The following is a 55598-nucleotide window of genomic DNA, read 5'->3' as shown; positions in this document are numbered from 1 at the left end:
AAATGTTGTTGAAGCGATAAATGAAAATATCAGAGTTATTAAAGACAAACACATATTATCCTCCTGATGCGCAGCTTGTGCTTTGCTCACACATTACTCGCATCAAAAGTCATGTTGTAGAACGCGTAGGTCTTGCTGCTAAAAAGCTATAAAGATATTGCGCCGAAGAAAAGTTAAAGACGAAAGAACGGAGTGTCTTAACAAGAAGCCTCATATTCAGAAGTAAACAGCGCGAACCAAGGGGAGGCTCCCGAGGTTCGCGTGGGTAAAATCAATCAAATTAGAGACGAGACAAGAATGAAGTTAGCAATGAGCCAACGACTGATCCCACAAGATTCGAAGTCGAAGTCGACGTGTTTGTCGAAGCTGAATTAGTAATACCAGTCATCAAGCTGCTTAAAAGAGTCGACAAGATCGAAGAACCGCCACCCAATTTTGCAACCACAGAACTTAAACCTGAATTTGAACCTGTTGTGAAAGCAGCGATCAAGCTTTGCAGAGTTGTCGTTGTATTGTTATTTGCACCAAGGTTCGCAATCAAAGAAGTTAAACCCGTCAAGGAACCAGAACCTAAGTTTTTAACAATCGTATTCAAGATCGAAGAAGAATTGCCCAGTGACCCCAATCCCAAAACTGAACCAGATGCAAGACTTTGAATCACAGTCGTCAAGCTGCTCACGTCAAAGTCTTTATTAGCAAGGTTACCAAGAAGAGTATTGATAATGGAGCTTGCCGCCGTTGATTGATTCGCAGAACCAACACCGGCTAAATTCAAATTCGCAAACAAAGATTTAGCTACGGACTCAATCAGATTTGTCGAAACGGAATCATTAGACAAATTTACGAGTGAATTCAAAGTGCTGTCGCCAATCAATGATAGAAGGCCCGACTTTGCAGTCAGATCGGAAAGATTCAATGTGCCGACACCCAAGCTTGCGCCTTGAATGATCGCAGGGATGATGGCTGAAAGATCGTTACTATTAGATAGACCTGCTGAAGACAAAGCCATTCCCGCACTTGCAAGAATAGTTTGGATTTGATCAGAACTTAAACCAAGACCGCTTAAGGTCACTTTTTGTGCAGCACCACTTGCGACAGAGTTTGCGGCTTTCGCCTTAAGGCTGCTTTGCAAGTCGTTCATCATAGATTGCGCGGCTGTTTGTTGTACTGGAGCGGGTGCTGATGTGGTTGATTGTGACGAGTCTGTCTCTTGCGAAGCGCCGTCTGCTGTTTGAAGCTGATTACCGCATCCTGCGAGTAGACCTACTAGTGAAAGTGATAGTAGTAGTTTTGTGCTTTTCATTATTCCTCCAAAATAAAAAACCTAATCTGTTGTCGTTAACCAGATTAGTTGGGAAATCCGAAAATAAAAATGGGGCAAAATTGCGTGCGCTCAGTCCTGTTCACACACCGTACAGAAATTTGAAAGTTATTGATCACTTCTTTCACAAAAGTTTTTATTTCATCACACAACTCAAGATGTCTTGAAGAAAACGTACGATGTGTTGTCAGTATTTTGTAAATGAGCCCAAAAATAATTTCTTGAATTGAGTCAACGAGGACAACTGAGCAGGGGAATGGACGTTTTGTGTTTCATAATAGTGTCTATGAAACAAACTAAAAAGGGCACATTGCTGTGCCCTTTACGAAAATCTAAAATGTTTGACGGTCTAATTAGCCAGCGATCAGCTTGTTTAACACGATGACTTGGTTATCGACCTGCTCTGTGCTGCGGGCGATTTCAACCACGTTAGCAGAAATCTCTTCTGCGGAAGCCGCATTCGATTGCGAACCTTGATCCAACTGATTCATCGCCGTATTGATTTGCTGAATACCTGCAAGTTGTTCGGTGCTTGAAGTTGCGATTTCACCATTTAAAGCCGCGACCTTATTGACAGAGCGTAAGATATTTTTAAGGACATCGCTTGATTTATCGGCAAGCTCGGCACCACGATCAATCTTGTGAACACTGTCCTTAATAAGACCGCTGATATCTTTTGCCGCAGAAGCAGATCTTTGCGCCAGCGTACGAACAGCATCTGCCACAACCGCAAAACCTTTACCTTGCTCGCCCGCGCGTGCCGCTTCAACCGCAGCATTCAAGGCCAACAAATTCGTTTGGAAAGCGATATCGTCAATAACTTCAGTGATCTGATCGATTTTCTTAGAAGCTTCAGAGATTTCGCTCATTGATGAAATAAGCAGAGCAATTTCTTTTTCACCGTTTTCAGCCGCGTGTTTTGATTCCTGCGACAACGTCGCTGCTTGCGAAGCATTGTCTGAGTTTACTTTAATAATAGAGCTGACTTCTTCAAGCGAAGCCACTGTTTCTTCTAAAGACGCTGCCACACTTGTTGAAGAGTCTGACAATGATTTACCTGCGTGAGAAAGTTGGCCCACAGAATTAGTCACTTGCGTTGAAAGACCTTGCACTGTTTCAACAATGCCGCGAATGTTTTTAGCGAAGCGGTTGCTGTACCATAGATTTGCAAGAGCCACTAAAAGGACGACACATGCAAAGCCGATAAGTGTATTGCGCTCAAAACTGCGAATCGTATTTTCAACGACGTCAACGTAAACACCAGTGCCAATGAACCAGCCCCAAGGTTTATAAGCTTTCGCATAAGAGACTTTATCAAATGACGGTCCGCCTTTTTCTTTGACGGCGTCATAGTAGGCAAAGCCTTCTCCTTCAGCAGAGTTCGCAATGTCCATCATCATTTTGATGTTCAAGCGACCACTGGCATCTTTAGCACCAGAACGGTCTTTACCTTCAAAATCTGGATTGATCGGATGGACGACACTAATCCCTTTCATGTCATAAACGAAGAAGTAGTCCGTTTTGTTATAACGGATCGCACGAATGATGTCTTTGGTGTGCTTTTGTGCCTCTTCCACAGTCATTTCGCCTTTTTCCGCTTTTTCACCATAGCGATGAATCACGTCATAAGCGATTTCAATGGACGCTTTAACTCCCGCTTTTTGACTTTCCATGAACTGACGCTCGTAAAGTGGGAACACGTAAAACAATAATGTTCCAAGCAAGATAACAAGGCCGAAAGTGGATAGGAAAATCATTTTGAATTGAAGGCTTTTCAAGAATTTCGTGTTCTGTGCAGGTGTGTCCATGTGTTCCCTCGAGAATTAAGATGAACAAGGTATCGGAACTTTCATGGAACAAGTGAAGAACTCAAATATAGTGGTGACTCGAGTTACAAAGGTCCTGTATCGAGATGAGAATCGAGAGCTGTAAGTCCTAAATTGATAAGGTCTAGACTTACCACAAAACTTCGTTAATTCATTTCACATGGAACGGAATTTTTCGGTGAAGATTGCGAGAGTGCACATCTGCTTCTAATATTTTTTTATGACAACTTTTCATAAAAAGATCCTGGCAGCAGTTTGTGCACTTTTCGTTTTATCTTTCGGTGGTTACAAGTTCTACGGATACTTCCAAGAAAAGCGTTTTCAGCATGCGGTGACCAGCATCGCGATGATTCAACTTGAAGAGTTCATGTTGGATAAAATGCCCAGCGGCTATAAAAATATCACTGACATTAAAACGGACACCTTGGCGGCGACTCGTGAAATGACTGAAGTCACGCTTGCAGATAGAATGTTGCTTCCGGATGGCAATACTTTGGTTGAAACGGTGACGACGACTTTAGATCCAGTTTTTCTGGTAGATTTAGCTCAACATATCCTGGATAAAAAGACGAAAGGGCAAGCTCCTGACACGACGGAAGAGTATTGGGCGTTTATCAAAGGCCTTCATCAGGACAAAGAAGTACGCCAATATCTTCGTGCGCGTTTTACAATGCAAAAAATAAATGGTGAATGGCGCCGTATTCGCTAGTTGCCGACGTTCACCCAGCTTGCACCATCACAGTACATAAACTTATTTGTTGAGGTGATTAGAATAATGCCTGACACGAAGGATGAATTCTCGCGAACACGTTTTGAACTTCCGCAGTATCGAACAAGTTGCGAACGTGTTGTTCAGCATCTTGTCGGCTGGCGTGACCTTTCGCTAAAGACTCTGCAAGTTCATGCGCCCAAATATACGGGTTGTCGTATTTTGAATCGGCTTTCCCAGTTTGTGAGTAGCCCCAGATCTTAAATGGAATTTGCAAATCGTGAGTCGGTTGAATGAACTTTGTTTCGCCCGGTTTCATGATCACATCAGCTGAAGAAGGACGAGCACTGCCGTTTTTGTCATAGAAAAAGGAAACCGTGTTCGTGAATTTTTCTTGAGTCAGGAACGAACCGAAATCAATCACCGCACCATTTTGTGCGCCTTGCAGATTGACCAAATCCAAACCGTTAAATTTCACCGAACTTGTTACACCGAATTGGCGAAGGAATGTTTCAACTTCAACTTGATGTTCACGCGGCAGCATCGTTGATTGACCGCGAGTTCTAATTCCCATAGGACCATCATGATAACGAGTGTGAGCTTGGCGTAAAACTGTTCCCGCACGTGATCTGCCACCATCTGGATGTTTGATATCAAAGCCATAGTCGATCACTGCGTAACTGCCGACAGTATCAAAGCGGCCGTCTTTAACGAACAAAGCATGAATCAGTTTTTCGTAAGTGTATTCACGAATCATATCACCTAAGGTTGCAAGACCGTTATCATGACTGCCACCTGAAGGATCTACGGCGCCAGTACCTTTAGCGTCAATGAGGCCACCGGTATCAGCAACGAAGACATGGGCGCGGCGATACTCACGCGGGCGATAGGCCATGCGAGAAGTTTCGTCGGTATGAATTTTATCATTCACGACTTCTTGTGCGGCTTGCTCTTTCGAAACAAAAGCAGTGTTTCGCAGAAGCCATTGATCGATTTCTTGATTTGAAAGATTACGAATTTCAGGGAAGTCTTTACGAATCAATTCATAGTCCGCCAAAATTACTCGCGCGGTAGTGACTCGTTTAACGTCTTCAGTTTTCGCTTCCCATAACTTTGCGGGATCGCGGAGTGCTTCAAATGCCAAAGCTGCTGGGGATTGCAAAAGGGGAGTGATTGCAAGTAGCGCTGACAGGGCGAATTTATTGATTCTCATAGAAAGCCTCCACGTGCATTTTTTTGCAAGGGTGGTTCCCTTAAGGAGGCTCATCAGTAGGCAGTAGGTTATTTCTGAAGGCAAGTCGCTGTCTAAGCATTAGACAACGACCTGAATTAGGTCTCTTAGTTCGATTTGATTTCGCCCATTTCGATGATGTGGCAGCTTGGTGCAGTACCAACTGTCACTTCAACTTTTGATTCCCACTGATCACCTTCATCGTTGTTGCCAGCGATCGCCACAGTCACAACAACTGATTTGTCTTTTTGAATTTCATAAGCAGTGACTTGGCTGTCCCATTCGTGGCCTTGAATGCCAGTTGCATCAGCAAGGTAAACAGCTTCAGCAGCACCGCGTGCGAAATCAGCACAAGGTTGTTTTGCAGGTTTGTTGTTAGCGGCGAATGCCGAAGAAGAAATGAGTACGATAGCAGACAAGATCATTGTTTTCACGGGGAGCTCCTTGGTTTTTGAATTCATCACGCATGTAGCACGCGCGGTTTTCAGAACGCAAGTCAGGATCTTGTACGAATAATGTTTTGCGTGTTTTGGATATTAACAATCTTGAAACAGCTTATAGACTTACATGGAACACACTTCGTTAGCGTCTCAATTTGAGATGACATCATCATAAATATTAATTTGTTTTCATGATCTGTAGATGACCAGTCTTCTGACCGATAAAAACAAAGAAATATTTATAGGGCTTCGGGAGGTATTCGTGGACTATTTCGTAGATGTGATTATGGATTTCGCAAATTATAAATCGCGTGCTCGTCGCAAAGAGTTTTGGATGTTTCACCTCTGGTATTTGATTGTCGGAGTGGTCGTTGGTGTTGCAACAACATTGACGCTGGGACAAAAGAACGCCGATTTTGTTTCTGCTGTTTTTAATCTAGGAATGTTTTTTCCAAGTCTTGCAGTCACGGTTCGTCGTATGCATGACGTGAACAAAAGCGGCTGGTGGATGTTTGTTCCTATCTATGGTCAGTACCTAGCGTTCGTTGCCGGTGATGAAGGTGACAATCGTTTTGGTCCAGATCCAAAAGCTCCGCTTGATGTAGCCCATCTTTCGAAGGCGAGTTAAACAACAAAAACACAGCTTGTCGCTAAAAGCTAGCAGACAACCGAGAGTATTTTGTTATCATTTATTTTATGAAGACAAAATACTCTTTCGTTTTTTCTGGAGCGTCCGTTTTCGTTTTGCTTGTAGGTTGTACGACTTTATTAGGTCGTAAACCCGCACAGGATCCATCTGTTTGCAAAAATCTTAAAAATCTATCAATTTCATCTCAGGAAATTTCTTTACCGACCCAAGGTGCTGTGATTTCACAAACGGACCTCGTTAACGACCGCGACGAGCGCGGTTTTGATCGTCGTTATTGCCGCGTGCTTGGCGAAATTAAATCTGTGGACCCGAAAGCGCCGCCCATTCATTTTCAAATAAATCTTCCTGAGAATTGGAATAACAAAGCACTGCAAATGGGTGGTGGAGGATACAACGGTACGGTCGTATCTGGGACTTCGCTGATTAGTTTTTCTGGCACTGAAGGACCTACCCCCTTAGCTTTGGGGTATGCAACTTTTGGCGGTGATTCGGGTCACAGTGGTGATTCCACGGATGCAAGCTTTGCGGTAAACGATGAAGCTTTACTGAATTTCGGTCATCAACACCTTAAGAAAACTCACGATGTCGCGATAGTTATTATTCATAATTATTTTAATATGAAACCCGCGAAGGTGTATTTTGCTGGAGCCTCTACCGGCGGGCGCGAAGCTTTGACGGTACTACAGCGCTGGCCACAAGATTATGACGGTGTGATTTCTTCGGCACCAGCTTTGAACTTTACTGGCACACGTATGAACGGTTTGCGTATTGGAAAAGCACTGTACAGCAAAGGTGGTTTTTTAAATTCAGCCAAGCAAGATCTGGTCTTTAAGAAAGTCATCGCGGCGTGTGATCGTCTTGATAATCTCGAAGATGGTTTAGTCAGTAATGTGGAAGAGTGTCGTCGAATCTCTGCTGCGACTTTGGAATCCTTGCGCTGTACGGGAGGAGGCGATCTGGGGGATGGTTGTTTATCAGATGCGCAGCTGACAAGTGTGCGCACAATTCATACATCGTTGCAGTTGCCTTATTCACTGGCGAACGGAATTCGTGAACACGAAGGCTACAATATTCTTGAGGGGGCCGACTTCAGGGGTAACAGTGGTTTTGGTACGTCGGCGAAGTTGCAAGGGCAGCCTACGATTGAAAATGGATATTTATTTTTGCAAGGTTCACAGTGGGCTCGCTTTCTGTTGACTCGCGATGCGAATTTTAATGCGTTAAATTTTGATCCTGCTCATCCTGGTAAATATCAGGATCGAGTCGTTGAACTTTCAGGAATCGTGGGAGCTACAGATCCACATATTGAAAAGTTTTTTGCGCGTGGTGGAAAATTAATTCTGATGCACGGGCAAGCCGACGCGATGATAAGTACGAATCCCACAATTGCTTATTACAAAAAGCTTGTCGAATTGTTCGGTAAAGAAAAAGTGCAAGCGGCAGTACAGTTTTATCTTGTCCCTGGATTTGGTCACGGCTGGGGAAGTTTCGCAGTTTCATGGGACCCATTGACAGCGTTAGATAATTGGGTCGAGAAAAATCAGCGTCCAGAAATTTTGATTGGGCGAGATATGAATAAATCAACCAGCGGCAGAGGACGTCCGTTGTGCCCGTATCCTCGCTGGCCGATTTATAAAGGTGCGGGATCTAAAGACGAAGCGAATAATTTCGCTTGTGTCGAGACAAGACGTTAAAGAATGGTTTTTCTTTGCTACTCTTTGACATAAACATCTGGATGTTTGTCTATTTGTAGTCACACGAAGCACTATCGACTTCCCCTATTAACAGCGCTCTGTTTACTTAGAAAAAGTAACAGGTGAGGGTTATGAAGAGGGCGATTTTTTCTATCTTGTACGTTCTTGTGATCGCAGCAAATGCGTCTGCGCAAAATGTTAGTGACGAATTGAGTTTGGACGATGCGCCGGCTTTGCAGCCCGTGGTTGAATCGCCTGTCGTGATCTCCTACGCGATCAAACAAATCATTCGTAGTAAAAATATCGTCATTGTTGAATCTAGTGTCGAAAGTCCATTCCGTAGTGGAAAGATCTTTCTTGCGACTTTTCCAGATGGTCATCAGTGCACTCTGGAACTGCAAGAAGTGAATCGTAAACTTATGGCCTTTGATGCCAGTGACTGTAATCAAGGAACACCTTTAACCTTAACGACACCGGTTGAACCGTCGTTGCTTGTTGAGAGTCCTTCAATGATGAAGCCCGTTGCACCCGCAGCGGGAACTAAGGCGTCTACAAGCACGAAAGCGAAAGGCCGCAGTCCCTTCAGTGCGACATTGTATTATTCTGTCGCAGATAAAGTTATTTTCAAAAATGCACAGGCCACGACGGGTAGTGGAACGGGAACTATTGAAGCCTCTTACGATAGCAAAGGATCTTTTGGTTTTGGTGCTAATTACCTAAATCCGGCCGAATACTCTTGGGGTTTAACAGGTTCCTTGCTTTATGAACCAAGACGCAAAGTCAGTTCATTAACAATGAAAGGTCCCAGCGGTAATTACAACAATGCGTTTTCCACTCAACCAGAGTTTTCGATTTTCATCGTCGAAGCAGGCATCGCCTACAAGTGGAGCAAAGCATATTTGCCATTGTCACTGAATTATAGCGTCCCAGCTTTGACATACGCCAGTAACACCGAAGTTTGGGATATCACTGGAACTGTGGGTGGTAACTTGGGCTTTGGTTATTTGTTTTCAGAAAACTCTGCGTGTGAAGTTTTCCTGCGAGCAATTGGTCTTAAAGGTCGCGCCACAGATGCTTCAACTGCCGTCGATTTCGGTAGCGGCTATCTGACGGGCTTCGGTGTTGGTTATAAATACTACTTCTAAAAACAAAAAAGCCACTCCGCAGAGTGGCTTTTTTTCTTAAGGCGTCAGACCTCGTTCAAAATGTGATTCTAAAACTACAACGGTCAGCGTTCGATCAATTCCTTCAATGCCGCGAATGTGATCGATCAAAGTTGAAAGTTCTGCTGTAGAACGCGTTCGCAATTTGACCATCAAGCAGTCTTCGCCAGCGACACCGTGGCACTCTTCAATTTGTTTGATCTTCACAAGTTCTTTGGCGACTTCAGCGGAAGTTCCTTTACCTTTACCAATGCGGATGAACGCACACAAATCAGCTTCCAGGGCGATGGGGTTGATGTCGATTGTATAACCGCGAATGATGTTGTTGCTTTCCATCTTTTTCACGCGCGCATGAACAGCGGGCGCTGACAAATTTACTTTTTTACCGATCTCTGCATACTGCATACGTGAGTCTTCTTTCAGCAGACTTAATATTCTTCTGTCAGTACTATCTAGACTCATGCCTCTCTCCTTGCTTGCGCCGAATGCCATTCGATTTTTAAAAGACCCTGGTATTTACCTATAGAAGCTTAATAAAATTCGGTATAATAGACCATATGCTTTATACAGTTAGGCTTCAAAAAGGTGAGTTATGGCGTCCCCAGGATTTAAAACCGGGTTCTGCTCAGGTTTCGGTCCGTGTCGCAAAAGGGGTCGGTTGGGTAACTTTCGAATCTTCGGATGAAGACCTTATTTATCGCCCTGGCGAAATCGTGGATCTGAATAAAGACCGAGCTATTGTTGAAGCTCTTTCTGAAGAATTGGATTTAGAAGTTCAATTTATGAAGAAGGCCCGCAGCTTTTTTGGCAAATGGTAGCAATTAGGTTCCGAGTGCTATAGCATAAGGGCCTATGAGTTTTATTTGGCAGTTTTCTCGCAAACACGGTGAACTTTGGTTTTATAAGTTCGCGACATTTCTTGCGGGATGTTACTTTTGCTTCTTTCTGCAAGCGCAGTTTCAATGGACAGCCGTTGTCGCGGCAGCCTTCACCGGTCTTTTAGGTACTTTCATACCACAAACAAAACGCATCGATAGTGTTCATGTGCATGCCAACATTTATATGGGCGCATTCGTTGCGATGGGTTCAAAAGTTGTCAGTGCGGGTCTGTGGGAAATTCTTCTCGTTTCAATTATCGGTAGCACGGTGTACTTCGCTTTGACTCCGTACCTTAAAGGTTTTGGTGGTCGTCTTGGCGCGATCGCATTTATCTCGTCGTTATTGGGAATCGCGATGAGGTTGTGGTTATGATCTTAGCGTGCTTAATCGCGGCCTCTATTCTGGGAGCTGAAATCACTTATTATCTGATACATAAAAGACAATGGCCGACGGTGCGTGCTTCAAGTGCGCCTTCGCTGGTGTTTGCGGTTTTGATTGGCTTCACGAATCTGCCATTCGTATTGGGACTGCAAGCGGCGTTCTTTGGTGCGACATTTGTGGGGATGACTGATAAATCAAGACTAGGGTGGAAAAGAGTTTTGCTTGCAAGCGTCGTGTTTGCTTTAATTTTGTATTATTTGATTCCACTGGTAAAAGGATTCGGAGGCGGCCTTGGTGCTGCGGCTTTCGTTTCCAGTGCGGCAATCTATACGGTCGACAAGATTTTCCGTCGAGCATTTCTGTAAGGGGACAAGATGCGAATTCGCCAAATGGCTTTTTCTTCCAGACTGAAGGCGCACAGAAAAATGCTCACGCTGGAAACTTTAAAATTTATTGTTGAGTATCTGAAAGATGGAAACGCCAAACAATCGGCTTACCGCGCGGGCATTCCAGAAAACTATGCTTCCCGTCAGGGCGCCTGGTTAAAGAAACAGCCTATGGTTGTTGCGGCACTGGAAAACGATCTTGATCCACGCGAACGATTGAAGCTTGATAAAGCGATTGCGGAAATTGAGCGACAAATGGATATCTGTAAAGAGATTCTTGGACTTCAAGAGTTTTAGAAAGTAAGAGTCACGCATGACAGAGAAACAACCCACACCCTACGAGCAACTTGGTGGCGAAGAAGTTCTTCGCAAGCTTGTGCAACGTTTCTATGAAATCATGCACACGATGCCTGAAGCGCAAGGCATTCGCCAAATGCATCCCGAAAACTTGCGTGGTTCTGAAGAAAAGTTATTTATGTTCTTATCAGGATGGTTGGGGGGACCGAATCTTTTCATCGAGCGTTTCGGTCATCCTCGTATGCGTATGCGCCACTTTCCATTTAAGATCGGCAAATCGGAACGCGATCAATGGATGTTGTGTATGGTGCAAGCATTTGATGACATGCAAATCCAAGAACCACTTCGTTCTGAATTGTTGCACTCCCTTTTAAATTTGGCTGATCACATGCGAAATCAGCCGGAAGAATAGCATCTGGAACAAATTGTTAAAAACTAGTCCTTATTAAAATGCGCTCACTGCTGCGATTAATTCTCGTGATAGAGTTTAGACAATTGTTAGCATTCACTTCTGAAGTCTGGTAGGTTTCGCATTGTTTACAAGTGTCGTTCACGATGCGCGAAATATTTCTCATAGTTTTAGCGAAATTCGATCAAATAGTTTTGACTCCAAAGAGCCAACTGGAGCGAGTTTACGGGTTAAGTAATTATCCTTAGAACCGATTCTTTCCTCATAAGGAGCGTATCTTATGAGTTTGAAGGTGAAATTAACCTTGATTTGCATGTTGGCGGCAATCGTCTCTGCATCCAGTGGCGCCATCGGCTTTTACTTTTTAAACGATGTCAGTGACAAGTACTCCAAAGTCTCTGGAGAAAATCTTCCTGCAATTCGTACGCTTGCAGATCTTCGTGCGACGATTCGCGAATTGCGCATCCAAGTGCGCAGCATGGGACTTGAAGGCAATACCCAAGAAGAAGTGAATCACTACGCGCAACAGTCTGTCGAGCAAGTTGCAAAGTTCGAACAACATATTAATGCGTATTTAAAAATTGATCCCACTGCTACTGATCGCAAAAGTTATCAAGACTTTTATAAATCATGGAGCGAGTTTAAAACATTCGGTGTAAATCTTTTGGCGCTTGCAAAGGACTATAAGACCAATCACCAAGAGGTCGTTCATCAAATCCGTGACATTTGCGGAGTCAAAGCAAATGGCGTCTATGTGTCTTTGCTAGAAGAAACTCGTTATCAAGCTGAATTGTCGGATAAAGCAGTGGCCTTGGCACATTCGGGTAAGGACATCGCCAAACAATTGATGTTATGGATTTCAATCGGCAGTATTTTGGCAGCGGGCGTGTTTTCATTCTTTATGTCGACGAAAATTACTGCGGCAGTAAAGCGCATTTGTGATTCATTGGCTAAAAATTCTGAAGACGTGCAATCAGCGGCTTCAACGCTGACAGCAGTTAGTTCTACCGTGCACGAGGGTTCATTCAAGACAGCGTCTATGCTTGAATCAAGTACAGCTTCAATGACCCAGATTTCTTCGATGGTGAATCTAAGCAGCGAAAAAGCGGGGCATGCACGTTTGGCGGCGGAACAATCGAAAACGTCTGCAAGTGATGGTTCGCAAGCGGTGGGGCAGTTGATCGAATCCATGAACCGCATTAGCGACAGTTCAAAACGCATGCAGGACATTATCACCATTATCGAAGACATTTCTTTCCAGACAAATCTGTTGGCGCTGAATGCCGCCGTGGAAGCTGCGCGTGCTGGTGAGGCAGGTAAAGGCTTCGCCGTCGTTGCGGAAGCCGTCAGATCTTTGGCGGGCAGAAGTACGTCATCAGCAAAAGAAATCTCGGATCTGATTAAAGAAAGCTCAAACCACATTAACGAAGGTGTTAGTAAAGCTGATCAGGGCCGTTTAGTTTTAGAACGTATCGTGAAGTCTGTTGAGCAAGTGACGGTATTTAATCATGACATTGCTTCTTCAAGTGAAGAGCAAAAGATTGGTATCGGTAAAGTGGAAGAAGTTCTGGGTGAACTGGATCGCACTTCACAAGCCAATACTCAGGCTTCAGAACAAGTTTCTAGGACTGCGATGGAGCTAAACGAAAAGACCGAGTCGGTAGATCGTTTGATTTTGGAACTTCGTCATATGGTGGAAGGGCAGAAGGCCGCTTAGACCTTCAGCTTCCAATCTTTTTTACCAACCTTCGCGCCATTGATTTGAATTTCGATGGCGTGTTGGCCTGGATAAAACGTTCTTGTCGTCACACGTTTCAGGTGATGACTTTTTGCGATTTTCAATTCGCCTTTGGCCGGTAGGTTGACGTTTTTTAGTTTAAAAACTTTTGGTGCCGTCTTTTTATTCGCTTTTACAAAATGAATAATATAGTCGATCACAAGTTTCTGATCTTTGTTAGCGTCAGACTTCACAGTAAATTCAAACTCAAGACGGTCGCCCAATTGGAATTGTTTGCCGCTGATTTTGAAATCGGCCACTTGTACTTTCGCACCACTGTTCACACCAATAAGTTTCAAGGCTTTCGGATCACCAGCTTTAATCAATGAACGTAAGGCGTGTTTGATAATCCAAGTAATCTTGTCTTGATGTTCAGGTGGCGCTTGTTTTTGCCACTCGCTGAGTTTTTGAATGACTTTGTCAGGATTGTCTTTCGAGATATCATTTAAATGATTTGCGACGCTTTTACGAACGTACATGGATTCGTCGTATTTAAGATTATCTAAAATACCATAAGTCAGTTCTGGCTTTTTAATGAAGGCGTGCAGGCGCTCGCCCCAGGGCAGGCGTGAACGACTTCCTTCCGAGGCCCAACGACGTACGTGATGATCGTCGCTGACACTGCACTTCAAAAGAAATTCCATTGTCAGGTCTTGATGATGGGAAATGAAAGGGCGCACGGCGAATTCCGCCGTGAACAGGGGTGTCAGATATTTCAATGCCTCTAACGAAATTTCTGGATGTTGCAAACCATGACGTTGCACGTATTCTGTGATGGGCCACAGCTCAAACCCTGATAAAGCAGAATTCTTGGTCGCTTCCTTTAGAAGTCGCACAGTTTTTTTGAAGTCGGCAGGTAAAGACACGGCAAGATGATCACGAATCAAATGGACGCGTGCTTTCATCTCAAGTTTGTTGAGATCGTGCTCGAGTTTTACAAGGTCTGCTTCCTTGAATTCCGGATGAACAGCAGCCAGACTTTTCCCGAGGCGTTTCAGATAAGCTTTATTATAAAAGTGTTTGAAGGCGCTGCTATCTTCTGGTTTTGCATTCTTCGTCGGCATGAATCCATCCTCGTTAGATTCAAAGAATCTACCAAGTCTAAGGGCTGGTGGCTACTCATAAACAGCGGTGGATGTGTTACCATCTACGAATATCTCGAGGTACTTTGTGTTATTCGGAAACGAATCCATCTCTCACTATTCCAAAAGTAACGTTGCCATCTGGATGTCCATGGCATTTCAAGCCGGTGTGTTGAATATCGGCGGCTTCATGGCTTGTCATCGTTTTGTTTCACATGTCACAGGTTTTGCAACCTTCTTTGGTTATGAGCTGACACAGCCGCATGGTTCTGCGTTTGGAATGCTCGCGACACCGTTGTTCTTTTTGTTAGGTGCGATGTTAAGCGGTTATCTTGTCGACATTCGTTTGAAGCTTCATAAAAAACCAAAATACTACATCAGCTTCGGCCTGATTTTCTTCCTTATTACAGCGGTGCTCATTGGGGGCGTCGGCGGGTACTTCGGTACATTTGGTGAGCCCTTTGGAGCCTCTCGTGACTATGCGCTATTGATGATGTTGTGTTTAAGTTGTGGAATTCAAAACGGCACAATCACGACGGTTTCAAAATCAGTTGTGCGCACGACGCATTTAACAGGGATTACGACGGATTTGGGTATTGGTTTGATGCGATTTTTAAATCGTCATTCGCTGGGTGATAATTATAATGACGAAACCAAGCCCAATTTGATGCGTATTGGGATCATCTTTTTCTTTGGACTTGGTTCAGTCGTGGGCGGTTTTGCATTCAGCAAATTTAACTACTTCGGTTTCGCAATACCGGTTTTGACATCAGGAATTTTATTTGCGCTGATGTTGTACTTTCAAGTATTTCGAAGACCTGCGACCGCTTAATGTCCTGGATGGTGATGGTGCTCTTCTTCTTCAAGTTCCACTTCTGAAGGAGAGTCCGTTCCACCCAAAGCTAAATAGCGCTCTTTGAGCTCAATAAATCTTTTGCCCAACTCGACACGATCTTCTAATTCAGAATGATCTCTAAAGTCTGGAAGAAGTTCGCCTTCCTCTTCTTGGATGTGATGTTCCACGAGTTCAGCCAAAACTTTCACACGAGCAGACCATAAATCTTCATCTTCAGTTCTTTCGATTTCTTCCAGCATTTGATCGGCAAGTTGATGTTCAACGTCGCCTTCAAAGCCTTCTGTACGAAGTTCTTCGTCTTGTTTGCATTCAACATATAAAGTTTGTTCTTCAGGTTTGGCGTGCAAGACAAGTAGTGGGGCAAAGTCATCAAACGCTTGCTGACGTTGCTCCATATCGTTGTCGGTATCTTTCATCACTTTGATAAGTTCTTTCAAAGAACGATGATCTTCTAAGATAAGATTTATGATGTCGCCTTCTTTGTCGACAGCTTTGCCAGTTCTGCCGGATGCCATTTTCATTGGTGCTTTTTTGCGTTGGACTTTAGATTTGGCTGTCGCCGCTTTGCTTTTTTTAGCCGTCTTTTTCATGGTCAATCCTCCATCTCGTCAGAATTGGTTAGAGCAATTGCTACGCCACGATAGGGTGCAAGCAAGGGACGTTACACAAGAACATCGAGGCAATTTGCCCTCTAGACTGTGCCGGAGTGCCTCGCACAAGGCGTCAATCAACTTGTTTTCAATTAGTGCTTCGTGATTGAGTCTTGTCTTGGGTTTTGGGATGAAGGTCGCAATGAGAATCAAAAATTTGCTCTATGTCAGTATTGTTGCAGTTATGCTTTGGGCGCCAATTTCATCGCGTGCGATGAGCTTGAATGATTTAACGATTTTGATTCCACTGCCAAACCAGCAAGAATTTCCATTGCTTTTGAATTACCAGGATGAAGGCGCGCAAGGTCCGCTGCTTTCCAAAAAAACTTTGCTGGAATTTGTACAGCTTGTTCCTGAAATTCCAAATTCGCAGCTTTTAAAAAATGCCGTTCGTGTCATCGGTGTACGTATTGATCCATGTTTTATTGAAGGCGAAGGACCACGCAACTGCCGTCGACAAATTCGTTTGGTTTGGCAGCCCGTGATTTTTGCTGAAGAGGGTGTGACGACTCGTGATGCCGCCGTTCACAGCTTTTATGAATTTGATGACACGACATTCACACAAATCTGGAAAGAGTGGCAGGCCTTATCGTCGGGTCAAACCAGTGATGCTTTGCAAATTCATCCACGCATGAAGGCTGAGGGCTTAAAAGGTCCGTATTATACAAAATTAAGAAATTTGATTTTAAAATACTGCGGAGAAAAAACTTTGATTCGCATGACCAATATGAATGTCATGGCAGGCGAACAATTGTGGATTTTCTCGGGCTTTGATGTTGTAAATGGCGAGCCGAAATTTATGACGATTCCAAGAATCAAAGGCCGCACCCAAGGAATTATTTCCAGCTCTTCGGCATTTCAAAGTTTTACGGGTGGGATGATGCCAACACCGCAAGAAGATCCGCTGTTTGGTAAGTTGATCCAGGATTCTTACACGGTAAAAAAGAAATCTTCTGACGGCGAACTTCAAGATCTGATGGCCTTAGTACAAGAATATGAAAATCCAGACCGTCATAATCCTGGCACTGTTGACTGCGCCAGTTGCCATTTGGCGAACATGGCCCATCAATGGGGCCAAGCGAATTTCAAACAATGGGATTGGAAGAATCAGTTTAAGAATGTCGCATTCACCAGCACGTGGAATCTGAACAACACCAGCGCCGGAGTCATTCGCACAAATCAAATGCGTGCCTTGGGTTACTTCATGAATCAACCGGCGATCTCGCAACGTGTAGTGAACGAAACCGCTTCGACTGCGATGTATTTTAAATTAGCGAACTAAAAATGTTTTCCGTTTTCGAAATAGAAATCTTTATTTAATTCCTGGAACAACACGATCACGTCCTCGTACGAGCCATGTGCTTTAATCGTGTTGGTGATGATGTCAGTCATTTTCTGTTTTACTTCCGCTGGACGCGGGAACAATAAAACTTCCACAAAGGGATACGACTCTGTCGGCTGGCCATCCGTGAAAAACTGAGTGGCTACCAGCTCAAAAGTGAAATTATCAACGGCGGTGTTGGCGGCAACGGCCAAGTCCGGCGCTGTTTGACTTACTTTTTTTGCGACTTCTGTAGATACGGCACGTAAGCGAATGTGTGGCATCGAAAACCTCTTGCCGCTGATAATAGCGTCAAAAGCTTGAGCCTGGAAGTTTTAAAAACTCCAACTCTTCGCGTGAAGAATGCCGTCCCAGAATTTCGTTGCGATAGGGGAAGCGACCAAAACGATCGATGATTTCTTTATGCAAGAATTCGTATTCTAGACTGCTTTCAAGGCCGGGTTGCGAAAACAACCGCACGGCTTCTTCGTGAATGATTTCAGATTCACTGTGCATGTAGGGCATGTAAAGGAAAGCTTTCCCCATTTGTGTTAGTTTTTGATCGTCACCGCAGTGAACTGCTTCTTGGGCCAAAGTTAAAGCGATCGCATCGTTTGCAAATGACTGCGCCGTATCGCGGTACATATTGCGTGTGAATTGATCAAGTACAATCACTTCGGCCAGGCGTCCTTCTGGCGTTTTACGCCAGCGATAAGTTTCGCTGTTCCTTGCTCTTTCGTGAACTTCGGAAAAGCGTTCACGGATCAACTGGTCGAAGTCGTCATCCTTCGCAAACCAAAGGCGCTGATCGATCTCTTCAAACCAAAAATGCAGAATTTCTTTTTCAGTAATCATGCTTTTAGTATAAACACAAAACAGGCGTAGCTACGAATTACGGTCTGTGTATCTTGTCGTCTGACGTTTTGATTTTGACCGGTTCGGGGCCACTTAAGGCACTGTTAAGATCATTCACCAGATCTTGAAAGTAATCGTCCTTGCGTAGTTTAATTTCTAATGTTTTTCCAGGTTGTTCTTTGTTAAGGCGCAAGATGCGACGGATATTATATAAAGGCCCGACTATTTTTGAACTCAGACGATTGAAAAAATAAAATCCAATCACCAGGCAAGCACCCACGGCAATAAGTTCATTCAGCATAAAGACCACCTTAAATTTGGCTAAGAATTCGGTGATGGTCATTGTTCCCAATTCACCGAGTTCGGCTTTTTCTTCGAGTTTGTGAAGAAATAAATAGGCGACAAATATTTGGCTTAGAAATACGAAGGTTACAAAAAGTGCGACGTACATCAGGAGGTCGTATTGAACTTCGCGGTCGACGATCAATTTTCGTCTGTGATTCAATAAGCGCATAAGACACTCACTCTCAGAGGTTGGGCCTCTAAGGACAGTATAGCGGGGAGTATTCACTCGGGAAAGGGGCACGCTCTGATTGAGACGACGACTAAAGGTTCAACACAGCTTTGCGAATTAGTTCGATCAAAGTGTCAAGGGGCTGTCGGTTCTTAAAGAAGCGACAGCGCTTTTTCGATATCTTTGTCAGTATTAAAGGCGTGCGTAGAAAGACGGATGCCACCACCACGCAAAGCAAAGTTCACTTTATGGTCTGACAGACGCTTTGCCATATCAGGCAAAGACATGCCGTTGCCGGGAAGGAAGTTTACCATCGGAGAAATCGCTTCACGCCCAAATGGATTCAGAAGCTGATGGCCTTTGTTATAAACGCCGTCACGAAGTTTCGCGCCTAAACGTAAGGCCTCGGCTTCGATTGTTTCAACTCCGACCGCTTTAATGATTCGGGCTGAGGCACCAAGAGCCGTGATCTCTAGAACTTGTTTTGAACCAGGTTCGAACTTAGTCGCATCTCTTTTTGGTTCGCAGGCAAAGTCAGACGGGTCGTCACATGTCCCATAAGTATATGCGCCGATATTTCGTGGCTTCATTTTTTGCGCAAGTTCTTTACGAATCGCCAAATAGCCAACACCAACGGGGCTAACCATCCACTTATGACTGCCACCTGCAACCGCATCAGCACCCATCGCCCACACTGTGCACGGATGAAGACCTAGAGTTTGTGCGATATCAATGAACACTAAAATGCCACGCTTTTTACATTCAGAAATAACAGCTTGAGTATCCATGCGTGCGCCAGAGCTGAATTGCACAAGACTAAATGCCGCGACACGAGTTTTAGACGTGAACGCTGCCAAGTATTTTTCAGTCGGAGTTTTTAAATTTTCTTCAGAATCGACGATTTTCAAAAAAGCTTTGTTTTGATCGCAAGCTTCTTTCCAAGGATAAAGCATGCTGGAATATTCTTGATCCCACATCACAACTTCATCATCGGGTTGCAGACCAATACCAAAAGCAAATTGATTAATACCGCCCGCCGCACTTTGAAACCACGCGATCTCATCATGTTGGCAGCCGATTAAATCGGCCATCGCATGACGAGCCGACAAGACATCGGTCATGTAATCAGCGTCGGTCCAAAAACCTTCTTGATAATAACGTTCAGCCCAATATTCGACTTTGTTTTTAGCTGCTAAAGTAATCGGCGCAAGACCTGCATTGTTCAGATGAGTTAAATCGGCTCTGCGAGCAAACTGTTCTTGAAATTCAGCAAGTCTTGAAGTTGCCACCTATGCACCCATTTCTTTCAAAGCAGAACGAATCACAGTCAATAGGGCAGTGACTTCCGCAAAGTGCGTTTTAAAGCCAAGCAAGCACACACGAATCACGACATCGTTATTCAACGTACATGCGCTCAGGAAGATTTTATTCGTTTGATTAATGCGTGTTAAGAGTTCACGCGTTTTCGTCGTGTCTTTCATTTTGAAATTCACAATAGAAAGCTGCGGCTCTGTAATCACTGTCAAAGATGGAATCGCTTTAAGCTCTGTCGCTAAGTATTTTGCCAGCTCCAATTTTTCTTCCAAGTTCAATTGGAAGGGACCGATGCCCATCGTTTTGATCGGCAACCAGAAACGCAAGCCTCTGAAGTCGCGTGATAACTCTGGAGTGATGTCTGCGAAATCAAGTCGCGCTTCCACTTGGTCATGCAATCCTGGTGAAGGCGGCATGTAAGACGGGGCTCCTTGATAATCGTAAGTCATCAAAGAACGATCGCGCACAAGCACGCAACCTGTTCCATAAGGAAGTGACAACGATTTGTGTGGATCAAGAACAACGGAGTCAGAAAGCTCGATACCTTTTAATTTGTTACGGCCTTGTTCTGTTAATAAGAAGAAGCCACCGTAAGCACCATCGACGTGGAACCACATGTTGTTTTTCTTTGCGATCGCAGAAATTTCTGGCAAAGAATCAATCGCACCCGTGTTTGTACTGCCAGCTGTGCCGATAACACACAATGGTTGAATGCCAGAAGCTTTGTCAGCCGCAATCGCAGCTTCAAGAGCTTTAAGATCCATTTGCATTTCATTGTTCGACGGAATCAACTTTAACGCATCTTTAGGGAAACCCAAAATACCAAGAGCTTTACCCGCACAGTGATGAGCTTGGTTTGAAGCATAGAAACGGACCTTAGATAAATCATGTCCTTGCATTTTCGTTTTGCGCGCGATGCTTAACGCCGACAACGTCGCAAGACTGCCGCCTGTTGTAAAGAAGGCGCCGCTTTGTTCAGGATAACCGATCATGTTTGTGATCCAGCGCAAAGCTTCTGCTTCCAAAGTCACAAGACCCGGAGCCAAGCTATAATGACCTGTGAACTGATTCAAAGTTTGTGCAATCGCTTGGGCCATGTTGCTGATCGCATTGCCAGCTCCGGCAACGTAAGCCATGTAACCAGGATGGCCTGGCTGTTGACCCATTGGCGCCATTTCGCCAATCACCGTTTTTAAAAGCTTTTCAAAATCATCCGGTCTTTCAGGGAATGTTTTTACGGCCTGATAAGGAATACGGAACGATTTAGAAACGTCATTTGTCGCAGGATCAAGAGCTTGACCCATCGGTGAAATTTCAGTGCGTTTCATTTCAAAGTTCAAAATGGCTTCTTCAGTTTGGTTCCACAGATTTTTCAATTCAACAGAATCAAATTCCATTGGTTGATCAACATGTTTCCACCAATCAGGTTGTTGCATTTGATCGCGCACGTTCTGACGGCGAGGATGAACGTATTCGCCATTTTGTTTTAATTTTGTGGATTCATTGTCAGCACTGCCATCCAAAGTCGCTGCTAAGCGGAAACCTGAATGTTGAAAGAAGTGGGGTCTAAAGTGGAAACGTGCCCACACTGAAGCTTCGTGCCCACAACTGATAAAACTTCCGCCTAAGATCATTTGATGTTTGCCATCAAAACACGGCGTCGAAAAATCGTCGTAAAGTGGATGAACTTTAAAACCATCCAGCGGATTGAACTGATCTTCAGCCCATTGCCAGACGTTCCCGAATAAGTCTTTTACGCCAAGTTTATTTGCGGCATAGAAATTCACAGGTGTCGCTGTCGAATATTGGAAATTAAAATTCGCAGGAATCACGCGCAAAGCTTCGCCATCATCAGAGTAAGCTTGCTTTTGCAAGACAGGGTCCGTCCCCGCATCACGCAAACGCACGTGTTCTGGCTCTGTGATCAAACGATAGATAAGTTTTGTATTATCTTTTTCTTGTTTCCAGCGAGCATAAGCTTGCGCTTCGTGATAGTTCACTTCCGCAGGCCAGCTCCATGGCATATCAATGATTTCAAAAATCGTACGAAGTTTGTAGTCGTGAAGACCTTCCGGTCCGTGTGCAACCCAGAACGTGGGACGTTTGGTGTTGCGGAATTTTCTCCACTGCAAACCTTCCTGGCCCCAGTACTTGTCGTTGATGTAACTGCCGCTGGCAACGAACTCATAATATTCGCCGTTGCTAATAAGCTGCTCAGTGACTTCAAAATCTTTTACAGTTTTTGTGCGTGAACCGTATTCGTTGTCCCAACCGTAAGACGGAACGTCAGGAGTTTTTCCATAGTGAACAGTGCCACCAGGAACTTTCACCCAGTGATTTTCTGGATAGTCTTTTCCCGGTGTCGGCTTTACTGGAGTTTTCAACATCGCAGACGGATGCATCGGCACCCAGTACTTCGGAGTTTCAACCAGCTCCAACGGCAATTCGCGGATAAGTACACTTGAAGTTTCAAAGTGAATCTTTTCGTGCTCAAAGCCCATGAATAAAGACCACAGTGGTGAAGACGGTCCCAAATTTCTTTTTGGTCCCGGTTCAAGATCAGGATGAGTTTTAATAACGTTCAAAACGTGGTCATAGACTTTTTTGCGATAGGCATGAACTTCTTTGATACGTGGCCATGCCATCTCGTTTTTCGACATGTCATCCCAGCTCATCTCATCAACGCCGGTTTCAAGAATTTTTTCTAAAAACAAATCAACGGGCTCTGTGAACAAACCTGCTAAGCGCATTTTGTTATAATAAAGCACCGCCGGATGACCGTAGTAGAACATCAATGGATGGCGAAGTTCGTGATACGGGGGACGAATGTATGTCGATTCATTTTTCAATGAAGAAAAAAGAACTTCCGTCAAAGTCCAAGAGTTATTGAAATAATCAATCACATCTTGGCGTGTGCAAATGTCCAAGTTGATTAATGGAAGAGCTTGTAAGAAATTTTTTTCTTTATTGAAGCCAACACATTTTTCCGGAGCAACACCTGTCCACCATGACGATCCAAAACTTTCGAGCACTTCATTTTTTGAACTGCGATCGATTTGTGGAATCGAAAGGTTGGGATTTCTTTGCAGCGAAACTGTATAGGACATAACGGACTCCCTAAGAATGCGAATAAGCACAATATAGAGTATAATCTTTGTTCCGATTCTACAATCCTTGACACTCCGTTTGTCTTGACTTGCCTTGTCGCATACACTGTGAGGGATGAATGGAAAAAATACGAATCTTCATAGGAAGGGTTTGCGTACGGTTGCTCTTTTCGAATTAGCGAAGGGGAGTCTGGTTCTATTTGTGGGCCTGGGATTGCTCGACTTCGTTCATGAGAATCTACAAAAAGTCGGCATGAAGATTTTGAATCAACTCGGTATTAATCCTCACGACGAATACGCACGTTTTTTCCTGCAAATTCTAAAAGGAATTAATGAGAGGGGCGTATTATTTTTCTCTTTGATGGCATTTCTTTATACCGCAATTCGTTTCGTTGAGGCCTACGGGTTGTGGCGCCAAAAGGAATGGGCACAATGGCTAGGGATCTTGTCGGGCGGAATGTATTTGCCGTTTGAATTTTATGAATTAGCGACAGCCTACAGCGGCATCAAATTGCTGATTACAATCTTCAATATTCTGGTCGTACTTTATTTAATTTATGTCAGGGTCAGCGCGCCGAAAGACCAATCAGATAGATCTTCGTTGCCCCAGAGCCCCCAGTAATCGTGATGACATTCTGATCTGTGACTTTGAGAGTGTCGCCATGAGCAATCGTGTGCGCTTCGGCTTTAAAGCTTCCTTCGGCGCAGAACAAAAAATGGATCTTCTGCTCTAAGGGGATACTTTGTGTTTGGTTTGGTAGCACCGTTAAAACTTTCATGTCAGCTTGGACGCGACCGCGCTTAAAGATGATGCCAATATCCATGACATCGCCTTGAATAAGTTCGGCATGAATGGGCTCTTCACCGTGAAACGCCAGGATTGCAGACTTCAGTAAATCTTGATGATTGATGCGCAAACCCTGTCCTTGCCACACGGAAAGCAGACGGTTGTAACCCGGGAACTGTGAAAAGGAGTTGTCAGCTTTCACAATCGCTGAACTGAGTCGCCACAAATAATCACCATCAGGAAACGCCGTGCCCGGCGGTTCGATGGCAATTTGCGAAGTTGTGCCTTGGCCATTTTTCCAAGGCATAACTTGATAAGTATTTTGGCTAATCAACTCCAACATGTTTTCATGGTAGCACTTAGCCGAAGGTAAAAGCAAAGGCTTCGACGTAAGGATCTAAAAACTCAATTTCGAATGTTCGATCTTGAATCGGTTCTGTGTCGGATTGACGAATCAATTGGTACAGACGGTTGCCATTTACGACACCTTCTCCATTTTCATTGATGTCCATGCCATGTCGAGCCCCAGGAACTTTACCGTCAATTGTCACGCGGAAGCGAATGCTGCTGCCAACATCTTTCGGTCCGAGCACGAGATGTAAATCACGTGCATGGAAGCGGAAGGCAAGTTTACCAGGCGCCTTCATCAACGTTGCTTTTTCGGGATCAATCAACCAGCTGCCACCTAAAGTCCATTCATTGAGTTCCAAGTTTTTAAGCAGTTGATATTTCTCTTCACGATCCGCTTTTAAAATCGGACGTAATTTAAAATTCTGCGCGCGAGCATGACCTAAATATGTTTCCGGAGATTGCACATCTTGAAAACGAGCCGACGCTTGAACACCTTGACCTTGCACTTGCACCATGTGGTCTTTGACGGTCTTACCATTTTCTTCCAACAGTTCTTGAATAACTTTTTCAGATTCATCGTAACCACCTTCGCCAAAGTGGTGGTGGCGAATCTTACCATTGCGATCAAAGAAGTAATGTGCTGGCCAGTAACGGTTTTCAAAAGTATTCCAAATGGCGTAATCGTTATCCATTGCCACTGGATATGTAATACCTAAATCTTGCAAAGCTTTCGCAACATTCGTTGGATCTTTTTCGAAAGCAAATTCAGGAGTGTGCACACCAATCACAACCAAGCCCTGATCTTTGTATTTTTCTGCCCACGCTTTCACGTAAGGCAAAGTTCTTAAACAGTTAATACAAGAGTAAGTCCAAAAGTCTACAAGGACTACTTTGCCTTTAAGATCATCAAAAGATAAAGCGGAAGAGTTAAACCATTTTGTCGCACCCGATAAGCTGGGTGTTAAAGCCGCTAATGGATCTTCCAGATGCGCGTTGTTCTGGCCGCTCGTCATTGCGTTTTGTGATGACGAACCCGGCGTGAACATGTCGATCAATTTATTTTCCCACTCTTCCGTTTGCACTTTCGAGATACGGGTTAAGACGTTGCGATCCCAGTTGAAAGAGATCGCAACGACACCCAAAAGAACGGCAATACCCAGAGTCATTTTAATGATGCGTTCGACTTTCAAAGATTTTTTCATCGTCGCTAAAAATTTACCACCAGCAAACAATGCAATCGCCAGAGAGGTCGCCGCACCAAAAGCATAGGCAAATAAAAACCACACTGCTTTTTCAGGTGTGCCCTGAGCAGCTGCGCCAGTTAATATCAAACCTAAGATCGGTCCTGCGCATGGCGCCCATAACAAACCTGTTGCGGCACCAATCAGCAAAGATTTTGCGAAGGTTTGCGTTTTTGCCGAACTGCCCTCTGTCAATCGAGAGCCCAAGCGTGTGAACGGTTCAAAGAATCTTTCGAAGAATTGGGGGAAGACTAGTGAAAGACCAAAGAACGTTAACAAGATCAAAGCAACCCAGCGACCCCAGTTATTTGCATTCGAAGCCCACGAGCCGCCTAAAACAGCCAACCCCGAGACCAATGAAAAAGTCAGGGCCATGCCGATCAAAATAGGCAAACCTGTTTTGCGAAAAGGCTGATCTGCTTTCGCAAATACAAATGGCAAAACGGGCAGAATGCAGGGACTTAAAATCGTTAAGACCCCACCGATGTATGAAAGAAGAAACAGCACCATAAAAATCCTCTATTTCTTTTTAAACAATTTCAAATATTCGCCGTAACCTTCAGCTTCAAGTTTGCTGACAGGGATAAAGCGCAGCGATGCCGAATTCATGCAATAGCGTTTGCCCTCGGGACCCGGGCCATCATCAAAGACGTGACCAAGGTGCGAGTTTGCGTGTTTACTACGCACTTCCGTTCTTTCCATGAAAAGCTTGTGATCGGTTTTTTCGGTCACGGCATTCTTATCAAGGGGTTTCGTAAAACTTGGCCAGCCAGTTCCTGAATCGTATTTGTCTATTGAGCTGAATAGGGGTTCCCCTGAAACGACGTCGACATAGAGTCCTTCTTCGTGGTTGTTCCAATAAGCGTTATGGAATGGCGCTTCCGTGCCTTCACGCTGAGTCACGTCGTATTGTTCGGGAGTCAGTTGCTTTTTAAGCTCATCGTTCGACGGCTTTTTATAACCACTATAGTCTGCACCCATTGCTGGTGCGCACATCATGGCGACGATAGGAATAATTCCGCTATGTTTCATAGAACCTCCTCAAAAGGGCTTACTAATGACTCATTCGCAGGATCATCTAAAAGGTTACAGTTGAATTTTATTTTCTCATAGTTAGACTTATCGACAGCGGAAAACAAAAAGAATCTCAGATTGTAACCTTTTGCGAAGGTCCTACGAATGAATGAAGTGAATAGTCTCGCAAGCGATAAAAGCGAGATGGAATTGTCAAAACTCATGAGCAAGGCACAGGCCGGCGATGGTGCAAGCTATAAGCAGGCGCTGACTCTTATGAGTGGGCTGCTTTCCAAGTATCTTCGCAATTCTCTTCGTCGGTTTAAACTTCCTTTAGAGAACTCAGAAGACTTGGTGCAAGAAGTCCTGCTGGCAATTCACCAAAAGCGAGAAACGTATAATTCTGAGCAATTCTTTTTGCCGTGGATGTACGCGATTGCTCGCCATAAGATGATTGATTATTTACGTCGTGCGAAAGTGCAGCGTTCCATGGTCAGTCTTGAAGATGAACTTGAAAACATCGAGGCCTTGATGACATTGGAAAGTGATCACAGCCTTGATGCTGAAAAATTATTAGCGCTGTTGTCGCCCAAACAACGAGAGGTCCTACAAATGGTGAAGATAGAAGGTCTATCCATTGATGAAGTCGCAAAGAAAACAGGTTATTCTGCCAGCGACGTCAAAGTGACCGTTCATCGCGCCATCAAATCCTTGAAGGATCAAGTTCAGGGAGGCATGTTGTGAAAACTGAAGATCTGATTTCGAAACTTTCTTCCGATGCACAACCCGTAAAACCGTGGAAGTCACCAGCCATGATCGCGTTGACGTATGCAGGGATTGCTGCGGTTCTAGTTGTTTTAGGGTTGCTTGTCAGTGGTCCACGCACGGATTTTTCTGCCAAAAGCACACAGTCTTATTTTTGGTTTGGCCTGATTTTATGGTCAGCGTTGTCGTTCTTGGGTTTAAACATCTTATTCGTGTTAGCGACTCCAGGTGCAAAACTGTCTGCAGCTTTCAAATGGAGTTTCGTCACATTGCTTGTCGCAGTCAGCAGCTGGCATCTTTATTTATTGGCAGGGATGTCAGACGAGGCCATGCATGAAGGTCTGTTTTCTGGCGGAGCTCGTTGTGCCAGTGTCACGGTCTTAACGGCTTTATTAATTTCAACATTGGTTTATCGAAAAGCAGCCAGAGGTTTGAATACAAAACCACTGCGTTCGTCGTTGTTAGCAGGTTGTGCTTGTCTGGCAATTGGCGGAGTTTTGATTAACTTAAATTGCGGAGATGATAACGGGATGCACGTTGTGATGTGGCACTTCGTCGTACCAACCGTTGTGATCGGAAGTTTAGCAGCTCTTCTTGCGAAGAGACTGCTAAAGTCCTAAATGCAAACTACTTGATGATTTGGCAAAGTAGAGCAGTTACTGAATTTTTTGTCTCAAGTTTACCAGCGTACAATTCGCCTTGAACTGGAGCAGAGAAATCCAAAGTTAAACGCAAGTTTTTACCTTCGTAAACAGTCGTTGCATTTTCAGTTGTATAAGGAACTTTTCTAACTAGTGTTCTAGTAGATTGGAAGCCAACAACAGTTGAACGTTGAACTTCAACTTGTGGAATACCGCTGATGCCGCCCTCAAGGACGTTCACAGTAGTATTGTTGTCGATGTAGTTTTGAACAGATTTGCAAGTAACGCGAGTCATGTAGATATCAGCGCCTGGTTTAGCAAAAGCTGATACGGATGCGAAAGTCGCAACAAGAACGATAAGGTTTTTCATTTTAATCTCCTAAAAGTAAATTCGGTTTTTACTAATGGAGATCTTCTAAAACATTTGCCGTTCTTTTACCAATTTCCCTTAGGAAATGTTGCTGGAACGGGGAGTCTTTTCATGCAAGACCCAACTTGGCACTGCTGACGTTTTGGACACCTCTCGGGAGCAAGCGGCGCTCCTGTCCTCGTTAGAGAGGCCAACTCCTTTTTAAAGGGAGTTGGCGAGGACTTTAGCTTTTTAACTTGGAACTATTGGCAAGTGATCTGTTGGTATTGTTGACCAGTGCCGTAGTTAACTAGTTGGTACAAGTACAAGCCGCGGCAGTTGTAAACTTGGCCATAACCAGATTGGTATGAACCTGAGTAGTACACTGTGCTCGTAGAAGAACATTGGATCGACATCACTTGACCGTAACCGTTACCGTAGTAGTAAGTACCGTTACAAGAATTGCCTGAAGTTGCGCAATATGTAGCTGCTACTGCTTGGCCAGTCGATGTTTGGATACATTGGCCATAAGAGTTATAAGTATAGCCCGTGTTCGTTCCACAATAGGTAGTATTTGGAGCGATTTGGCCTGTCGCTGTATACACGCATTGACCGTATTGGTTCAATCCGTAACCTGCAACTGCGCCGTTTGAAGAGCCACTGTCTTTAGAACAGTTAGCAAGCATCATAGTCATAGCGGCCAAAGCCACTACTTTTACTAGTTTCAATAGGTTCGTTTTCATAAAGTCCTCTCTCTGTATTTGTTTTAAACTCAATAAAGCCTTCATAATCCCTATACTCAAGAGATGTGCCATCCGCTCCATATGCGAGCCTCGATTTATTTGAGCTAGGAGCGACTCAGTTTAAGACACAAAGCAAAAAGGACGTAAATTGGAATACACCTGTAGCACACTGTAGAACTTTTTTTCCATAGTGCTTCAACACTTGTCATTTACAGTCTTAAGCATTCGAGGAAGTGATGTATGGCAAAATTGTTTTATGATGAAATTCCAACTGAGCAAACCGTGACTGCTTATATTAATAGAGAGAACTCTTCAGCCAAGCCGCAGGATATTTATCTGCACTTACTGATGAGGAAGATCACGTCTGATTTTGAGACAGTGCTTGAAGACTTCTTTGGTCAACACGGAATCACGACAAGTCGCTTTATCATATTAAATATGTTGTTTCATAACGAAGCCGGTATGACTCCAACAGAAACGGCAAAGAAAGTCGGTGTAACAAATGCCACGATCTCTGCGATTCTTTCGGGTCTTAAAGATTCGGGATTGATTCAATCAACTCAGAACGCAGGTGATAGCCGCTCTTATAGAGTGACATTAAGCCCTGCAGGCACAGAGCTTCTTAAGAAGATCTATCCTGTTTATCACGACAACATCAGTAAGCTGTGGTCTCACTTCGATACGGAAGAGAAGACTCAAATCGGGAACATGTTAACTCGATTCAGCCAAGTGATGGGCGTTCTTGGTAATAAATTTTAGATACGGTTTCCTGAAAAAATTCCGATATCTATGAGTAGATATGAAGCGTAATGGGGTTGGAATCTTTCTTATATTAGTTGTGGCAGTGGCGGTCTTTTTCTATTGGAAAAGACAGGGTGCTGTTGAAGCAACGGTAAGTCAGCATAAGACCTCTGAAGCACAAAAGCCTGAGTCCAATGAACAGGCTTCATCGAAGCCTTCTTTAAGCGCTTCACAAGCAAATACCGAAGCGGGTGGCCCTCAACAAGGTTTCACTCCGCGAGCTGAAGTTCCTGATTCAGCCTTCTTTAATGATAACGGCAAACGCAAGATGCCAACTGAAGGTATCTTAGCGCGCAATAGAAATCCCAACACTGTGCAAGTGCGACCTAGCGCTGAACAATTGACGACGACTCCATTGTGGGAAGACGGCAGTTGGAAAGTTTGGAATCACATGACGGCGGTGCCAACTGAAAACTATAACGGTACAGGTAAAGCGATTGGCCAAGTGGGAAGTTTCACTGTGGTGGAAGCTTCTGCATTTAAAGCGGATGAACATAATTTCTCTTCTTCGCAGCCGATCGTTGTATATAAAGACAACGGGCAAAGACCTGGTTTGATTTCTGGAAGTTATCTTGTCGTTCTTCGTGACAGCACAGACTTTGAAAGTTTCGTGCTAGATCACGGGTTGCGTTTGCTGAACGCTTTTCCAGAAACACGCTCTTATTACGTCACTGCAGGAGCAGAACCGTTTGATTTAAGTTTGTTGTTACAAACAATGCGCAATGATCCACGTGTTGAAACTGCTAACGTCCAAGTCGTAACGGAGAGATATGCTAAAAAGTAAAAAGCTCCGCATAGCGATCGTTCTGGCGAGTCTTGGGGCTGTGACTTCGGTTGCATTCACCAACTGTTCGGAATTGGGCTTTCAGACTCTGGCAAGTATGGGTGATGATCCGTATTTGGGTTTGGCGTGGCATTTGGAAAATAGTGGCCAGAAAGTTTATGCTTCGAATGCCGGTTCTTCTGGGAAGGATATGAATCTGCTCAGCACTTGGTCCGAAGGAATTTTTGGTACCGGTGTTGTGATTCAAATTTCTGATACAGGTTTTGAAGATACGCATGAAGATCTCCATGCAAATTTCTTGTATGGGTCATCTAAGAATTACGCCTTGTCTGCGCCTTATACTTCCAGCAACGGCCCACCATTAAGAGATGGCGATACCCACGGAACTTCTGTTGCGGGTCTTGCCGCAGCGGTTGGTGGCAACGGTGTTGGCTCACGTGGTGTCGCTCCGAAGGCTTCACTGGTTAGTGCGAACGTGATTTCCAGTGGTGTGACTCACACGGATTATTCGAAATATATCGATCAGCTAAAAGGCACGTTTGATATTTCCAATATGAGTTGGGGCGCAAGCCAATATTATGTCGATGATAACAGTGATGGTGCCGCGACCAACTGGGAAAACAATCTTAAAACGGCTGTGACTTCGCAGCGTAATGGTAAAGGCACTATTTACGTCAAAGCTGCCGGTAACGATTTTGTGGTTGAGTGTGGCGGTACCCAATATACTTCATGCATTGGGAATTCGAACTTTGACCGTGACGATGCGACTCCGTATACGATTAACGTGGCGGCTTTAGATGCTACCGGTGTTTCAGCTTCTTATTCTTCCCCAGGTGCGAATTTATGGATTTCATCTTTTGGTGGTGAAGACGGTGCTTCGTATCCAGCGATGATGACAACGGATCGTATGGGTTGCAGTCTAGGCGAGTCGCAGTCGAATATTTCAACGAGTGTGAAATTTGAAAAAGGTCAGTCTGGAAATTCAGGTTGTAACTATACCGTGACTTTTAATGGAACCTCATCGGCGGCTCCGACAGTTTCTGGTGCCGTTGCTTTGATGTTGCAAGTAAATCCAAATCTTTCGTGGCGTGATGTGAAGTATATTTTAGCTGCGACGGCACGCTCTGGTTCTAACACTTCCAATATTGCACATCCTTTGATCCCATCACAAATGGCTTCAGGCTTAGTGTGGGAACAAGGTTGGGTTACGAATGCTGCTGGTTTCAAATTTCATAACTGGTATGGCTTTGGTGCGATCAATGTCGATGCGGCTGTGAAGATGGCAAAGACTTATACTTCGGCGCTTGGAACTTATCACGAAACGGGTTGGTACAGTTCAGGCAATGTCAGCTTAGGCATTCCTGATTACAATGCGACCGGCGTATCAAGTACCATTAACGTAACGACTGATAACGTGAAGATCGAAGGTGTCAAAATCAAAGCGGTGGTTTCACACGCCAAGATGTCACAGCTTGAATTCATGTTAACTTCACCCAACGGTACAAAAAGTATTATCATCAATGCCGGCAATTCTTTGACGGGTATGACAAGCTTTACCGGTGGAGAAGTATTCTTAAGTAACGCTTTCTTGGGTGAGTATTCTGCCAGTGGTAACTGGAAACTGACGGTGATTGATGCGCAATCAGGCACAACCGGTACGTTGACAAGCTGGGGTATCAGCTTCGTCGGTGGTCAATAAGTCTTAATAAAACAAATTATAAGAATAAAAAAAAGCCCGGTCATCACCGGGCTTTTTGCTTTTTGAGTTTTACAATCTTAGTACGAGTGACTGAAAGAAGTTCCGCATCTGTTTGTTGCGTAAAGATTCAAAGTCATCGATGCCCAGCCACTTGGCCAAGCTGACGTATTCAAACAATCAATGGCTGAAGTCGTATTGCCTGAACTATCACTCCAAGAACAACTTAAGTAACCAATACCAGCACCGTTGTCATAGACATAAAGTGCATCGGCCGCCGCCGCAGTTTTTGAATAAATGAATGTCGGAACGTAAGCTGCCGTAGAAAGTTGGCACATCTCTGCCACCGCATCACCTGTGTAAGCTGTCGTTGAGCCGTATGTTAAACGCAGAACCACACCGTTGCCGTCTAAGTAAGTCTGTGTACTTTTATTATATAAATACACGCGAACGTCTTTGCTTGCTGTCGTCCAATCCGAACGAAGAGTCACAGAGATATAAAGATAACCATTGCTTTCAACCGGTGTCCCAAAGTGTGATGCCAGCGCATGGCCATCGTTATACGCATACCATACCCAGTTCGTTAGATCCGTGATGCCAGAAGGTTTTAAGAATTTCACAGTCACACTTTGACCAGGAACCATATAAACCGGAGTCGTATTGGGATAAGTCAGTACCGCTGCCGAAGTGGATGTCGTATCAGTCGCGGTGGTGCTGTCTGTTGATGAGCTAGAACCAGATTGATTATTCGCGCAGTTTTGGAAACTTAAAACGGTCACAGCAAGTCCTGCAACAACAGCCACAGGTCCCAAAAACTTTTTATTGAACTTCATTTGATCCCCTTTAGTCCTGCAAACAATTGTGACCTTAAATGATGCAAAGAATATGGAGGACTTGTCGGAAGGTCGAGGAATCTCCTTTAGAGATTCTCTGGGCGGCGCCTTGTTTTGAGACTTCCATCTACGCTCCATCTTATTTGCCTATGCTTGTGTGAAAGAGGAGAGTGTTATGAATACAAAATTCACTAGAGCTTCTCTGATGGTTGCTTCGGTTGTGGCGCTGACTTCAATGGCCCATGCAGCAACTTCAGACAGCTCACAAGATGCAAGAAGAGCCGCTTTCGAGGAGTGCGCAACCGCCGCAGGATTGAGTCGACCCGAAGCAGGTCAACGTCCTACGGCACCAACGGACGAACAAAGACAGTCATTGGATGCGTGCTTGAAAGCCAAAGGCTTTGAGCCACCAACACGAATGGGTGGTGGAGGTGGTGGTCGTCCCCCAGGTCCTCCTCCTGATGGTTTCGGTGGTGGCGGTTCTGGAGTCGAATAGCTTTTAAATTTGTTAATTAATATGTAAAAAGAAGAGGGAGTTCACAAGACTCCCTCTTCTTATTTGCATCGACCACGCTTTTTCACTACAACAATCCAAAATTATTTTTTGCGAGGTTCCTGTGAAAAAAGCATTATTGGCAGTAGGTTTGGTGTGCACTTTCGTTTCTCCAGCATTTGCGGGCAGAATGAAAGAAATCTATATCGACACTCGTGAAAGCGTTTTGGACTATTTGGGTTTTGATGAATCAATCATCTCTATTGAAGGCATGAAGTTCGTGCAGGTAGAGGGTGTTGATCTAGCAGTGGAATCTATCGCGCGTGGTTTTTACAGCAGAAACTCTCCAGCGCCGACGTTTAAATGTCTGACGATCTTTAAGAAAACAGACACTGACAATTACTCGGTTGTCGGAACTAAATGTCAGCAAATTCCATAAATAAAAAAAGGGAGTCGAAAGACTCCCTTTTTAGTTTCTGAATTTTGCTTTTACTAGCGGCCCGTTGCATTGATCGTTGTTGTTGTCGTTGTCGGCGCGGGGATTGTTGGAACCAATGTTCCGTAAGAAGTTGTTCCCGCCGTCGTCAAACCACCAATCGGATAAGTCGTATAACCAGAAGAAGTCAACGTACCCGTCGTACTTCCAATGTATCCTGTTGTCCCGTAGCCGTATTGAATCGACTGCATCTTATACATCAAACTGTACATCTCTTGTTGCAGGGAAGAGATCGTTTGATACTTTTGCATTTGTTGTTGAGTGTATTGTTGGTAGTACTGCATCTGCATTTGCATCGCTTGTTGTTGTAACTGCATCATGCTGGAATCGCCCATCATCGAGCCATAACCCATCATCATTCCCGAGCTTGTGAGTCCGCCCATCATCATGCCTGAATTCATCAAGCTTCCCATCATAGTGCCGTAGCCCATCATGGTGCCCGAACTCATCAGGCCTCCCATCATCATCCCGGAATTCATCAAGGAGCCATAACCCATCATTGAACCCATCATGTTTCCGTAGCCGGTCATACCACCCATCATAGAGCCCATCATCATGCCGCCGTTGATGATTCCGCCCATGCCCATCATCGAGCCATAACCCATCATGTTGCCGTAGCCCATCATATTTCCGTAACCAGACATGCCACCCATCATAGAGCCCATCATCATGCCGCCGTTCATGATTCCGCCCATGCTCATCATCGAACCATAACCCATCATGCCGCCCATACCGCCGTACATGTTGCCGCCGAGTGCATTCATGCCGTTCATGCCCCAAGGGCCCATACCACCCGTGAACATGCCGCCCCCCATAGTGTTTGCGCCCATCATGCCTTGCGGATAGCCAAAAGCACCGCCGACTCCAGAGCTAGAACTGCCGCAACCGAAACCACCTTGACCGGTGCCACCACTGATCGCGCCGTAAATACCTTGTGCGAAGTAGGGAAGACCGTAAGACCAAGTTGGATAACTTTGTGTGGGCCAACCTAAGTTTGAGTTCGCCTCTGTCACCATTTGTTGTTGTTTGTAACCTACGTAAGTTGCAAGGGCACCAGTACCAATATTCGCGATAACATTGGCCCAATCAGTTTGTGGTTTTTGATACGTGTATCCGTTGCCTGAAGCGATACACTCAACACACACGCCACCTTCAGTTGAAGTGTTGGGTGAACTTAAACCATCACGTTTCGCTTGTAGAGCATCTTCTTTAGCGTCTTTCAAACGATCTTGTTCGCTCTTAATTTGACGTTCGATTTGTGCGATTTCACGAGTCAGTTTATCTTTTTGTAGTTTTTGTTTGCGATAATCGCTTAAAGATTTACGGCAATCTTCGGCAGAGTTTGTGCCTTTTTCTTCATTGCGGAATTTGCGCATCGTGCAGATAGAACCTGACACTGCACCGGATTTGCTCTTATCACAGATTTGCGACCAATCACCGACCGAAAACGGTTCTGTCGCTTCAGTGCCCGGGGCTTGAACGGCAGTTCCACCTTCATCACCGGATGCGATGGTTGAATCTTCGCCGCCGATGCCTTTATATTCCATACAGCTACGACCAGTATCTATATGATTAATAACGAAGTCAGCGTAGTCGGCGGAAAGAACATCATTAATGACGGCAAGTGAATCACGCATGTCGCGTTTTTCCAGGCGGCTTTTTTCTGTCGTCTTTTGTTTCTTTTGTTTTTGCAGCTCTTGAATGGCTTGTTGGATCTCTTTTGTTTCGTCGTCCTGACTTTGAGCTCCGTTGCCAGCTTGCTTTTGATAAGAGCAACCTTGTGTACCGCCGTACATTCCAGTGCCCCACATTGAAGAGGTCTGCGCCATTGCCGGTAATGAGCTCAGTGAAACGAACAATAAAACTAATTTGCCGAACATAGTTCCCGCCTTTGATATGGATAGAAGCTTAGCGGGGAACTATTTAAAACTTGTGGAACTAGACTCTGGGTAAAGTGAAGCTGACTTTGCTGCCTAATACCTGGTCTTGATTCAAGACGTTTTCCGCCCGTAACTCACCTGAGTGCAGTTGAACGATTTCGCGCATGATTACTGAACCGATGCCGACGGAAATTCGCTTATTGTCGGAGTCTCCGGATAAGACACGGCTTGCTTTTTTGTAGCCAAATTCTTTCAAAGCGCGCTCAGAAAATCCAGGGCCGTCATCTTGAATGCTGACGACAAGCTTTGCACCTTGTTGCTGTAGATCCACGATCACTTTGCCTTTAGCAAACGATGATGAGTTCTCGAAGGCGTTACGAAGCATGCGATCGATCAACTTGGTAGAGCCAATCACAATGGTTTTATCGGGGTCTAGGTTTGTGCGAATTTCAAAGCTCAATTTAGGATAGCGAGTTTTAAAGACGTGAATCTGTTCCTGCACGCGTTCAATCAAATGAATCTCTTCCGTGCCCAAAGAGTATTTAGGTTCTGTGATCTGGGCTAAGAATAACAAGTCTTCAACCAGGTTTCCGAAGTATTCGACTTCGGTGAAACATAACGACACGACTTCGTGACGTTTTTCTTCGGAAAGACGTTTATCTGCCGTCTTCAATGTTTCAAGGAACGTTTTTAAAGAAGCCAGTGGAGTACGTAAATCGTGGGCAAGGTCTTGCAACAATTGCCTGCGCGCGTGATCGGATTTACGCATGTTTTCAACGAGATGTTCAACGTCGTCAGCCATTTGATTGAAAGCATCCACCAGGGGAGCCAAGTCTTCGAATTTTTTTGTCGGCATACGCGCGGAAAGATTTCCGTGCTTCATTTTCGCCAAAACTTCCAAAGCTTCCAAGGCGCGTTCACGATATTTCGAGAACTGATAGAACAAGGCGACGGCCACAGAGATAAGCGCACATGCCGCTAAACTTCCAACCGTGATCCACATCAAATGCGATGGGCGATTCACGGGGGCTTTAAAGGCTGTCACGAAAAAGACGTTGTCTTTCGTGGTTTTTGAGATGTCGAGATTTTTATAAATACTTTCCGTATTCAAACGGATTTGTACGGGTTGACCTGAGAGGATCTCTTCAAGCTGATCTTCGGCAAGAGGTTGTTCCAGCAGTTTGCCGTCATCCAGCAGATTCTGACCTTCTTTATTGATCAAATAGAAGCGGAATGGCTCTGTTCCATCCATCGAGGCTCTCATCTTAGGAACTGAGACCATAGGATCTTGATCAAGGTCGCCCATGATGTGGCGTAGGAACGGAGACGGGCGGATGATCATCTGACTTTTTTCGTAACGCGTGTACAAGTACGACGACGCAAAGCCAATCATCACGAACACCAAGACGATCGATGCGAAGGGCAGATAGTTCTTTCTAAATAACGGCTTCGTGATCATACGGTTTTCTCAAGGCGGTAGCCTTGGCCATAGACAGAAATGATTTTGATATTGTTGATCCCGTGTTTCGTCAGACGCGTGCGAATATGGCTGATGTGCGAATCAACGGTGCGATCAAAGATTTCTTCGCCCGATGAAAATGCTGAAATCAAACGTTCCCGGGAAACAATTGTTTCCGGTTGCGAAAAGAAGACCATCAAAATTTCAAACTCACGACGGTTCAGCGGAATGAAGGTGTCGCCAGATTTCAGGACTTGTTGGTTTTTGATCAAAGTCAGTCCTGCATAACGAATCAAATCCAGTGAAGGTTTCTTGTCAGAAAGCTGATTTTTTATTCGCGCAAGAACTTCGCGATGACCGAACGGTTTGCGAATATAATCGTTAGCGCCATTTTCAAAGCCTTGGACAACACTTTCTTCATCCGTTCGCGCAGTCAAAAAGATGATCGGTGTTAAAACTCCTTCACTGCGCAACCAGCGAGAGAACGTAAAACCATCACCATCGGGCAGGTTGACGTCGAGAAGATAAAGATCCGAGCGAGAAGAGTCGGCAAAAGATCTGCGAGCCTCTGCAAGTGATTGAGACCAGCGCACTTCATAGTTTTCAAGTTCCAGTTGGAGTTGAATTGCTTTGCCTAGAATTGGATCGTCTTCAAGTAGGAAAATCTGCGCCATAAGTGCTCCCGTCAGAGAGTTTGTTGCCCAATTGTGGCGTGAATGTGGAGTTCCGTCAAAAGTCTTAAAACGAAACACACTGTTCCATTTGAGTTTACAAGTTTCCACGCTCCCGTTTGTGCCAGGAACATTTTGGAACAATTCCTAGGCTAGTGGAGTGTGAAAGCCTTTGCCGCACAGAAGAGGCTCTGACAACAATGTGAGTGTAAGTAGCATGGAGAGTGCATGGTAGTTGATACGATTAGCAATGAAGTACGTCAGAGAATCGCAGAAGTTCTAACAACGGTAGTTACAGAAATGACATCACCAACTGCGGGAGTTGAAGTCACTTATGCTAACGGTGATAAGACAACAACTTACAAAGTGGTGTTAGCGCAAGAATACCGAGGCAAATTGATCGGAAGCCAAGGCAAAAATATCACATCACTAAGAAATATCGTCGGAGCGATGGCAGGGAATAATGGATTCCGTGCCATCATTGAACTCGTTATTTAATTTTAAGAGCGGTGACTGCGAATCATCCACGCTGCTTTTTCATGGAACGTGATGAGATCTTCGTACAAAGTCACCGCATTCGTAACTTGATTTTCTTCCGCCTCTTCCAGGCGTTCTTTGAATGCAGCAGCCAATTTTGTGTGATCCGAAGTCAAGGCTTCAATCATTTGGCCGGCGCTTTGTTTGTCTGCCGGTGCTTCTTGAATTGACGACAAAGTTTTAAACTCTGTAAAGCTGCCGGGTGCGCGTGTATTCAAAGCGCGCAAAGTTTCTGCTGTCGAATCCACATATTCGGAAATTTCACCATATTGAGCTTCAAAGAGTTTGTGCAAAGAATAAAACAGTGGACCTTCGATGTTCCAGTGATAGTTCTGAGTTTTAGTTTGCAAAGTGTATTCTTCAGCCAAAGTTTTTTTCAAGTTTTCGATAACGCCAGTTGTGTTCATAAAGTCCTCCCAATTCGTGTATTCTGAACAAGAATGATTCTATGCCTGTTGTATTGAAGTGAAAATTACTCTTTTCCTATCATCACTATAGATAAAAACTATAAAGGGCTAATAGCCTTATAGTGACTGCCTTTTTTAGTAGCAACTTCTGCAGGCAATTGACGCTGAATCTCTTCGCTAAGAGCTTTTAAAAGCGCTTTACGTTGGAAATGAGGCCCATGCAATACACTTACTTCGCGAGTCGGCGTCGTTCCTGTAAATTCCTTAAGACGCTTCTTGTCTTTAACGTCTTGGGACGCCAAATACGGAAGAAGTGTAAAGCCACTTCCTTGGTCGACAAGTTTTTTTAGAGTTTCTAAACTGCCACTTTCAAAACTGAAACTTTTGTCGGCCGTATAGACTTCTTTTTTGCGACACAAGGCCAAACTTTGCTCGCGGAAACAGTGGCCTTCATTCAATAAAAGCACATCGTTCAACGATAAATCTTTTTCATCAACGGCGCGTTTATCAGCCAGAGGATGAGTTTTCGACACGTACACCAAGAAGGGTTCATAAAAAAGCGGATGAACCGCGATATTGACGTCATCAATCGGACTGACTGCTAAGCCTAAATCAATCGAGTTATTGCGAATCTTATCAAGCATCGCTTGCGTTTCAAGTTCTTCGATACGCACTTGCAAACGCGGATGAGCTGCTAAGAATTTTTTTAAAAACAACGGCAACAGATAAGGTGCTAGTGTCGGGATAATTCCTAAACGAAACTCGCCAACAAGTTCACCTTTGTTTTCATTCACCAACTCTTTTAAGTGAGCTGCATCTTGAATCACCAAACGGGCTTGTTTTAAAACGATCAAGCCCAGCGCGGTTGGGCGCACGGGTTGCTTCGTTCGATCAAAAAGCGTGACCCCTAAATCTTCCTCTAACTTTTGAATTTGCATGCTGAGTGTGGGTTGAGTGACGTGGCATTGTTGAGCTGCGTGGCTAAAGCTGCCAGTATCAGCGACTGCAAGAATGTATTCGAGTTGAGTGAGTGTCATAATACAATATTGCAGGGACCCCAAAATGCTTGCAAGCTTAATTGTGGATCCAAGAATCGAGTCATTTCAAAATGCATTGATTGAAAAATCTTTACCACTTTCAGAAAGAGTGGTGGAAGCATTCTATTCTTTCCCACGGCATCTCTTCGCATCGAAGTATCCCATTGAACAAGCTTACTTAGATCGTCCTCTATTGCTTTATGACAAAGCTCCGTATCTATCGACGATTTCTCAACCGAGTTTTGTCTTAAGAATTTTGGATATGCTGGAGCTGGCGGAAGGACAACGCGTTTACGAGTTAGGAACGGGCAGTGGTTGGAATGCTGCCCTTCTGTCTTATCTTGTCGGGCCCACAGGAAAAGTAATTACTTCGGAAATTATTCCGGAACTTGCGAAGTCTGCGCGTGAACTGCTGCACAATCTTGACGTCGAAAATGTGGAAGTCTTGGCGCAAGACGGATTTGAAGTGGCGGAAGAAAAGGGACCTTTTGATCGCATTATTTTTACTGCGGGAGCCGACGAATTTCCCACGCAGTTGTTTGCAAATCTGAAAAACAGTGGAGTCATGGTTTTTGTGCGCAAGCGCAATCATCATGCCGACATGTTAGAAGTTATCAAAAAGAAAAATGGCCAAGCCGAAACAAAGATCTCGATGCCATGTTCGTTTGTGTCGGTGGTTCGTAGCAAAGAATCCCGCCAAGAAGACGGGACTCTTTAAAAAAGGGTCGGTGAGCAGGGCCTTCCTTAAGGAGTTTTAGGAATATCACGCTCGGATTCCTTTTCAGGACTTGGTGAAAGTTCCAAAACTCTTTCCTTTTTTTGTTTACTTAATTCACGTTGTGTTTCTTCCGGCTCTTCATAGAGATGATATCTTTCAGCCATCTCTTCGATCCGTTCACTGGCATCTTCGATCTTCATTCCAATTTTGCGTTCAAGAAGATCCATCAGCGATGCTTTACTGCCTTGAGTGCTGTCGATGTCGTTTTCAGTAAGTTCATGCCACTTCGACATGAGTTCACGTTTGAGGTCCGTCCAACCGTGGCCAGGAATTGTTGCCATAAACACCTCCTATCGAGACAGCGGTTCAATGATGATTTCGATGCGGCGGTTTTGTGCGCGACCCGTTGCTGTCTTATTGTCGCTCACTGGTTTTGTGGAACCTAAGCCAACCGCTTCAACATTGGCTAGTGTAACAGCTCCGTTCGCGACGAGATAGTCTTGGACCGATTTCGCGCGTCTTTCGGAAAGAGTCATATTTCTATTCGGATTTCCGGTTGAATCTGTATGTCCTTCGACAATTACTCGAGCTGGTCCCGTTGTCTCAATGGCTTCGTTCACACGCTCAAGCAGGGCTTCATTTTTTCGTCCCAACGAAGCTTGGTTGGGTGGGAACTGCAGTGATTTCAAACGCAATGTCACACGGCCTTTTTCAGTGAAGACTTCGGCTTCACTGGGTTTGAATTGGCTGCGAATATTCGCGGCTTGATTGATCAGCATTTGACTGCGTTGCAGTTCAGCTTGTTGACGAGCCATCTCGTTCATCTCTGCTTCATTCATGTTGTTTTCTTTGCGCAAAGAGGAAATGGCACGCTGTTGTTTTTCTGATTGTAAAACCAAGTCTTCGGTGTTGCCTTGTTTCACTTTGTTCATCACTTCAACCAGATGCAAAGATTCGCGGGTAGCGTCTTGCGAAGCCTTGTTGATCGCCATCGCATTACGCGGATTCGCAGCGATAATCTTCGCGGCATTTTGATATTTCATTGTCGCTGCCGTGTAAGATCGAGGCGCCATTTTTTCAGCTTTATCTTTTTCAGCAGCTTTTAAATTATTATCAGCCTGACTTAATACACGTTTTGTAACCGCATCGATTTCAAGTTGTCGGTACTCGCCAATGATCGCTGCGGATTTTTTATCGGACGGACTTAAATTTCCTTTTTCAATACTTTTAGTCACGGATTCTAACTCTTTGCCGACTCTGTTCCAGTCGCGAGGATAGGCTTCATTCGCACCTGCGATCATCGCACCACGACGGGCATCTTGAATTCCAGGCAGTTGGCGTATCGCAAGCTGAGTGGAGTCAGCGGCTTGTTTTAAATAAGTACGAGAATAAGAAATCTGCTCTAAGATATCTTCATTCGATTTGCCGGACGATTTTTTATCGATGGCTTTATTCAAGGCTTGTTCCGCTTTAGTGAAATTCGTAGGCGATAACACGTCCATTTGACGCTCACGAGCTTCATTGATCAGCTTTTGAGTTTTTTCAATTTCGGCAGCAGGGTTTGCCGTTTGAGCGATCGGAATTGCATTCGGTGGAGTGCTTGCGCAGCCAATAAATCCAGTTGCTAACATGAAGACAAGCAGGGCTGAGATTTTTTGCGGAAACATAAATTCCTCCTTAAGGAATAAATAAGTCATCCACTCATCAAATTAAACCGAGCACGGTTGGAAGGAAATTGTTTTTGAAATTCAAGAAGGCTTGTATGCCCGCGCACAGAACGACAATTCTTTAGATCAGTCCAAATTCTTGCAGGTAATTTAAGAACTGGCTTAATGAAGAGTCATAAAACTGAACACTGAATACAGTCCCGCCAAAATAAGAACACCACCTGCGACTCGTTGTTGGGGGATAGGTGCTGATTGAATTGTTTTTCTGACCATTGTTGGAAGAGCTGAAAGGGCAGGCATTCCACCTAACCAGAACAAACTCATAATCATTGCGCCGGCAAAAGGACTGCGAGTTGCAATCGCGGCAGTGACATAAGTGTAAAGCCATCCGCAGGGCAGAAGCGCCGTCAAAAGACCAACGATGAAGGCTGATTGATTCAAGTGAAACTTTTGAATGCGATGAAGAAATTGAAAAAGAAAATGCCCCTGTATGCGTGGCATGTATTTCAAGGCAAAGCGCGGGGCCAGCCAGCGTAAACCCATAAAGATCAGCATGAACGAAAATAAAAAGGCACTGACATAGCGAAGAAAGATGAAATCGCTATTTAAGAAAAACTGACCCAACGATCCGGCAAGAATTCCCAAAGCGACATAAGAAAGAAGGCGGCCCAGATGATACCACACCAAGCCCTTTCTTTGCGCCATCAAGCTGGCGATAGGACCGCACATACCGGCACAGTGCCAACTGCCTAAAAAACTTGATGAAAGAATGCTGACAGCAATGATCAGTGTGCTCATTCTTTGGGACCTACTACAATAATTTCTTTTTTAGTTTTGAAGTTTTCTTTTGCTTCTGTGTTCTCGACCCAAATCAGACCTTTAAGCTTGCCATTTGCACCCTGAAAAATCTTTGGATTTGAGCGTAAGAAGAAGTACCATTCGTGACTTTGACCGGCCTCAAGGTGCAACGGATTTTCACCGACGGTTAATTGAATGCCTTTGTCCAATAAGGCTTGATCCAGACTTAATCTATAGTCCCCAGCGTGGTCTGACTGATTTTGAATATGCAGTTTAAATTGATTTAGAATGACTTCTTCACCGGCTTCATTTTTGACGAAAGAATACGGCAGGCCCTGACCACGTAACAATGTTAAATCGACGGGCTCTCGAGTTGAAAGGGCGTAAGTTAAGCCGCCAGTCATTAAGAGTATCGCGGCAAGATAAGCTAAAGAACGAGGGCGTTTCAGTGTGATTTTACTGCCGTCCAAAGTGTCATAACGGATGAGACCTTTTGGTTGTTTGGTTTTTTCCATGATCTCATCACAAGCATCAATGCACGCAGTACAAGCGATGCACTCCATTTGTAAGCCATTGCGAATATCGATCCCTGTCGGGCAGACTTGCACACAGCGATTGCAACTGACACACGAGCCTTGTTGAGATTTATCAACGCCGGGATTTTTACGTGGTTCACCGCGTTTGACATCGTAAACAACGGCCAATGATTTCTGATCAAGAAGCAAGGATTGAATACGGCCATAAGGACACATGATCACGCAGAACTGTTCACGGAACCATGCGAAGTCAAAAAGAATTGCCGCAGTAAAAATGAAGACTAATAAAAAATACGTCCAGTTCTCTTGCGGTGGTTTTTGCACCATCTCTGCCAATGGGTCTGCACCGACAAAGTAAGCAATAAAGGAATGAGCAATCAACGAAGAGACTATAATGAATAGAATCCACTTCGCGCCGGACTTAAAGACACGCTCGCTATTCAGTGGACCTTGGCGCAATTGTCGACGTTTAAGATAGTTGCCTTCAGTCCATTCTTCAATACGGCGATAGACGGCATCAATGAATACAGTTTGGGGGCACGCCCAGCCACACCACACACGACCCCAAATGGAAGTGACAAAGGCTAATCCCAAAGTCAAAGTTCCTAAGACAAAGAATAATAACGGAGCATCGTGCGATTTTAAAAATAACCCAAAGAATGAAAATTCGCGATCTGCGATATTAATAAAAATACTTTGTCTGCCGTGAATTTTAATCCACGGCAGAGCAAGAAAGATCGTCAGCAATACCAATTGGGTCCAGGTGCGATGCTTGCGATAGAAGCCACGCACTTCGGCAGGGATGATGTTGACTCGGTCCCCTTGTTCATCAACGGATGTTAAAATGCTGGGATCTAATGGGTTCATGGGACTTCTTCTCCTTGAGGAGCTTTGGCTCCTGGCGGATTGCTACCTTTTTTAGACAAGATGAAAGCAGCAACAGCATAGACTTCTTCTTTTTTCATAACAGGTCCCCACGGTGGCATACCTTTATCAGAGACACCGTCGCGAATGGTTTTTACGATATCCATGCGCGTGCCTTTGCCATGCAACCAGAATTTGTCAGTCAGATTTGGACCGATCAAACCTTGCAACTCGGCGCCGTGGCATGCGGCACACTTTGATGCAAACGTGCTTGCACCTAATTGCACAATGCCATCTTTTTTGAAGACTTCCGCTAAAGACTCTTCTGTCTCCATCGGACTTGCTGATTGAGCAGCAGCTTGTTCTTTTTCAAGTTGCGCCATCGCGACACTGAGCTCTTCCTTCAAAGTCGGACCACCGGCAAATTGATAGTGGATGAAGTACATGAAGCCAAAAATAATTGTGATAAAGAACGTCCACAACCACCAAGTCGGAAGTGGATTGTCGTGCTCGACGATACCGTCATACTCGTGATGTTTGTTAGATTCGCTCATACGCTAATTCCTCGTCGTTAAGTGGGATCTGTTCCATGCGTTTGTAATAGGTTTTACCTTGTTTGCGGTTCACCCAAATGACTACGCCAACAAAGAACAAGAAAAAGATCAGTAAGCCCACGGCCGTTAAATAGGTGTCTGTGAAGTACAATAAGCCGTCTTGTTTCATTGTGCTTTTCCTTTCTGACCTAACGATTGAAGGTAGGCGATCAAAGCGACGATTTCTTTTTTCTCAAGACCTTTTGGTCCGCCATTTTTTTCTAGATCGGCGGCAATTTCTTTAGCTTGTTTTTGTGCGTGAATATCTGCATTCGCGACGATCTCGTCACCGTAAGGAACGCCTAAAGTTTTCATCACAGACAGATCTTTTCGAAGGACCAAGAAGTCTGTGTCTTTTTCAGCCAACCACGGATAGTTCGGCATAATTGATTTCGGAGTCACCGCGCGGGGGTCCATCATGTGACTTAAGTGCCATAGATTTGGATATTTCTTACCCAAGCGAGACAAGTCCGGGCCTGTACGTTTCGAACCCCATTGGAAGGGATGATCGTACATAGACTCTTCAATTGTCGAAGCTTTACCGTAACGAAGAACTTCAGAAACAATCGGACGAATCTGCTGCGAGTGACAGACGTAACAGCCTTCTTTGATATAGATACTGCGACCCGCAAGCTCAAGGGGAGTGTAAGGGTCCACGATATTGGCTGGCGTAATATATTTATGCAACGACAGTGTTGGATAGATCTCAATCACAGAACCCACTGCAATCGCAAGGAATGCCAAAACCGAGAAAGTCAAACCCATGCCTTCAAGATTGCGATGGCTTTCTTTAGAAACTTCATCATAACCACTGCGCACAACTTCTTGAGCAACAGCTTTTTGTTCTTTCGGAGCAAGTTTGATTGTTTTGTAGATGTTGTAACACATCAACGCAAAACCCACGATGAATAACAATCCACCTAAAGCACGCACCCAGTACAATGGCACGATACGCACCACTGTTTCGATAAAATCAGGATACATCAAAGTGCCATCTTTATTGACGGCTCTCCACATCAAACCTTGAGTGATGCCGGCAGTTACCATCGAGATGTAATAAAGAAGCACACCGGTCAAACCGATCCAGAAGTGATTCTCTAATAATTTTTTAGAGTACAACTGTGTGTTCCACAATTTTGGTACAAGATAATAGATCATACCGAAAGTAAGGAAACCATTCCAACCAAGCGCGCCCGAATGAACGTGACCGATAATCCAGTCTGTATAGTGACCCAGTGCTGAAACTGATTTGATGGAAAGAAGGGGGCCTTCAAAAGTCGCCATACCATAGAAAGTCAAAGCGGCTACGAAGAATTTAATTAACGGCTCTGTACGAAGAAGGTGCCAAGAACCTTTCAACGTCAAAAGACCATTGATCATGCCACCCCAAGACGGTGCCCACAACATGATCGAGAAAACCATGCCCAGAGTTTGTGCCCATTCTGGCAAAGAAGTGTAAAGCAAGTGATGGGGACCAGCCCAGATATAGATAAATACTAATGACCAAAAGTGCACAATCGACAAGCGATACGAATACACCGGTCTGTTCGCTGCTTTTGGTACATAGTAGTACATCAATCCCAAGAAAGGAGTCGTCAAGAAGAAGGCAACGGCATTATGACCATACCACCATTGCACCAGGGCATCCTGGATGCCGGCGTACACTGGATAAGATCTCATGAAGCCAACAGGAATTTCGATAGAGTTTACAATGTGCAAAACTGCGACTGTGATAATCGTTGCGATATAGAACCAGATCGCAACGTACATGTGTTTTTCACGACGTTTGCGAATTGTTCCAAAGAAGTTGATCGCAAAGATCACCCATACCACGGCAATGGCAATGTCGATCGGCCATTCAAGTTCAGCATATTCTTTTGCTTGCGAATATCCTAATGGCAAAGTGATTGCGGCAGATAAGATAATTAACTGCCAACCCCAGAAATGCATTTTAGAAAGCAAGTCCGAAAACATGCGCGTTTTCAACAAGCGTTGCGACGAGTGGTAAATACCCGCAAAGATCGCATTCCCTGCAAAAGCAAAGATCGCCGCATTTGTATGAAGCGGGCGAAGGCGACCGAAGGTAATCCATTCAAGATTCGCGTTCATCGGCCAATAAGCCAATTGTAAAGCTGCCAGTAATCCGAAGATAAATGCAGCGGCGGCCCAGATCATGGTAGCCAGGGTGAATTTCTTAACAATGTCGTCATCGTAAAATATTTTTTCGATGACAGAGTTCGATGTGTTCACGATTTGTTCCTTTCGTTTTCATCTTTTAAAATTCGGTGTGCAGGAGTCTCGAGGTCATCAAATTGACCTTTGGATGTCGCCCACAGGAAGGCCGAGACAAAGCCAACTCCCAGAAGCAGGGCCATGGGGATCATCAGAAATAAAATGTTCATCGGAACCCCCACAGCGCGGATGCGATAATAACGATTGAACTGATCGGCATCAGAATCGCTGCCATCATCGGATTGATAAATCCAAGCAAAGCCAAAACGCCGCCGATCGAGTTGTAGACCAAAGAGATTGTTAAGTTTCTAACTAAGACTTTGCGCGCTTGTTCCGCGACGCCCAGGAAATCTAAAAGAGGAGTCAAACCACCGCGTGTGAAATAGACGTCGGCACTTTGCAAACTGAGATCAACACTGCCTTTCACTGCGATACCCACGTCGGCTTTTTGTAATGCCAAAGAATCGTTAGCACCGTCACCGATCATGCAAGTGCTGGTGTGCTGCTCGATCAAAGTTTTTTTATCTTCCGGGAATAATTCACCAAAGCTATGATCCTTCTGAATGCCACAAGCTTTCGCGATAGTTTGAACACGCGAACATTTGTCACCAGATAACAGGTAAGTCTGTAAACCACGCTCTGTCAAAGTGCGCACAAGTTGTGCCGAATCAGAACGAAGATTGTCGACAAAGTAAAGACGACACAAGCTGTGATGATTTTTGAAAACTTCAATACCGATTTCAGAGTCATGAGTTGTTTCTGACAAGTGACGGATCTCGTAAAGGTCTTCGGCGATGTAACCGTGAACGCCTTTACCTAAAATTTCATCAGCCGCTAGAACTTTAAAAAGTTCGCCGTCTATTTTCCAAGCTTTGCGAAGTGCAAAAGCCACCGGGTGGTAAGAATGAGCTTCAAGACTTAAGATGACTTTACGAAGATCTTCAGAAATAAATTCTGGAGCCGTATGCACCAGGCTTAAAGAGCCTTCAGTCAAAGTTCCTGTTTTATCGAAGAAGATGTTTTTAACTTTTAAAATGCGTTCAAGGCTGTTGGCGTTTTTAAGTAAAATGCCAAGGCTTTGTGCTTTTTTAAGGGCCAGGCCTAATGTCAACGGTGACCCGAACGCCAAGGCGCAAGGGCATGCTAAAACGATCAATGCCAACGAACGATGAAAGGCCTCTTCAACATTGATGAAAGAGTAAACGGCAAAAAACACAATCGCGATCGCAAACACTGTGATGATCAGCTTTTGTGCGAGGCGGTCTGTCAGAGCTACGAATTGACTTTTCAAATAAGCATCTTGATCAAGTTGCTTAAACAACTGACCCATTTTGCTTTCTTCAAATGTCGATTGCACACGAACTTGAATGGATTCATCTAAAACTTTCGTTCCCGCGAATAAGATCATTCCGGAACTAAAATCTTTAGGTAGTGATTCACCATTATATAAAGACAAATCCAAAGTTGCCTGCGAACTGACAAGCACAGCATCAGCAGGGATGTTTTGTTGACGTTTCAACGTCAAGAGATCGCCGGCTTTCACTTTATTCCACGGAATAAATTCGTCACCCAGTTCTGTATGGCGAAGATATTTTTCACCTTTAAAGAAAGAAGACGAGCGGGCAGGAGCTAAATAATTTTGTTGGACCCGTTTTAAAAGATAGCGCGCACCCAAGATAAAGAACAAAAAACTTGCAGTGCTATCGAAGTAAATCGCGCCTTCACCACGCACAAGGTTGAAAGTGGAAAGAAAGAATCCAGATAACATCGCAATCGTAATTGGTAAGTCGACATTCACGACTTTGTACTTCAAAGAATTCCAAGCGCCTTGATAAAAAGGCACAGCACTGTAAAACAAAATTGGCAAGAACAGTGCGAAGCTTAGCCAATGAAAAGCTCGAGCCCATTCTCCTGCTAGGCCTGCGTAGATGGGCACCACGAAAAGCATCGTGTTACCAGCGCAGAAACCGGCAACTCCGATGCGCATAAGAAAACTGCGATTTTCTTTTTTGTATTTTTCAACCAGATCATCTTGGGGACCCAGCAAACTTGGTTTGTAACCAAGCTCTTGGATCGCTAACGCCACTTGGCCTAATGATTTGCCCTCTTCAAGATGAATCGCGACTGTGGATTGACCGAAGTTCACGCGGGCTTCGCGAACTCCGTCACAAAACTCAGGAAGTTTTTCTAATAGATGAACACACGACGAGCAGTGCAGACCTTCGGCAAAGAAAATGTAATTAAATTCACCGGATTGACGGAAAGTTTCGCGAAAGTCGTCTTTGTCTAAATAACTAAATGGATTTTCAGCGCTTAAGTGAAGAGCTTTAGAAATTCGCTGATCAAGAAGTTCGCAAGCATCACAGCAGTATTCTTTCTGTGAAAGAACTCCGCAGTATTTGCATTTATTCTGTATCGCCAATTCCATCTGTCCGCCTTGGTATCCCTATAATCGGGGACAACGGTGGCGGATAACATGATGGCCATCAGCTTGGGGTGGAATTACACCCCAGGGGTGGAGGCTCTAATTTTGAGTTTTTCTTTAGATAAGATGCGGATATTACGGCCATCTGTTTGGTCAACCAGGCCTTCTTTTTCAAATTGAGACAACGTGCGGATCACTGTTTCAGGCGTTGTTCCTGCCCATTGTGCGATCTCGCGACGTGTCCAGTTCTGATGAGCGAAGTGATCTTGCAAGAACAATAGAGCGTCAGCAATACGTTCTGCTGCACCCTTGTCCATTTGCCCCATCCACTTTTCTTCAGCGACACGTAGATCCTTAGAAATATGCTCAAGCAATTTCAACGCAATCTCTGGATACTTAGAAAAGATATTCATCATGTCAGCTTTAGAGATAAAGCACAGTTCGCAGTCTTCAACGGCAACCGCTGACGCATGATAAGGTTCGTTTGCAAACATCGAACGATAACCAAGAGCCGCACCCGGTCCCATCAAACGCAATGTGTGCGCAGACCCAGACGGGGATGTGACCTCTAATTTTACTAAGCCTTTTTGAATTGTGAAGATACCGATCGGATCGTTGCCGGCATAAAAAATGGTTTGCCCCGCTTTAAAGCGCGCAGTCACTTTAGCTTTATCGATAATGTCGATGGCGCCAGGGTGAGAGCAAATCAAACTTTCATCTTTCATGTCACAGAACTGACAAGAGCTGGAAGTTGAACTTTTATGACAATCGGACTTGGTATTAGACATATTTATTAGTTTAGCAAAAATCTTGCGTTCTCGTCGGAAATTTCACTGACCGTAACATAATGCGAACGGCGCATATGGTCTAGTAAAAGAACACTTAACAAAAGTCTAACAATAATCGAGTTGCCAATAGTCGAAGGTCTGTTTCTAATGGGGAAACCGGCTTGTTCTGCAACAGGATGTTTCACTTAGCAGGCCCCAAATGGACTTGGAGATGTATGAAAAAGCTTCTTCTAGTGATCGCTTTAACAACATGTGGCATGAAAGCCTTGGCAGAAGACAGCCAGGCGTTAGGAAATAATACTCGTTACGACGACTATTATACTGTCAGTGAAGAATCGACTTCTTCTTCCGATGAGGCCGCAGCTCAGTTGAATCCCATTAACTCCGTTGAAAATATTTTTTCCAATGCGCCAGAGTGGGTCAGTGATCTAAAAGCCAAAGTTTTTTCTCTGCTCCAATTTGCACATCATAATGAAACCTATGGCGATGTGAACGAACCCTATAATCGCAAAAAACATTTCGGTACGTGGATTAACGATAAACACGATGACACTTGTTACAATACGCGTGCGAAAGTTTTGATTCGCGATTCATCGACGGAAGTGACGTTTACAAGTTCAGGTTGCACGGTCAGCACGGGCACATGGGATGAACCTTATGCAGGTCACCACATCACAAAAGCTAGCGACATCCAAATCGATCACTTCGTTCCTTTGAAAAATGCCTATGTGAGTGGCGCTTATAAATGGGACTATTCTAAACGCTGCTTGTACGCCAACTTCTTAGGAAACAGCTTTCATTTGATTTCTGCAGACGGTTCGCAAAATGAAAAGAAAAGCGATAGCTCTCCAGAATTGTACATGCCGCCGAATAAAGAATACGCCTGTCAGTACTTGCAACAATGGTTGAAAGTGAAAATGATTTGGGAGCTGGGTCTGACTCCGCCAGAAAAAGACGCGGTTGTTAAATTGATCGAGCAAAATCGTTGTGACCTGAAAGGCTTCGTTTATTCAGCGCAAGATCTGAAAGCGCAAAGAACCTTTATGGCTGACAACATGAATTTGTGTCAGTAATTTCAGGGAATGCATAATTCCGAAGATAAAATTTTAGGTATGTTATGGGGGCTGCACGCTGGTGATTCACTAGGAGCCCCCTTAGAATTTTTAGACCCGTCTGCAACTTGGAACTCCGTCACCGAGATCACAGGTGGGGGAAAGTTTTGTTGGAAAGCCGGCGAGGCCACTGACGACACGGACTTGATGTTGTGTGTTTTGAAGGCGATCCAAGGTCCACATAAATTTTCCTTCGATATTTTAAAACAAGAGATGTTGGCGTGGTTTGCTAGCAATCCTCCGGATATTGGCACAACGACGATTAAAGGTTTGCGCAATCTTAAAAACGGCCTGCCGTTACGTGATTGTGGTTTTGTGAATAATGCGTTTCAAGGTAACGGTTCGGTGATGCGTGTGGCGCCGATGGTGTTATTGGATGACGCACACGTGATCAGCACTTATCAAGGACGCAGCGAAGGCAGTTCGTTGCGTGAAGTTTTAAAAACACAAACCTTGATGACTCACGGTCACCATTATTGCGTTGAAACTGATGTCGTCTTTATCGCGGCATTGAAAGCGATTTTAGATGGTGCAAATAAGCTGACGGTTTTCAAAGCGGCCCAGCGTAAAGCTCAAGAAGTGTCGCCTGTGATTGCCGAACGTTTAGAAAAGCTTTTGCCACTTTCGTGGAGTGAAGTTCCAACCTCAGGATTTTGTATTGATACATTAACTGCAAGTTTGTGGGCCTTCATGAACTACAACTCTTTAGAAGATGCGGTGACTGCGATCATTAATCGTGGCGATGATTCTGATTCTTGCGGAGCCGTGACAGGGGCCTTGTGTGGTGCCTTTTACGGAAGTCGCGCCGTTCCTGCACGTTGGCTTAACAAATTAGAGTACAAAAACGAGATTCAGCAATTAATTAGCGCTTTCTTTAGACAGCACTAAACTTCTTTGAGTAGTATGAAGGTATGACATACTCTCATACTATCGAAATTCTTGGTGCCGCATTTTTTGGAATCGCAGTCGTTCACACGTTTTTAGTGGGACGTATTCTTGCGTATTCGCATAAATTTCCCAAGCATTCGATGACCTCAAATATCTTGCATCTTCTGGGCGAGATTGAAGCAGTCTTTGCTATTTGGGCTGCACTGTTTATGGCGGTCTTCATTGCGATTGAGGGTTGGACTCCGGCGATCACGTATCAAAAGTCTTTGGACTTTATCGAACCGTTCTTTATTTTTGCGATTATGGTGGTGTGTTCGACTCGTCCGGTATTAACCGCAGCACGCCAAGGGATTTTGTTCCTTAGTTCTGTCTTACAAAAAATATTTAGAACGCCAGCCATTTTGACCGATCTTGCGGTGGTGCTTATCGTGGGGCCACTAAGTGGCAGTTTTATCACGGAACCAGCAGCCATGACGGTGACTGCTTTCATGCTGAATTCAATGTTGCAAAAAGAATCGAGCAAATTGATTTACGCATTGATTGCGGTGCTGTTTGTGAACGTATCGATTGGTGGAGCCTTAACTCCGTTTGCTGCACCTCCGATTTTGATGGTTGCAACTAAATGGAATTGGGATTTCCAATTCATCATGACTCATTTCGGTTGGAAAAGTGCCTTGGCTGTCATGGTGAATGCGCTGGGTTTGATTTTAATTTTTAGAAAACAGTTTTCTGAAAGTTGCATTACGCTGAAAACAGTTGAAAGCCGTTTGAATGCCGCACACGCGGAAATTCCGTGGACTGTGACGTTGGTGCATTTGCTTTTTGTGGCGGGGATTGTAGCGACCGCCCATTATCAAAATGCGTTCTTGGGAATTTTCCTTTTATTTATGGGTGTCGCGAGTGTGACTCAACGTTATCAAGATCACCTGCGTTTGAAAGAAAGCTTGCTCGTATCCATGTTCTTGGGCGGGATTATTCAATTCGGTGCTTTTCAAAAATGGTGGTTGGCTCCGCTTTTGGCGGGTATGAGCGACGTGATCTTATTTAAAGGAGCGGTGGCATTGACCGCGATCACGGACAATGCGGCTTTAACATATTTGGGATCTCAGGTTGAAAGTTTAACGGAAGCGAGCAAATACGCGCTGGTCGGGGGAGCCATCGCGGGCGGTGGTTTGACAATCATTGCCAATGCACCCAATGCCGCTGGTTATTCGATTTTAAGTCAAAAATTCCCCGGAGGAATCAAGCCCTTAAATCTGTTGATTGCAGCGCTTTTGCCGACAGCGGTCGCAATTTTCTTTTTATGGGTGCTATGAAATAGTAGACAAAGCTATTTCCGTTCACTATCCTAACTTCACCCAACAGAGAGGAGGACACGATGATTCTGTTTGATTCAATCAATATGAAGTCTAAAAAAGATGCTCCTTCTCTTTCCGCATTCTAAGGTCGCAGTCTTTTTTCAGGACTAAACAAGACACCAAACCCGGCTTCCTTTGATATAAAATTTTAATTTCCGAATGGATTCGCATGAATTTTTTTAGACGTTTGTTCTTTACAGAAGTCAGTCCGCTTGTGCAAAAAGCGAAGCACAAGATCATTGATGAAACGGACTTGCTTCCTTTACCACCGGATCTTGATCCGCGCACGACAACTTTAGATCTTGCAAAGATCAATTGGCAGTCGGCGCAGAAGCATCTTTATTCGTTGATTTTTGCAGCTCGAAAACTCGCGGTGCCGGCTTATCTTTGGTATACGGCCAGCGCCTTGTTTTCGCTTTGTACACCGGTGCTTGTGCATCGCTTTGTCGGATTGATTTCTTCCGGAGTTACGGAAGCAAATCTTAAAGAGACATTATTCTATGGCGTTTTGCTGGGAATTTGCGGTTTCTTATCTGGTTTCGCGATTCAACATTATTTCGCGCGCACACTTCGCACGTATCAGCTTGTCACAAACTTGCTGAATGAAAAGATTTTCCGTCACAGCTTAAAACTGAGTCTGCAAGCCCGCCAAAAAAATCAATTGGGCGACATTGTGAACTACATGGGCAGTGATAGTGAATCCGTCGCCGATATCGCATTGATCATGGCCGAGATTTTTTATGCCTTCTTCATGATTATCGCGATCGTGGGAATGCTGTTCTATTATATCGGTCTGTCGACGATTGCGGCCGTTGTCGTTTTATTGACACTGGCACCGTTGACGAAGTTCATCGGCAAGGCCTTCACGCGTCTTGATGACGAGATGATGAAACAACGTGATCACCGCGTGACGTTGATGACCCAGGCGTTGGGTGCGATCCGTGTTGTGAAATACTTCGCGTGGGAAAAAAGTGTCGCGAAAGAAGTGAACGAAGTGCGTGAAAAAGAATTGTCGGCACGTCGTCATTTGGCGCGCGCTGAAACTTATTCGTCGCTAGGCTACTTAGGTGTTTCGACATTTGTATTGTTCGTGGCCCTGGCGACCCATGCCTGGCGCGGGGAAAAACTGGATGCCGCATTGATCTTTACGTGTATTTCGTTGTTTGGATTGCTTGAAGGTCCCTTCGGCGAGCTTTCACGACTGATTTCACGCTATACCCAAGCCCTTGTCGGTGCTCGTCGTATTTTGGCATTCCTTCAACAAGAAGAAGTGTCAGAGAAAAAAGGCCAAGTCGATACTTCAGGTCGCGCAACGGGTGTCCATGTTGAGCATTTGACAGTGTCGTATGAAAATGCGGCAACGCCTGTGTTGAAAGATTTGAACTTCACAGTGGCGCCGGGAAAATCTTTGGCGATCGTCGGACCCGTTGGTTCTGGCAAAAGCTCTTTGATTCATACGTTGCTTGGCGAAATCACAAGTTCTGCGGGCAGCATCACGTATTCGGGTTTGGAGTCCAATGCACTTCGTCCCAAGACAGCCTACGTTCCGCAAGAAGCGTACATCGTCAATGCGTCGTTGCTTGAAAACTTAAAATTCGGTGAAGACGTGAGCGGTGAAGAGCTGCGCCGTGCACTTCACAACGCCTGCTTAGATAAAGACTTAAAAGAGTGGAAAGCAGGACTGCGTACCGAGATCGGCGAAAAAGGTGTGAATCTTTCCGGCGGTCAAAAACAACGTGTCGCTTTAGCGCGTGCGTTTTTATCAAATCCGCA

Annotated in this window: 59 protein-coding genes and 2 pseudogenes (2 of these 61 running past the window's edge); 26 read left to right on the top strand and 35 right to left on the bottom strand. The window is 44.6% G+C overall.

Features of this window, described 5'->3' with window-relative positions:
• The 4 genes and pseudogenes from DOE51_RS12980 to DOE51_RS19445 form a co-directional block, all read right to left on the bottom strand.
• Nucleotides 1-54, bottom strand: partial view of a hypothetical protein gene (locus DOE51_RS12980; protein WP_142696981.1) — the 5' portion only. 831 nt of this gene lie to the left of the window's left edge; 54 of the gene's 885 nt are visible here — the first part of the coding sequence; it begins with the start codon at nt 52-54; its stop codon lies beyond the left edge, outside the window.
• 226 nt (nt 55-280) lie between these two features.
• Nucleotides 281-1303, bottom strand: coding sequence for a hypothetical protein (locus DOE51_RS12975; RefSeq protein ID WP_142696980.1), 1023 nt, complete (start codon nt 1301-1303; stop codon nt 281-283).
• A 371-nt stretch (nt 1304-1674) separates the two neighbouring features.
• Nucleotides 1675-2286: pseudogene (locus DOE51_RS19450) on the bottom strand (methyl-accepting chemotaxis protein); the annotation flags it as partial.
• A gap of 264 nt (nt 2287-2550) precedes the next feature.
• Nucleotides 2551-2994 (bottom strand): annotated as a pseudogene (locus DOE51_RS19445) (cache domain-containing protein); the annotation flags it as partial.
• Between the two features lie 373 nt (nt 2995-3367).
• Between DOE51_RS19445 and DOE51_RS12965 the strand changes: the two are divergent.
• Nucleotides 3368-3856 carry a hypothetical protein gene (locus tag DOE51_RS12965; RefSeq protein WP_142696978.1) on the top strand — a complete coding sequence of 163 codons (489 nt, stop codon included), beginning with the start codon at nt 3368-3370 and terminating at the stop codon, nt 3854-3856.
• 58 nt (nt 3857-3914) lie between these two features.
• On the opposite strand, the gene DOE51_RS12960 is transcribed toward DOE51_RS12965, so the two are convergent.
• Together DOE51_RS12960 and DOE51_RS12955 are read right to left on the bottom strand one after the other, a co-directional pair.
• Nucleotides 3915-5069 carry a hypothetical protein gene (locus tag DOE51_RS12960; RefSeq protein WP_142696977.1) on the bottom strand — a complete coding sequence of 385 codons (1155 nt, stop codon included), beginning with the start codon at nt 5067-5069 and terminating at the stop codon, nt 3915-3917.
• 125 nt (nt 5070-5194) lie between these two features.
• Entirely contained in the window at nt 5195-5512 is a 318-nt protein-coding gene (locus DOE51_RS12955) for a hypothetical protein (RefSeq protein WP_246845538.1), read from the bottom strand.
• A 277-nt stretch (nt 5513-5789) separates the two neighbouring features.
• On the opposite strand from DOE51_RS12955, the gene DOE51_RS12950 reads away from it, so the two are divergent.
• The 3 genes from DOE51_RS12950 to DOE51_RS12940 all read left to right on the top strand — a co-directional run bounded on the left by DOE51_RS12950 (nt 5790) and on the right by DOE51_RS12940 (nt 9015).
• Nucleotides 5790-6155 carry a DUF805 domain-containing protein gene (locus tag DOE51_RS12950; RefSeq protein WP_168196446.1) on the top strand — a complete coding sequence of 122 codons (366 nt, stop codon included), beginning with the start codon at nt 5790-5792 and terminating at the stop codon, nt 6153-6155.
• A gap of 68 nt (nt 6156-6223) precedes the next feature.
• A complete protein-coding gene (locus DOE51_RS12945; RefSeq protein WP_142696974.1) occupies nt 6224-7870 on the top strand; it encodes a tannase/feruloyl esterase family alpha/beta hydrolase in 1647 nt (548 codons plus the stop codon).
• Nucleotides 7871-8001: 131 nt separating this feature from the next.
• The gene (locus tag DOE51_RS12940; RefSeq protein WP_142696973.1) at nt 8002-9015 is read left to right on the top strand and encodes a hypothetical protein; all 1014 of its coding nucleotides are present in this window, start codon (nt 8002-8004) and stop codon (nt 9013-9015) included.
• 36 nt (nt 9016-9051) lie between these two features.
• Here the strand turns inward: DOE51_RS12940 and DOE51_RS12935 are convergent, their stop codons facing one another.
• Entirely contained in the window at nt 9052-9495 is a 444-nt protein-coding gene (locus DOE51_RS12935) for an Lrp/AsnC family transcriptional regulator (protein ID WP_168196445.1), read from the bottom strand.
• Nucleotides 9496-9590: 95 nt separating this feature from the next.
• On the opposite strand from DOE51_RS12935, the gene DOE51_RS12930 reads away from it, so the two are divergent.
• The 6 genes from DOE51_RS12930 to DOE51_RS12905 all read left to right on the top strand — a co-directional run bounded on the left by DOE51_RS12930 (nt 9591) and on the right by DOE51_RS12905 (nt 13102).
• A complete protein-coding gene (locus DOE51_RS12930) occupies nt 9591-9851 on the top strand; it encodes a hypothetical protein (protein WP_142696971.1) in 261 nt (86 codons plus the stop codon).
• Nucleotides 9852-9885: 34 nt separating this feature from the next.
• Nucleotides 9886-10284: a hypothetical protein gene (locus tag DOE51_RS12925; protein WP_246845085.1), complete on the top strand. Its 399-nt coding sequence runs from the start codon at nt 9886-9888 to the stop codon at nt 10282-10284.
• The gene (locus tag DOE51_RS12920; protein ID WP_142696970.1) at nt 10281-10658 is read left to right on the top strand and encodes a hypothetical protein; all 378 of its coding nucleotides are present in this window, start codon (nt 10281-10283) and stop codon (nt 10656-10658) included. Before DOE51_RS12925 ends, DOE51_RS12920 begins: the two co-directional genes overlap by 4 nt.
• A 60-nt stretch (nt 10659-10718) precedes the next feature.
• Nucleotides 10719-10976 (top strand): terminase small subunit, encoded by a 258-nt coding sequence (locus DOE51_RS12915; RefSeq protein WP_246845084.1) that lies wholly within the window; start codon nt 10719-10721, stop codon nt 10974-10976.
• Nucleotides 10977-10992: 16 nt separating this feature from the next.
• Nucleotides 10993-11388 (top strand): group II truncated hemoglobin, encoded by a 396-nt coding sequence (locus tag DOE51_RS12910; RefSeq protein WP_142696968.1) that lies wholly within the window; start codon nt 10993-10995, stop codon nt 11386-11388.
• 277 nt (nt 11389-11665) lie between these two features.
• Nucleotides 11666-13102, top strand: a complete 1437-nt coding sequence (locus DOE51_RS12905) for a methyl-accepting chemotaxis protein (RefSeq protein WP_142696967.1) — start codon at nt 11666-11668, stop codon at nt 13100-13102.
• Here the strand turns inward: DOE51_RS12905 and DOE51_RS12900 are convergent.
• Nucleotides 13099-14226: a DNA alkylation repair protein gene (locus DOE51_RS12900; protein WP_142696966.1), complete on the bottom strand. Its 1128-nt coding sequence runs from the start codon at nt 14224-14226 to the stop codon at nt 13099-13101. The genes DOE51_RS12905 and DOE51_RS12900 overlap by 4 nt on opposite strands.
• Before the next feature lie 169 nt (nt 14227-14395).
• Here DOE51_RS12900 and DOE51_RS12895 point away from each other — a divergent pair, with 169 nt between their 5' ends.
• Entirely contained in the window at nt 14396-15076 is a 681-nt protein-coding gene (locus DOE51_RS12895; protein WP_246845083.1) for a YoaK family protein, read from the top strand.
• Here the strand turns inward: DOE51_RS12895 and DOE51_RS12890 are convergent.
• On the bottom strand, nt 15073-15690 hold the full coding sequence (locus tag DOE51_RS12890) for a hemerythrin domain-containing protein (RefSeq protein ID WP_142696964.1): 618 nt from the start codon (nt 15688-15690) through the stop codon (nt 15073-15075). The genes DOE51_RS12895 and DOE51_RS12890 overlap by 4 nt on opposite strands.
• Nucleotides 15691-15892: 202 nt before the next feature.
• Between DOE51_RS12890 and DOE51_RS12885 the strand changes: the two genes are divergently transcribed.
• On the top strand, nt 15893-17032 hold the full coding sequence (locus tag DOE51_RS12885; RefSeq protein WP_142696963.1) for a hypothetical protein: 1140 nt from the start codon (nt 15893-15895) through the stop codon (nt 17030-17032).
• Here the strand turns inward: DOE51_RS12885 and DOE51_RS12880 are convergent.
• The 5 genes from DOE51_RS12880 to ovoA all read right to left on the bottom strand — a co-directional run bounded on the left by DOE51_RS12880 (nt 17029) and on the right by ovoA (nt 22861).
• Nucleotides 17029-17355, bottom strand: a complete 327-nt coding sequence (locus tag DOE51_RS12880) for a DUF1904 family protein (protein WP_142696962.1) — start codon at nt 17353-17355, stop codon at nt 17029-17031. The two genes, DOE51_RS12885 and DOE51_RS12880, sit on opposite strands and share 4 nt — an antisense overlap.
• Before the next feature lie 28 nt (nt 17356-17383).
• Nucleotides 17384-17926 (bottom strand): DUF924 family protein, encoded by a 543-nt coding sequence (locus tag DOE51_RS12875; RefSeq protein WP_142696961.1) that lies wholly within the window; start codon nt 17924-17926, stop codon nt 17384-17386.
• Between the two features lie 37 nt (nt 17927-17963).
• Nucleotides 17964-18377, bottom strand: coding sequence for a HAMP domain-containing protein (locus DOE51_RS12870; protein WP_210415532.1), 414 nt, complete (start codon nt 18375-18377; stop codon nt 17964-17966).
• Between the two features lie 215 nt (nt 18378-18592).
• The gene (locus tag DOE51_RS12865) at nt 18593-19729 is read right to left on the bottom strand and encodes an aminotransferase class V-fold PLP-dependent enzyme (RefSeq protein ID WP_142696959.1); all 1137 of its coding nucleotides are present in this window, start codon (nt 19727-19729) and stop codon (nt 18593-18595) included.
• Nucleotides 19730-22861, bottom strand: coding sequence for a 5-histidylcysteine sulfoxide synthase (gene ovoA, locus DOE51_RS12860; RefSeq protein ID WP_142696958.1), 3132 nt, complete (start codon nt 22859-22861; stop codon nt 19730-19732).
• A 115-nt stretch (nt 22862-22976) separates the two neighbouring features.
• Here ovoA and DOE51_RS12855 point away from each other — a divergent pair, with 115 nt between their 5' ends.
• On the top strand, nt 22977-23483 hold the full coding sequence (locus DOE51_RS12855) for a DUF2127 domain-containing protein (protein WP_142696957.1): 507 nt from the start codon (nt 22977-22979) through the stop codon (nt 23481-23483).
• Here the strand turns inward: DOE51_RS12855 and DOE51_RS12850 are convergent.
• From DOE51_RS12850 to msrB, 3 genes are read right to left on the bottom strand one after another with little or no spacing between them, the layout of a single operon-like run.
• Nucleotides 23428-23991: a HutD family protein gene (locus DOE51_RS12850; protein WP_142696956.1), complete on the bottom strand. Its 564-nt coding sequence runs from the start codon at nt 23989-23991 to the stop codon at nt 23428-23430. The genes DOE51_RS12855 and DOE51_RS12850 overlap by 56 nt on opposite strands.
• Before the next feature lie 16 nt (nt 23992-24007).
• The gene (locus DOE51_RS12845) at nt 24008-25750 is read right to left on the bottom strand and encodes a cytochrome c biogenesis protein DipZ (protein ID WP_142696955.1); all 1743 of its coding nucleotides are present in this window, start codon (nt 25748-25750) and stop codon (nt 24008-24010) included.
• Between the two features lie 9 nt (nt 25751-25759).
• Nucleotides 25760-26272 carry a peptide-methionine (R)-S-oxide reductase MsrB gene (msrB, locus tag DOE51_RS12840; protein ID WP_210415531.1) on the bottom strand — a complete coding sequence of 171 codons (513 nt, stop codon included), beginning with the start codon at nt 26270-26272 and terminating at the stop codon, nt 25760-25762.
• A gap of 147 nt (nt 26273-26419) precedes the next feature.
• Between msrB and DOE51_RS12835 the strand changes: the two genes are divergently transcribed.
• Together DOE51_RS12835 and DOE51_RS12830 are read left to right on the top strand one after the other, a co-directional pair.
• Nucleotides 26420-26998, top strand: coding sequence for a sigma-70 family RNA polymerase sigma factor (locus DOE51_RS12835; protein WP_142696954.1), 579 nt, complete (start codon nt 26420-26422; stop codon nt 26996-26998).
• Complete coding sequence (locus DOE51_RS12830) at nt 26995-27639, top strand: NrsF family protein (protein WP_142696953.1); 645 nt, start codon at nt 26995-26997, stop codon at nt 27637-27639. The genes DOE51_RS12835 and DOE51_RS12830 overlap by 4 nt, the downstream gene beginning before the upstream one ends.
• Before the next feature lie 7 nt (nt 27640-27646).
• On the opposite strand, the gene DOE51_RS12825 is transcribed toward DOE51_RS12830, so the two are convergent.
• Together DOE51_RS12825 and DOE51_RS12820 are read right to left on the bottom strand one after the other, a co-directional pair.
• On the bottom strand, nt 27647-28030 hold the full coding sequence (locus DOE51_RS12825; protein ID WP_142696952.1) for a hypothetical protein: 384 nt from the start codon (nt 28028-28030) through the stop codon (nt 27647-27649).
• A gap of 242 nt (nt 28031-28272) precedes the next feature.
• Nucleotides 28273-28752, bottom strand: a complete 480-nt coding sequence (locus DOE51_RS12820) for a hypothetical protein (RefSeq protein WP_142696951.1) — start codon at nt 28750-28752, stop codon at nt 28273-28275.
• Nucleotides 28753-28992: 240 nt separating this feature from the next.
• Between DOE51_RS12820 and DOE51_RS12815 the strand changes: the two genes are divergently transcribed.
• The 3 genes from DOE51_RS12815 to DOE51_RS12805 are packed head-to-tail and all read left to right on the top strand — an operon-like array spanning nt 28993 to nt 32036.
• Nucleotides 28993-29511, top strand: coding sequence for a MarR family winged helix-turn-helix transcriptional regulator (locus DOE51_RS12815; RefSeq protein WP_142696950.1), 519 nt, complete (start codon nt 28993-28995; stop codon nt 29509-29511).
• Between the two features lie 40 nt (nt 29512-29551).
• Nucleotides 29552-30337, top strand: a complete 786-nt coding sequence (locus DOE51_RS12810) for a hypothetical protein (protein WP_142696949.1) — start codon at nt 29552-29554, stop codon at nt 30335-30337.
• Nucleotides 30324-32036, top strand: coding sequence for a S8 family serine peptidase (locus DOE51_RS12805; RefSeq protein WP_246845082.1), 1713 nt, complete (start codon nt 30324-30326; stop codon nt 32034-32036). The genes DOE51_RS12810 and DOE51_RS12805 overlap by 14 nt, the downstream gene beginning before the upstream one ends.
• Before the next feature lie 77 nt (nt 32037-32113).
• Here the strand turns inward: DOE51_RS12805 and DOE51_RS12800 are convergent, their stop codons facing one another.
• Complete coding sequence (locus DOE51_RS12800; protein WP_142696948.1) at nt 32114-32866, bottom strand: hypothetical protein; 753 nt, start codon at nt 32864-32866, stop codon at nt 32114-32116.
• Nucleotides 32867-33041: 175 nt separating this feature from the next.
• Between DOE51_RS12800 and DOE51_RS19245 the strand changes: the two genes are divergently transcribed.
• The gene (locus DOE51_RS19245; RefSeq protein WP_210415529.1) at nt 33042-33362 is read left to right on the top strand and encodes a hypothetical protein; all 321 of its coding nucleotides are present in this window, start codon (nt 33042-33044) and stop codon (nt 33360-33362) included.
• Nucleotides 33363-33483: 121 nt separating this feature from the next.
• Entirely contained in the window at nt 33484-33798 is a 315-nt protein-coding gene (locus DOE51_RS12790) for a hypothetical protein (RefSeq protein WP_142696947.1), read from the top strand.
• A 53-nt stretch (nt 33799-33851) separates the two neighbouring features.
• Here DOE51_RS12790 and DOE51_RS12785 read toward each other — a convergent pair whose 3' ends face one another.
• The 3 genes from DOE51_RS12785 to DOE51_RS12775 are packed head-to-tail and all read right to left on the bottom strand — an operon-like array spanning nt 33852 to nt 37868.
• Nucleotides 33852-35735 carry a hypothetical protein gene (locus tag DOE51_RS12785; RefSeq protein WP_142696946.1) on the bottom strand — a complete coding sequence of 628 codons (1884 nt, stop codon included), beginning with the start codon at nt 35733-35735 and terminating at the stop codon, nt 33852-33854.
• Between the two features lie 58 nt (nt 35736-35793).
• Nucleotides 35794-37194 carry a HAMP domain-containing sensor histidine kinase gene (locus DOE51_RS12780; protein WP_142696945.1) on the bottom strand — a complete coding sequence of 467 codons (1401 nt, stop codon included), beginning with the start codon at nt 37192-37194 and terminating at the stop codon, nt 35794-35796.
• Nucleotides 37191-37868 carry a response regulator transcription factor gene (locus DOE51_RS12775; RefSeq protein ID WP_142696944.1) on the bottom strand — a complete coding sequence of 226 codons (678 nt, stop codon included), beginning with the start codon at nt 37866-37868 and terminating at the stop codon, nt 37191-37193. Before DOE51_RS12775 ends, DOE51_RS12780 begins: the two co-directional genes overlap by 4 nt.
• Before the next feature lie 225 nt (nt 37869-38093).
• Between DOE51_RS12775 and DOE51_RS12770 the strand changes: the two genes are divergently transcribed.
• A complete protein-coding gene (locus DOE51_RS12770) occupies nt 38094-38363 on the top strand; it encodes a KH domain-containing protein (RefSeq protein ID WP_142696943.1) in 270 nt (89 codons plus the stop codon).
• A 2-nt stretch (nt 38364-38365) separates the two neighbouring features.
• On the opposite strand, the gene DOE51_RS12765 is transcribed toward DOE51_RS12770, so the two are convergent.
• Together DOE51_RS12765 and DOE51_RS12760 are read right to left on the bottom strand one after the other, a co-directional pair.
• A complete protein-coding gene (locus DOE51_RS12765; protein ID WP_142696942.1) occupies nt 38366-38809 on the bottom strand; it encodes a Dps family protein in 444 nt (147 codons plus the stop codon).
• A gap of 98 nt (nt 38810-38907) precedes the next feature.
• Nucleotides 38908-39846 (bottom strand): hydrogen peroxide-inducible genes activator, encoded by a 939-nt coding sequence (locus DOE51_RS12760; protein WP_142696941.1) that lies wholly within the window; start codon nt 39844-39846, stop codon nt 38908-38910.
• Between the two features lie 25 nt (nt 39847-39871).
• On the opposite strand from DOE51_RS12760, the gene DOE51_RS12755 reads away from it, so the two are divergent.
• Nucleotides 39872-40564: a protein-L-isoaspartate O-methyltransferase gene (locus tag DOE51_RS12755; protein ID WP_246845081.1), complete on the top strand. Its 693-nt coding sequence runs from the start codon at nt 39872-39874 to the stop codon at nt 40562-40564.
• A gap of 26 nt (nt 40565-40590) precedes the next feature.
• Here DOE51_RS12755 and DOE51_RS12750 read toward each other — a convergent pair whose 3' ends face one another.
• The 10 genes from DOE51_RS12750 to DOE51_RS12705 form a co-directional block, all read right to left on the bottom strand.
• Entirely contained in the window at nt 40591-40905 is a 315-nt protein-coding gene (locus tag DOE51_RS12750; RefSeq protein WP_246845080.1) for a transcriptional regulator, read from the bottom strand.
• A 9-nt stretch (nt 40906-40914) separates the two neighbouring features.
• Nucleotides 40915-42231, bottom strand: a complete 1317-nt coding sequence (locus tag DOE51_RS12745; protein WP_246845079.1) for an OmpA family protein — start codon at nt 42229-42231, stop codon at nt 40915-40917.
• Between the two features lie 162 nt (nt 42232-42393).
• Nucleotides 42394-43029: a sulfite exporter TauE/SafE family protein gene (locus tag DOE51_RS12740; RefSeq protein ID WP_142696940.1), complete on the bottom strand. Its 636-nt coding sequence runs from the start codon at nt 43027-43029 to the stop codon at nt 42394-42396.
• On the bottom strand, nt 43026-44432 hold the full coding sequence (ccoG, locus tag DOE51_RS12735; RefSeq protein ID WP_142696939.1) for a cytochrome c oxidase accessory protein CcoG: 1407 nt from the start codon (nt 44430-44432) through the stop codon (nt 43026-43028). The genes DOE51_RS12740 and ccoG overlap by 4 nt, the downstream gene beginning before the upstream one ends.
• Nucleotides 44429-44983, bottom strand: a complete 555-nt coding sequence (locus tag DOE51_RS12730) for a cbb3-type cytochrome c oxidase N-terminal domain-containing protein (protein ID WP_142696938.1) — start codon at nt 44981-44983, stop codon at nt 44429-44431. Before DOE51_RS12730 ends, ccoG begins: the two co-directional genes overlap by 4 nt.
• Nucleotides 44970-45152, bottom strand: a complete 183-nt coding sequence (locus DOE51_RS12725; RefSeq protein WP_142696937.1) for a CcoQ/FixQ family Cbb3-type cytochrome c oxidase assembly chaperone — start codon at nt 45150-45152, stop codon at nt 44970-44972. The genes DOE51_RS12730 and DOE51_RS12725 overlap by 14 nt, the downstream gene beginning before the upstream one ends.
• Nucleotides 45149-47272, bottom strand: coding sequence for a cytochrome-c oxidase, cbb3-type subunit I (gene ccoN / locus DOE51_RS12720; protein WP_142696936.1), 2124 nt, complete (start codon nt 47270-47272; stop codon nt 45149-45151). Before ccoN ends, DOE51_RS12725 begins: the two co-directional genes overlap by 4 nt.
• Nucleotides 47269-47424 carry a cbb3-type cytochrome oxidase assembly protein CcoS gene (ccoS, locus tag DOE51_RS12715; protein WP_142696935.1) on the bottom strand — a complete coding sequence of 52 codons (156 nt, stop codon included), beginning with the start codon at nt 47422-47424 and terminating at the stop codon, nt 47269-47271. The genes ccoN and ccoS overlap by 4 nt, the downstream gene beginning before the upstream one ends.
• Nucleotides 47421-49682, bottom strand: a complete 2262-nt coding sequence (locus DOE51_RS12710) for a cation-translocating P-type ATPase (protein ID WP_142696934.1) — start codon at nt 49680-49682, stop codon at nt 47421-47423. The genes ccoS and DOE51_RS12710 overlap by 4 nt, the downstream gene beginning before the upstream one ends.
• A 74-nt stretch (nt 49683-49756) precedes the next feature.
• A complete protein-coding gene (locus tag DOE51_RS12705; RefSeq protein WP_142696933.1) occupies nt 49757-50467 on the bottom strand; it encodes a Crp/Fnr family transcriptional regulator in 711 nt (236 codons plus the stop codon).
• A gap of 215 nt (nt 50468-50682) precedes the next feature.
• Here DOE51_RS12705 and DOE51_RS12700 point away from each other — a divergent pair, with 215 nt between their 5' ends.
• The 4 genes from DOE51_RS12700 to DOE51_RS12685 form a co-directional block, all read left to right on the top strand.
• On the top strand, nt 50683-51540 hold the full coding sequence (locus tag DOE51_RS12700; protein ID WP_142696932.1) for an HNH endonuclease family protein: 858 nt from the start codon (nt 50683-50685) through the stop codon (nt 51538-51540).
• Between the two features lie 9 nt (nt 51541-51549).
• Entirely contained in the window at nt 51550-52467 is a 918-nt protein-coding gene (locus DOE51_RS12695) for an ADP-ribosylglycohydrolase family protein (protein WP_142696931.1), read from the top strand.
• Nucleotides 52468-52490: 23 nt separating this feature from the next.
• Nucleotides 52491-53783: a putative Na+/H+ antiporter gene (locus tag DOE51_RS12690; protein ID WP_142696930.1), complete on the top strand. Its 1293-nt coding sequence runs from the start codon at nt 52491-52493 to the stop codon at nt 53781-53783.
• Nucleotides 53784-53994: 211 nt separating this feature from the next.
• Nucleotides 53995-55598, top strand: partial view of an ABC transporter transmembrane domain-containing protein gene (locus tag DOE51_RS12685; protein WP_142696929.1) — the beginning only. The gene runs 2089 nt beyond the window's last position; only the first 1604 of its 3693 coding nucleotides appear in the window; it begins with the start codon at nt 53995-53997; its stop codon lies off the right edge, out of view.

The sequence above is a fragment of the Bdellovibrio sp. NC01 genome, assembly GCF_006874625.1.
Classification (GTDB): domain Bacteria; phylum Bdellovibrionota; class Bdellovibrionia; order Bdellovibrionales; family Bdellovibrionaceae; genus Bdellovibrio.
Note: the sequence above shows the minus strand (reverse complement) of the source record. Positions and strands in the feature narration are given on the sequence as shown.

What these genes read in the sequence shown, in the direction of transcription:
- DOE51_RS12870 (WP_210415532.1), bottom strand. Translation starts at nt 18,377, where the DNA reads ATGTACGTCGCACTTTTTGTAACCTTCGTATTTCTAAGCCAAATATTT.
- DOE51_RS12850 (WP_142696956.1), bottom strand. Translation starts at nt 23,991, where the DNA reads ATGTTGGAGTTGATTAGCCAAAATACTTATCAAGTTATGCCTTGGAAA.
- DOE51_RS12780 (WP_142696945.1), bottom strand. Translation starts at nt 37,194, where the DNA reads ATGATCACGAAGCCGTTATTTAGAAAGAACTATCTGCCCTTCGCATCG.
- DOE51_RS12775 (WP_142696944.1), bottom strand. Translation starts at nt 37,868, where the DNA reads ATGGCGCAGATTTTCCTACTTGAAGACGATCCAATTCTAGGCAAAGCA.
- DOE51_RS12750 (WP_246845080.1), bottom strand. Translation starts at nt 40,905, where the DNA reads ATGGCAACAATTCCTGGCCACGGTTGGACGGACCTCAAACGTGAACTC.
- DOE51_RS12690 (WP_142696930.1), top strand. Translation starts at nt 52,491, where the DNA reads ATGACATACTCTCATACTATCGAAATTCTTGGTGCCGCATTTTTTGGA.
- DOE51_RS12875 (WP_142696961.1), bottom strand. Translation starts at nt 17,926, where the DNA reads ATGATTACTGAAAAAGAAATTCTGCATTTTTGGTTTGAAGAGATCGAT.
- DOE51_RS12945 (WP_142696974.1), top strand. Translation starts at nt 6,224, where the DNA reads ATGAAGACAAAATACTCTTTCGTTTTTTCTGGAGCGTCCGTTTTCGTT.
- DOE51_RS12965 (WP_142696978.1), top strand. Translation starts at nt 3,368, where the DNA reads ATGACAACTTTTCATAAAAAGATCCTGGCAGCAGTTTGTGCACTTTTC.
- DOE51_RS12725 (WP_142696937.1), bottom strand. Translation starts at nt 45,152, where the DNA reads ATGAAACAAGACGGCTTATTGTACTTCACAGACACCTATTTAACGGCC.
- DOE51_RS12890 (WP_142696964.1), bottom strand. Translation starts at nt 15,690, where the DNA reads ATGAAAAAGACGGCTAAAAAAAGCAAAGCGGCGACAGCCAAATCTAAA.
- DOE51_RS12885 (WP_142696963.1), top strand. Translation starts at nt 15,893, where the DNA reads ATGAGAATCAAAAATTTGCTCTATGTCAGTATTGTTGCAGTTATGCTT.
- DOE51_RS12760 (WP_142696941.1), bottom strand. Translation starts at nt 39,846, where the DNA reads ATGACACTCACTCAACTCGAATACATTCTTGCAGTCGCTGATACTGGC.
- DOE51_RS12740 (WP_142696940.1), bottom strand. Translation starts at nt 43,029, where the DNA reads ATGAGCACACTGATCATTGCTGTCAGCATTCTTTCATCAAGTTTTTTA.
- DOE51_RS12800 (WP_142696948.1), bottom strand. Translation starts at nt 32,866, where the DNA reads ATGAAGTTCAATAAAAAGTTTTTGGGACCTGTGGCTGTTGTTGCAGGA.
- DOE51_RS12940 (WP_142696973.1), top strand. Translation starts at nt 8,002, where the DNA reads ATGAAGAGGGCGATTTTTTCTATCTTGTACGTTCTTGTGATCGCAGCA.
- DOE51_RS12960 (WP_142696977.1), bottom strand. Translation starts at nt 5,069, where the DNA reads ATGAGAATCAATAAATTCGCCCTGTCAGCGCTACTTGCAATCACTCCC.
- DOE51_RS12730 (WP_142696938.1), bottom strand. Translation starts at nt 44,983, where the DNA reads ATGAGCGAATCTAACAAACATCACGAGTATGACGGTATCGTCGAGCAC.
- DOE51_RS12835 (WP_142696954.1), top strand. Translation starts at nt 26,420, where the DNA reads ATGAATGAAGTGAATAGTCTCGCAAGCGATAAAAGCGAGATGGAATTG.
- ccoS (WP_142696935.1), bottom strand. Translation starts at nt 47,424, where the DNA reads ATGAACATTTTATTTCTGATGATCCCCATGGCCCTGCTTCTGGGAGTT.
- DOE51_RS12855 (WP_142696957.1), top strand. Translation starts at nt 22,977, where the DNA reads ATGAATGGAAAAAATACGAATCTTCATAGGAAGGGTTTGCGTACGGTT.
- DOE51_RS12905 (WP_142696967.1), top strand. Translation starts at nt 11,666, where the DNA reads ATGAGTTTGAAGGTGAAATTAACCTTGATTTGCATGTTGGCGGCAATC.
- DOE51_RS12695 (WP_142696931.1), top strand. Translation starts at nt 51,550, where the DNA reads ATGCATAATTCCGAAGATAAAATTTTAGGTATGTTATGGGGGCTGCAC.
- DOE51_RS12755 (WP_246845081.1), top strand. Translation starts at nt 39,872, where the DNA reads ATGCTTGCAAGCTTAATTGTGGATCCAAGAATCGAGTCATTTCAAAAT.
- DOE51_RS12745 (WP_246845079.1), bottom strand. Translation starts at nt 42,231, where the DNA reads ATGTTTCCGCAAAAAATCTCAGCCCTGCTTGTCTTCATGTTAGCAACT.
- DOE51_RS12975 (WP_142696980.1), bottom strand. Translation starts at nt 1,303, where the DNA reads ATGAAAAGCACAAAACTACTACTATCACTTTCACTAGTAGGTCTACTC.
- DOE51_RS12820 (WP_142696951.1), bottom strand. Translation starts at nt 28,752, where the DNA reads ATGAAAACGAACCTATTGAAACTAGTAAAAGTAGTGGCTTTGGCCGCT.
- DOE51_RS12770 (WP_142696943.1), top strand. Translation starts at nt 38,094, where the DNA reads ATGGTAGTTGATACGATTAGCAATGAAGTACGTCAGAGAATCGCAGAA.
- DOE51_RS12805 (WP_246845082.1), top strand. Translation starts at nt 30,324, where the DNA reads ATGCTAAAAAGTAAAAAGCTCCGCATAGCGATCGTTCTGGCGAGTCTT.
- DOE51_RS12910 (WP_142696968.1), top strand. Translation starts at nt 10,993, where the DNA reads ATGACAGAGAAACAACCCACACCCTACGAGCAACTTGGTGGCGAAGAA.
- DOE51_RS12895 (WP_246845083.1), top strand. Translation starts at nt 14,396, where the DNA reads ATGGCATTTCAAGCCGGTGTGTTGAATATCGGCGGCTTCATGGCTTGT.
- msrB (WP_210415531.1), bottom strand. Translation starts at nt 26,272, where the DNA reads ATGAAACATAGCGGAATTATTCCTATCGTCGCCATGATGTGCGCACCA.
- DOE51_RS12845 (WP_142696955.1), bottom strand. Translation starts at nt 25,750, where the DNA reads ATGGTGCTGTTTCTTCTTTCATACATCGGTGGGGTCTTAACGATTTTA.
- DOE51_RS12920 (WP_142696970.1), top strand. Translation starts at nt 10,281, where the DNA reads ATGATCTTAGCGTGCTTAATCGCGGCCTCTATTCTGGGAGCTGAAATC.
- DOE51_RS12925 (WP_246845085.1), top strand. Translation starts at nt 9,886, where the DNA reads ATGAGTTTTATTTGGCAGTTTTCTCGCAAACACGGTGAACTTTGGTTT.
- DOE51_RS12955 (WP_246845538.1), bottom strand. Translation starts at nt 5,512, where the DNA reads ATGATCTTGTCTGCTATCGTACTCATTTCTTCTTCGGCATTCGCCGCT.
- DOE51_RS12930 (WP_142696971.1), top strand. Translation starts at nt 9,591, where the DNA reads ATGCTTTATACAGTTAGGCTTCAAAAAGGTGAGTTATGGCGTCCCCAG.
- DOE51_RS12915 (WP_246845084.1), top strand. Translation starts at nt 10,719, where the DNA reads ATGCTCACGCTGGAAACTTTAAAATTTATTGTTGAGTATCTGAAAGAT.
- DOE51_RS12815 (WP_142696950.1), top strand. Translation starts at nt 28,993, where the DNA reads ATGGCAAAATTGTTTTATGATGAAATTCCAACTGAGCAAACCGTGACT.
- DOE51_RS12785 (WP_142696946.1), bottom strand. Translation starts at nt 35,735, where the DNA reads ATGTTCGGCAAATTAGTTTTATTGTTCGTTTCACTGAGCTCATTACCG.
- ccoG (WP_142696939.1), bottom strand. Translation starts at nt 44,432, where the DNA reads ATGAACCCATTAGATCCCAGCATTTTAACATCCGTTGATGAACAAGGG.
- DOE51_RS12825 (WP_142696952.1), bottom strand. Translation starts at nt 28,030, where the DNA reads ATGAAAAACCTTATCGTTCTTGTTGCGACTTTCGCATCCGTATCAGCT.
- DOE51_RS12810 (WP_142696949.1), top strand. Translation starts at nt 29,552, where the DNA reads ATGAAGCGTAATGGGGTTGGAATCTTTCTTATATTAGTTGTGGCAGTG.
- DOE51_RS12900 (WP_142696966.1), bottom strand. Translation starts at nt 14,226, where the DNA reads ATGCCGACGAAGAATGCAAAACCAGAAGATAGCAGCGCCTTCAAACAC.
- DOE51_RS12700 (WP_142696932.1), top strand. Translation starts at nt 50,683, where the DNA reads ATGAAAAAGCTTCTTCTAGTGATCGCTTTAACAACATGTGGCATGAAA.
- DOE51_RS12880 (WP_142696962.1), bottom strand. Translation starts at nt 17,355, where the DNA reads ATGCCACACATTCGCTTACGTGCCGTATCTACAGAAGTCGCAAAAAAA.
- DOE51_RS12705 (WP_142696933.1), bottom strand. Translation starts at nt 50,467, where the DNA reads ATGTCTAATACCAAGTCCGATTGTCATAAAAGTTCAACTTCCAGCTCT.
- DOE51_RS19245 (WP_210415529.1), top strand. Translation starts at nt 33,042, where the DNA reads ATGAATACAAAATTCACTAGAGCTTCTCTGATGGTTGCTTCGGTTGTG.
- ovoA (WP_142696958.1), bottom strand. Translation starts at nt 22,861, where the DNA reads ATGTCCTATACAGTTTCGCTGCAAAGAAATCCCAACCTTTCGATTCCA.
- DOE51_RS12710 (WP_142696934.1), bottom strand. Translation starts at nt 49,682, where the DNA reads ATGGAATTGGCGATACAGAATAAATGCAAATACTGCGGAGTTCTTTCA.
- DOE51_RS12765 (WP_142696942.1), bottom strand. Translation starts at nt 38,809, where the DNA reads ATGAACACAACTGGCGTTATCGAAAACTTGAAAAAAACTTTGGCTGAA.
- DOE51_RS12935 (WP_168196445.1), bottom strand. Translation starts at nt 9,495, where the DNA reads ATGAGTCTAGATAGTACTGACAGAAGAATATTAAGTCTGCTGAAAGAA.